Annotated in this window: 53 protein-coding genes (1 of these 53 running past the window's edge); 28 read left to right on the top strand and 25 right to left on the bottom strand. The window is 62.8% G+C overall.

Features of this window, described 5'->3' with window-relative positions; translation table 11 throughout:
• Window positions 1–111: 111 nt before the first annotated feature.
• Window positions 112–1215, bottom strand: coding sequence for a DNA polymerase III subunit beta (gene dnaN / locus WN982_RS20850; protein WP_341313779.1), 1104 nt, complete (start codon window positions 1213–1215; stop codon window positions 112–114).
• A gap of 219 nt (window positions 1216–1434) precedes the next feature.
• Window positions 1435–3006 (bottom strand): chromosomal replication initiator protein DnaA, encoded by a 1572-nt coding sequence (gene dnaA, locus WN982_RS20855; RefSeq protein WP_341313780.1) that lies wholly within the window; start codon window positions 3004–3006, stop codon window positions 1435–1437.
• A 384-nt stretch (window positions 3007–3390) separates the two neighbouring features.
• On the opposite strand from dnaA, the gene rpmH reads away from it, so the two are divergent.
• From rpmH to yidC, 4 genes are all read left to right on the top strand, one after another.
• The gene (rpmH, locus tag WN982_RS20860; protein ID WP_004198824.1) at window positions 3391–3525 is read left to right on the top strand and encodes a 50S ribosomal protein L34; all 135 of its coding nucleotides are present in this window, start codon (window positions 3391–3393) and stop codon (window positions 3523–3525) included.
• 14 nt (window positions 3526–3539) lie between these two features.
• Complete coding sequence (locus tag WN982_RS20865; RefSeq protein ID WP_341313781.1) at window positions 3540–4037, top strand: ribonuclease P protein component; 498 nt, start codon at window positions 3540–3542, stop codon at window positions 4035–4037.
• Between the two features lie 88 nt (window positions 4038–4125).
• Window positions 4126–4356: a membrane protein insertion efficiency factor YidD gene (yidD, locus tag WN982_RS20870; protein ID WP_341313782.1), complete on the top strand. Its 231-nt coding sequence runs from the start codon at window positions 4126–4128 to the stop codon at window positions 4354–4356.
• 30 nt (window positions 4357–4386) lie between these two features.
• A complete protein-coding gene (gene yidC / locus WN982_RS20875) occupies window positions 4387–6060 on the top strand; it encodes a membrane protein insertase YidC (RefSeq protein ID WP_341313783.1) in 1674 nt (557 codons plus the stop codon).
• A 115-nt stretch (window positions 6061–6175) separates the two neighbouring features.
• Here yidC and WN982_RS20880 read toward each other — a convergent pair whose 3' ends face one another.
• Entirely contained in the window at window positions 6176–6601 is a 426-nt protein-coding gene (locus WN982_RS20880) for an XRE family transcriptional regulator (protein WP_341313784.1), read from the bottom strand.
• A 347-nt stretch (window positions 6602–6948) separates the two neighbouring features.
• Between WN982_RS20880 and mnmE the strand changes: the two genes are divergently transcribed.
• The 3 genes from mnmE to WN982_RS20895 all read left to right on the top strand — a co-directional run bounded on the left by mnmE (window position 6949) and on the right by WN982_RS20895 (window position 10148).
• A complete protein-coding gene (gene mnmE / locus WN982_RS20885) occupies window positions 6949–8349 on the top strand; it encodes a tRNA uridine-5-carboxymethylaminomethyl(34) synthesis GTPase MnmE (RefSeq protein ID WP_341313785.1) in 1401 nt (466 codons plus the stop codon).
• Window positions 8350–8523: 174 nt separating this feature from the next.
• On the top strand, window positions 8524–9738 hold the full coding sequence (locus tag WN982_RS20890; RefSeq protein ID WP_341313786.1) for an integrase arm-type DNA-binding domain-containing protein: 1215 nt from the start codon (window positions 8524–8526) through the stop codon (window positions 9736–9738).
• A 248-nt stretch (window positions 9739–9986) separates the two neighbouring features.
• The gene (locus WN982_RS20895; RefSeq protein WP_341313787.1) at window positions 9987–10148 is read left to right on the top strand and encodes a hypothetical protein; all 162 of its coding nucleotides are present in this window, start codon (window positions 9987–9989) and stop codon (window positions 10146–10148) included.
• 94 nt (window positions 10149–10242) lie between these two features.
• On the opposite strand, the gene WN982_RS20900 is transcribed toward WN982_RS20895, so the two are convergent.
• A complete protein-coding gene (locus WN982_RS20900) occupies window positions 10243–10569 on the bottom strand; it encodes an ecotin precursor (RefSeq protein ID WP_341313788.1) in 327 nt (108 codons plus the stop codon).
• A 359-nt stretch (window positions 10570–10928) separates the two neighbouring features.
• Between WN982_RS20900 and WN982_RS20905 the strand changes: the two genes are divergently transcribed.
• The 7 genes from WN982_RS20905 to WN982_RS20935 all read left to right on the top strand — a co-directional run bounded on the left by WN982_RS20905 (window position 10929) and on the right by WN982_RS20935 (window position 19594).
• Window positions 10929–12494 carry a methyl-accepting chemotaxis protein gene (locus tag WN982_RS20905; protein ID WP_341315856.1) on the top strand — a complete coding sequence of 522 codons (1566 nt, stop codon included), beginning with the start codon at window positions 10929–10931 and terminating at the stop codon, window positions 12492–12494.
• Between the two features lie 47 nt (window positions 12495–12541).
• Window positions 12542–13003 (top strand): chemotaxis protein CheW, encoded by a 462-nt coding sequence (locus WN982_RS20910; protein ID WP_341313789.1) that lies wholly within the window; start codon window positions 12542–12544, stop codon window positions 13001–13003.
• Entirely contained in the window at window positions 13000–14376 is a 1377-nt protein-coding gene (locus WN982_RS20915) for a CheR family methyltransferase (RefSeq protein ID WP_341313790.1), read from the top strand. Before WN982_RS20910 ends, WN982_RS20915 begins: the two co-directional genes overlap by 4 nt.
• Entirely contained in the window at window positions 14369–15043 is a 675-nt protein-coding gene (locus WN982_RS20920; RefSeq protein ID WP_341313791.1) for a chemotaxis protein CheW, read from the top strand. The genes WN982_RS20915 and WN982_RS20920 overlap by 8 nt, the downstream gene beginning before the upstream one ends.
• Window positions 15040–17403: a hybrid sensor histidine kinase/response regulator gene (locus tag WN982_RS20925; RefSeq protein ID WP_341313792.1), complete on the top strand. Its 2364-nt coding sequence runs from the start codon at window positions 15040–15042 to the stop codon at window positions 17401–17403. The genes WN982_RS20920 and WN982_RS20925 overlap by 4 nt, the downstream gene beginning before the upstream one ends.
• A gap of 5 nt (window positions 17404–17408) precedes the next feature.
• Window positions 17409–18425 (top strand): chemotaxis response regulator protein-glutamate methylesterase, encoded by a 1017-nt coding sequence (locus WN982_RS20930; protein ID WP_341313793.1) that lies wholly within the window; start codon window positions 17409–17411, stop codon window positions 18423–18425.
• 62 nt (window positions 18426–18487) lie between these two features.
• On the top strand, window positions 18488–19594 hold the full coding sequence (locus WN982_RS20935) for a diguanylate cyclase (protein WP_341313794.1): 1107 nt from the start codon (window positions 18488–18490) through the stop codon (window positions 19592–19594).
• An 87-nt stretch (window positions 19595–19681) separates the two neighbouring features.
• Here WN982_RS20935 and mdeB read toward each other — a convergent pair whose 3' ends face one another.
• A complete protein-coding gene (mdeB, locus tag WN982_RS20940) occupies window positions 19682–22414 on the bottom strand; it encodes an alpha-ketoglutarate dehydrogenase (protein WP_341313795.1) in 2733 nt (910 codons plus the stop codon).
• Window positions 22415–22566: 152 nt separating this feature from the next.
• Between mdeB and WN982_RS20945 the strand changes: the two genes are divergently transcribed.
• Complete coding sequence (locus WN982_RS20945) at window positions 22567–23094, top strand: Lrp/AsnC family transcriptional regulator (RefSeq protein ID WP_341313796.1); 528 nt, start codon at window positions 22567–22569, stop codon at window positions 23092–23094.
• Here the strand turns inward: WN982_RS20945 and WN982_RS20950 are convergent.
• Window positions 23091–23903: an SDR family oxidoreductase gene (locus WN982_RS20950; RefSeq protein WP_341313797.1), complete on the bottom strand. Its 813-nt coding sequence runs from the start codon at window positions 23901–23903 to the stop codon at window positions 23091–23093. The genes WN982_RS20945 and WN982_RS20950 overlap by 4 nt on opposite strands.
• A 181-nt stretch (window positions 23904–24084) precedes the next feature.
• On the opposite strand from WN982_RS20950, the gene WN982_RS20955 reads away from it, so the two are divergent.
• Both WN982_RS20955 and WN982_RS20960 read left to right on the top strand, forming a co-directional pair.
• On the top strand, window positions 24085–25020 hold the full coding sequence (locus WN982_RS20955) for a GlxA family transcriptional regulator (RefSeq protein ID WP_341313798.1): 936 nt from the start codon (window positions 24085–24087) through the stop codon (window positions 25018–25020).
• An 80-nt stretch (window positions 25021–25100) separates the two neighbouring features.
• Window positions 25101–25526 (top strand): HIT family protein, encoded by a 426-nt coding sequence (locus tag WN982_RS20960; RefSeq protein ID WP_341313799.1) that lies wholly within the window; start codon window positions 25101–25103, stop codon window positions 25524–25526.
• Between the two features lie 170 nt (window positions 25527–25696).
• Here WN982_RS20960 and WN982_RS20965 read toward each other — a convergent pair whose 3' ends face one another.
• A complete protein-coding gene (locus WN982_RS20965; protein ID WP_341313800.1) occupies window positions 25697–25876 on the bottom strand; it encodes a hypothetical protein in 180 nt (59 codons plus the stop codon).
• A 264-nt stretch (window positions 25877–26140) separates the two neighbouring features.
• Between WN982_RS20965 and speG the strand changes: the two genes are divergently transcribed.
• Window positions 26141–26683 carry a spermidine N1-acetyltransferase gene (gene speG, locus WN982_RS20970; protein ID WP_341313801.1) on the top strand — a complete coding sequence of 181 codons (543 nt, stop codon included), beginning with the start codon at window positions 26141–26143 and terminating at the stop codon, window positions 26681–26683.
• 455 nt (window positions 26684–27138) lie between these two features.
• Window positions 27139–27477: a hypothetical protein gene (locus tag WN982_RS20975; protein ID WP_341313802.1), complete on the top strand. Its 339-nt coding sequence runs from the start codon at window positions 27139–27141 to the stop codon at window positions 27475–27477.
• Window positions 27478–27718: 241 nt separating this feature from the next.
• On the opposite strand, the gene WN982_RS20980 is transcribed toward WN982_RS20975, so the two are convergent.
• The 5 genes from WN982_RS20980 to WN982_RS21000 all read right to left on the bottom strand — a co-directional run bounded on the left by WN982_RS20980 (window position 27719) and on the right by WN982_RS21000 (window position 34812).
• The gene (locus WN982_RS20980; RefSeq protein WP_341313803.1) at window positions 27719–29452 is read right to left on the bottom strand and encodes an IlvD/Edd family dehydratase; all 1734 of its coding nucleotides are present in this window, start codon (window positions 29450–29452) and stop codon (window positions 27719–27721) included.
• Window positions 29453–29505: 53 nt separating this feature from the next.
• Window positions 29506–30510 (bottom strand): L-arabinose ABC transporter permease AraH, encoded by a 1005-nt coding sequence (araH, locus tag WN982_RS20985; RefSeq protein WP_341313804.1) that lies wholly within the window; start codon window positions 30508–30510, stop codon window positions 29506–29508.
• Window positions 30511–30551: 41 nt separating this feature from the next.
• A complete protein-coding gene (gene araG / locus WN982_RS20990; protein WP_341313805.1) occupies window positions 30552–32102 on the bottom strand; it encodes an L-arabinose ABC transporter ATP-binding protein AraG in 1551 nt (516 codons plus the stop codon).
• An 86-nt stretch (window positions 32103–32188) separates the two neighbouring features.
• Entirely contained in the window at window positions 32189–33193 is a 1005-nt protein-coding gene (locus WN982_RS20995) for an arabinose ABC transporter substrate-binding protein (protein WP_341313806.1), read from the bottom strand.
• Between the two features lie 170 nt (window positions 33194–33363).
• On the bottom strand, window positions 33364–34812 hold the full coding sequence (locus WN982_RS21000; RefSeq protein ID WP_341313807.1) for an aldehyde dehydrogenase family protein: 1449 nt from the start codon (window positions 34810–34812) through the stop codon (window positions 33364–33366).
• A gap of 166 nt (window positions 34813–34978) precedes the next feature.
• Between WN982_RS21000 and WN982_RS21005 the strand changes: the two genes are divergently transcribed.
• Together WN982_RS21005 and WN982_RS21010 are read left to right on the top strand one after the other, a co-directional pair.
• Window positions 34979–35956 carry a LysR family transcriptional regulator gene (locus WN982_RS21005; protein ID WP_341313808.1) on the top strand — a complete coding sequence of 326 codons (978 nt, stop codon included), beginning with the start codon at window positions 34979–34981 and terminating at the stop codon, window positions 35954–35956.
• A 232-nt stretch (window positions 35957–36188) separates the two neighbouring features.
• Window positions 36189–36743 carry a YaeQ family protein gene (locus WN982_RS21010; RefSeq protein ID WP_341315857.1) on the top strand — a complete coding sequence of 185 codons (555 nt, stop codon included), beginning with the start codon at window positions 36189–36191 and terminating at the stop codon, window positions 36741–36743.
• Window positions 36744–36831: 88 nt separating this feature from the next.
• On the opposite strand, the gene WN982_RS21015 is transcribed toward WN982_RS21010, so the two are convergent.
• Window positions 36832–37257, bottom strand: a complete 426-nt coding sequence (locus WN982_RS21015; RefSeq protein WP_341313809.1) for a VOC family protein — start codon at window positions 37255–37257, stop codon at window positions 36832–36834.
• A 435-nt stretch (window positions 37258–37692) separates the two neighbouring features.
• Here WN982_RS21015 and ada point away from each other — a divergent pair, with 435 nt between their 5' ends.
• From ada to WN982_RS21035, 4 genes are all read left to right on the top strand, one after another.
• Complete coding sequence (gene ada / locus WN982_RS21020) at window positions 37693–38859, top strand: bifunctional DNA-binding transcriptional regulator/O6-methylguanine-DNA methyltransferase Ada (protein WP_341313810.1); 1167 nt, start codon at window positions 37693–37695, stop codon at window positions 38857–38859.
• Window positions 38856–39773 carry an AlkA N-terminal domain-containing protein gene (locus WN982_RS21025; protein WP_341313811.1) on the top strand — a complete coding sequence of 306 codons (918 nt, stop codon included), beginning with the start codon at window positions 38856–38858 and terminating at the stop codon, window positions 39771–39773. The genes ada and WN982_RS21025 overlap by 4 nt, the downstream gene beginning before the upstream one ends.
• A gap of 274 nt (window positions 39774–40047) precedes the next feature.
• Window positions 40048–41664, top strand: coding sequence for a glutamate--cysteine ligase (gshA, locus tag WN982_RS21030; protein WP_341315858.1), 1617 nt, complete (start codon window positions 40048–40050; stop codon window positions 41662–41664).
• Window positions 41665–41873: 209 nt separating this feature from the next.
• Window positions 41874–42377, top strand: coding sequence for a hypothetical protein (locus WN982_RS21035; RefSeq protein ID WP_341313812.1), 504 nt, complete (start codon window positions 41874–41876; stop codon window positions 42375–42377).
• A gap of 331 nt (window positions 42378–42708) precedes the next feature.
• Here WN982_RS21035 and WN982_RS21040 read toward each other — a convergent pair whose 3' ends face one another.
• Together WN982_RS21040 and WN982_RS21045 are read right to left on the bottom strand one after the other, a co-directional pair.
• On the bottom strand, window positions 42709–44271 hold the full coding sequence (locus WN982_RS21040; protein WP_341313813.1) for a DHA2 family efflux MFS transporter permease subunit: 1563 nt from the start codon (window positions 44269–44271) through the stop codon (window positions 42709–42711).
• A gap of 135 nt (window positions 44272–44406) precedes the next feature.
• Window positions 44407–44949, bottom strand: coding sequence for a MarR family transcriptional regulator (locus WN982_RS21045; RefSeq protein WP_341313814.1), 543 nt, complete (start codon window positions 44947–44949; stop codon window positions 44407–44409).
• Window positions 44950–45200: 251 nt separating this feature from the next.
• Here WN982_RS21045 and WN982_RS21050 point away from each other — a divergent pair, with 251 nt between their 5' ends.
• Window positions 45201–45554 carry a hypothetical protein gene (locus WN982_RS21050; RefSeq protein ID WP_341315859.1) on the top strand — a complete coding sequence of 118 codons (354 nt, stop codon included), beginning with the start codon at window positions 45201–45203 and terminating at the stop codon, window positions 45552–45554.
• An 800-nt stretch (window positions 45555–46354) separates the two neighbouring features.
• Here WN982_RS21050 and WN982_RS21055 read toward each other — a convergent pair.
• Window positions 46355–47490, bottom strand: a protein-coding gene (locus WN982_RS21055; RefSeq protein WP_341313815.1) for an IS3 family transposase whose coding sequence is annotated in 2 segments (ribosomal slippage) — window positions 46355–47232 and window positions 47232–47490 — 1137 coding nt in all. Because the reading frame shifts where the segments join, the coding sequence is not laid out codon by codon here.
• A gap of 347 nt (window positions 47491–47837) precedes the next feature.
• Between WN982_RS21055 and WN982_RS21060 the strand changes: the two genes are divergently transcribed.
• The gene (locus tag WN982_RS21060) at window positions 47838–49391 is read left to right on the top strand and encodes an efflux transporter outer membrane subunit (RefSeq protein ID WP_341313816.1); all 1554 of its coding nucleotides are present in this window, start codon (window positions 47838–47840) and stop codon (window positions 49389–49391) included.
• 227 nt (window positions 49392–49618) lie between these two features.
• Here the strand turns inward: WN982_RS21060 and WN982_RS21065 are convergent, their stop codons facing one another.
• The 8 genes from WN982_RS21065 to gspG all read right to left on the bottom strand — a co-directional run bounded on the left by WN982_RS21065 (window position 49619) and on the right by gspG (window position 56319).
• A complete protein-coding gene (locus WN982_RS21065; protein ID WP_341313817.1) occupies window positions 49619–50398 on the bottom strand; it encodes a type II secretion system protein N in 780 nt (259 codons plus the stop codon).
• 22 nt (window positions 50399–50420) lie between these two features.
• Complete coding sequence (locus WN982_RS21070) at window positions 50421–50924, bottom strand: type II secretion system protein M (RefSeq protein WP_341313818.1); 504 nt, start codon at window positions 50922–50924, stop codon at window positions 50421–50423.
• Window positions 50921–52306, bottom strand: coding sequence for a type II secretion system protein GspL (gene gspL / locus WN982_RS21075; protein ID WP_341313819.1), 1386 nt, complete (start codon window positions 52304–52306; stop codon window positions 50921–50923). The genes WN982_RS21070 and gspL overlap by 4 nt, the downstream gene beginning before the upstream one ends.
• 28 nt (window positions 52307–52334) lie before the next feature.
• Window positions 52335–53618, bottom strand: a complete 1284-nt coding sequence (gene gspK, locus WN982_RS21080; RefSeq protein ID WP_341315860.1) for a type II secretion system minor pseudopilin GspK — start codon at window positions 53616–53618, stop codon at window positions 52335–52337.
• Between the two features lie 517 nt (window positions 53619–54135).
• Entirely contained in the window at window positions 54136–54813 is a 678-nt protein-coding gene (locus WN982_RS21085; RefSeq protein ID WP_341313820.1) for a prepilin-type N-terminal cleavage/methylation domain-containing protein, read from the bottom strand.
• On the bottom strand, window positions 54791–55210 hold the full coding sequence (gene gspI / locus WN982_RS21090) for a type II secretion system minor pseudopilin GspI (RefSeq protein WP_341313821.1): 420 nt from the start codon (window positions 55208–55210) through the stop codon (window positions 54791–54793). Before gspI ends, WN982_RS21085 begins: the two co-directional genes overlap by 23 nt.
• Entirely contained in the window at window positions 55197–55706 is a 510-nt protein-coding gene (locus WN982_RS21095; protein ID WP_341315861.1) for a GspH/FimT family pseudopilin, read from the bottom strand. The genes gspI and WN982_RS21095 overlap by 14 nt, the downstream gene beginning before the upstream one ends.
• 148 nt (window positions 55707–55854) lie before the next feature.
• Window positions 55855–56319, bottom strand: coding sequence for a type II secretion system major pseudopilin GspG (gene gspG, locus WN982_RS21100; protein WP_341313822.1), 465 nt, complete (start codon window positions 56317–56319; stop codon window positions 55855–55857).
• 251 nt (window positions 56320–56570) lie between these two features.
• On the opposite strand from gspG, the gene WN982_RS21105 reads away from it, so the two are divergent.
• Window positions 56571–56984, top strand: coding sequence for a hypothetical protein (locus tag WN982_RS21105; protein ID WP_341313823.1), 414 nt, complete (start codon window positions 56571–56573; stop codon window positions 56982–56984).
• Between the two features lie 88 nt (window positions 56985–57072).
• Here the strand turns inward: WN982_RS21105 and gspF are convergent, their stop codons facing one another.
• Window positions 57073–57245, bottom strand: partial view of a type II secretion system inner membrane protein GspF gene (gspF, locus tag WN982_RS21110; RefSeq protein WP_341313824.1) — the end only. 1045 nt of this gene lie beyond the right edge of the window; 173 of the gene's 1218 nt are visible here — the last part of the coding sequence; its start codon lies beyond the right edge, outside the window — the gene reads right to left on this strand; it ends in the stop codon at window positions 57073–57075.

The following is a 57245-nucleotide window of genomic DNA, read 5'->3' on the forward strand; positions in this document are numbered from 1 at the left end:
TTTTTTCCGGTTCTGCGTTACTGCAAGGTTGCTGCTCGGGACTTTTCAAAACACCATAAAAACGCCAAAGGGGCGCTGCGCCCCTTGGTGTGTTCTTGGTTTTTGGACGCGTTAGATGCGCATCGGCATCACGACGTATTTGAATTCGTCGTTCTCGGGAATCGTGATCAACGCGCTGGAGCTGGCGTCGCCAAGGCTCACTTGCAACATGTCGACCTTCAGGTTCGCGAGCACGTCGAGCAGATACGTGACGTTGAACCCGATATCGACGCTGTCGCCGTCGTACGCGATTTCCAGTTCTTCCTGCGCCTCTTCCTGATCGGCGTTGGTCGACATGATCTTCAACTGGCCCGGCTCGATGATGCAGCGCACGCCCTTGAATTTGTCCGAGGTCAGAATCGCGGCGCGTTGCAGCGAACGCTGCAGTTCTTCACGGCCGATCACGAACTGATTCTTGTGCGACTTCGGAATCACGCGCTGGAAGTCGGGGAATTTGCCTTCCACCAGCTTCGACACCAGTTCGACCTGGCCGAACGTGAACTTCACCTGGGTCGGCGCGATATCGATCTTCAGCGTGTCGTCGATGTCTTCCAGCAGACGCTGCAGTTCCAGAATCGTCTTGCGCGGAATGATCACTTCCTGGCGCGCGAACGAGCCTTCGATCTTCATCGACGAGAACGCCAGACGGTGACCGTCCGTGGCGACCGCCATCAGCTGGTCGCCGTCCACCACCAGCAACATGCCGTTCAGGTAGTAGCGGATGTCCTGCTGGGCCATCGAGAAATGGACCATGCCGAGCAACTGGCGGAACGTCTTCTGGGGAACCACCAGGTTCGCGCCATAGTCTTTAGCCTGAGCGACGGTCGGGAACTCGTCGGCCGCCAGGGTTTGCAGCGCAAAGCGGCTCTTGCCGGATTGCACGGTCAAACGCTTATCGTTCAGGGTCAGCGTAACTTGCCCGTCGGGCATCGCGCGCAGAATGTCGAGGAGCTTTCTTGCTGCCACCGTGGTCGCGACCGAATCGCCGCCCACGCCGAAATCGGCACGCGTGGTGATCTGCAACTCGAGGTCGGTCGACAGGAACGACACGTCCGGGCCGCTCTTGGTAATCAGCAAATTGGCGAGGATCGGCAACGTATGGCGGCGTTCGACGATGCCGCTCACGGTTTGCAGCGGCCTGAGGAGGTTATCGCGTTCGGTCTTGACCAGTTGCATAGGGTTCCTTCGTTGATATGACGGCCTGCGCGCCTTGCCAGGCAGCTTTCCAGCACGCAGCCGTGGCCCCCCGCCGGCGCCACGCAGCGCCTGTCACGGCGTGAAATCCGCCCGCGGCCGCCGGGCGGTTAAACCTGTATTGTGCCTGAAAACGGAACCGCCCTACTAAAATGGGGGCGAGTTTAGAAATAAACAGGTCGATTTTTCGGTCCTGCCTGCTTAACCCTTCAGCGTTTGCTCCAGCACGTGCAGTTCGTGGTTCAGCTGGGCATCCGTGCCGCGCTCGGCGGCGATCTTGCGCACCGCGTGCAGCACGGTGGTGTGGTCGCGCCCACCGAACAGCTCGCCGATTTCCGGCAAACTTTTCTGCGTCAGTTCCTTCGCCAGATACATCGCGATCTGCCGCGGCCGCGCGATATTCGCCGGACGCTTCTTCGAATACATGTCCGCGACCTTGATGCTGTAGAAGTCGGCGACGGTCTTCTGGATGTTTTCTACCGAAATTTGCCGGTTCTGCACCGTCAGCAGGTCTTTCAGCGCTTCTTTCGTCAGTTCAATCGAGATTTCGCGGCCATGGAACTTTGAGTACGCGAGGATCTTGCGCAGCGCGCCTTCCAGTTCACGCACGTTCGAGCGCAGATGCTTGGCGACGAAGAACGCGACGTCCTCGTTCAGGCTCACGAACTCCGATTGCGCCTTGCGCATCAGAATCGCGACGCGCATTTCCAGCTCAGGCGGCTCGATCGCCACGGTGAGGCCGGAGTCGAAGCGCGAGATCAGGCGGTCGTCGATGCCGGAGATTTCTTTCGGATACGTGTCGCTGGTGATGATCACCTGCGCCTTGTTCGCGACCAGTGCCTCGAACGCGTAGAAAAATTCTTCCTGCGTGCGGGACTTGCCTGAGAAAAATTGAATATCGTCGATCAGCAGCAGGTCGAGCGAGTGGTAATAGCGCTTGAAGTCGTCGAACGCCTTGCGCTGGTAAGCCTTCACCACGTCGGACACATACTGTTCCGCATGGATGTAGCGAATCCGCGCGCCGGCCTTGTCCATCAGAAGCTGGTTGCCGATCGCGTGGATCAGGTGGGTCTTGCCCAGACCCACGCCGCCGTACAGAAACAGCGGGTTGTACGAGATGCCCGGGTTGTCCGCGACCTGAATCGCCGCGGCGCGTGCCAACTGATTGGCCTTACCGGTCACGAAGTTGTCGAAGGTCAGCACGGGGTTCAGCTTCGAACGCTCGTACATCGAGTCGTTCTCGCCGTTGCTGTTCGAGCCGGCGCTTTGGCCTGGACGCCACGTGCGGCGTGCGGCGGCTGTTTCGTTTGCGTCGAGGCTGGGGAGATCGAGGTCGGCGGCTTCTTCAGCCGCCGCGCGTGCGTTCGCGTGATGCGTAGCGACCGCGCCATTGGCGCGCGCAGCCTGCGCCGCTTGCACGGCGCCAACGGCTGCATCCACTGCAGCACCACCGCCGGAATGGTCGCCGCCCATCGGCGCGGAAGACGGACGCGACTGAGCCGGCGCCGCAGGGGCGCGCATGCCAGCTTTCGGGTCCAACACAAATTGCACGTCGACCGGTGCGTGCCAGAAATCGCGGGCCATATCCGCGATGCGGCCGGAGAACTGGCTCTTGACCCAGTCGAGCTTGAAGCGGTTCGGCGCAGCGATGCTAAGCGTGTTCGCAGCGGCGTCGAAGGCGACCGGGGCCAACGGTTTGATCCACGTCACGTACTGCTGGGGCGTAAGCTCACGCTCCAACAATGCGGAACAGTGTTGCCAGAAATCGTTCATCGAGTTGCTGTCGTTATGGTGTGCACGGCGGTTCGCCGCTGCCTCTGTCGCGCGCACGCAACATGGCCCTGAGCAGCCAGGCGTAACGGCTCCAGGCGCTTGTGCCACAAGGGTTTGCGGGGCAAGCGAGCCGGAGCGGCGTGCAGGATTCTTGGGAAGTAAGGCGAGATTCTAACGCCAAATCGGACCCGAAAGGGAGTTATCCACAGGGACGGATCATCGGGCGAAGCATCGCCGGGCCGCCGCCGAACCAGGCTAAACTATTGACGCCCAACAGAAAACGGGTTTAAATAGCGGGTTCCGCGAAAACCAATTCAGTAAACCTCCGGCCATTGCGCTTTCAGCGATGATCGCGCGGTTATTTTTCGATCAAGTGAGAGCAACATGAAACGTACTTATCAACCTTCCGTTACCCGTCGCAAGCGCACCCACGGCTTCCGCGTTCGCATGAAGACCGCTGGTGGCCGCAAGGTCATCAACGCACGTCGCGCGAAGGGCCGCAAGCGCCTCGCCATCTAAGGCTGGCGAACGGATTGCGCGCTCCGTCTGTGATAAGCGAAGCCCGCGGTGAAGCGGGAGCGGCAGGGGCGCCGCAACAGGGCTCGGTTCCGTTGCGAGCGCAAGCCGCCTTCCCCAAAGCCGCAAGGCTGCTGAAAACGGATGAATTTTCATCCGTTTTTCGTTTGCGCCCGTGGCGTCGCACCGCGCACTTCGTGGTGTACGGCCGGCCCACCGGCAATGACGCTCGCTTAGGCCTCGTGATCGGCAAGAAGTATGCGCCGCGCGCGGCCACGCGTAATCTGGTACGTCGAATCGCGCGTGAAGCGTTCCGGCTTCGTCGCGCGGAATTCGGCGGTTGGGATGTGCTGCTGCGTTTGCACACGCGCTTCGACAAGAAGGCTTTGCCGAGCGCCTCGTCGCCGCCGTTGAGGGCGCTGTGCCGCAGCGAGATTGCGGCGCTGCTCGACAAGGCAGCGCGTGAAATTGTCCGTCGCGAGGCGCCGCCCGCGGAAGCGCCCAAGACGGAATGACGCTCAAGTGACCGCTCGCCTTGCAGCCCTGCTGCGCGGGCGTCGCCCGGTACTCCACGTTGCGCGGCGCCGTTAGGCCGCACCAGCCATGCAAACGGTACTCATCGCTTTACTGCGTTTCTACAAGGTTGCCGTGAGCCCTATGCTCGGCAACCGGTGCCGTTTTTACCCTTCCTGCTCTGATTACGCGCGCGAAGCAATCCAGTATCATGGCGCCGCGCGCGGGACTTATCTCGCCGCCAGGCGTATTTGCCGCTGCCACCCGTTTTCCGCGGGCGGCGTCGATCTCGTCCCGCCTCCCACTTCTGAAAAGCGCTGACGCGCCGTTCCATCGACACTGAGACAACGCATGGATATCAAACGCACCGTCCTATGGGTCATCTTTTTCATGTCAGCGGTCATGCTGTTCGACAACTGGCAACGCGACCATGGACGCCCGTCGATGTTCTTCCCGAGCGCCAACCCGACCAAGACCGTCGGTAGCGCCGCACCGGGAACCACGACGCCGGGAACCCAGTCCGCCGATCTGCCGGCTACCAACGCAGCAGCAGCGCCGGGCAACGCGCCTGGCAATGCGCCGGCGGCGACGCAATCGCAGCTGATCAAGTTCAGTACCGACGTCTATAACGGCGAGATCGACACCCGCGGCGGCACGCTGTCGAAGCTGTCGCTCCTCAAGCAAGGCGACGGCAAGCAGCCGGATCTCGTCATCACGCTGTTCGACCGCACCGCCAATCACACGTATCTGGCGCGTACCGGCCTGCTCGGCGGCGATTTCCCGAACCATAACGACATCTACACGCCGGTGCCGAACCAGCCGCACGATCTGACGGGCGACGCCAAGTCGCTCCAGCTCAGCTTCGAGTCGCCGGTCAAGGGTGGCGTGAAGGTCGTGAAGACCTACACGTTCACGCGCGGCAGCTATGTGATCGGCGTCGACACGAAGATCGAGAACGTCGGCACCGCGCCGGTGAGCCCGTCGGTCTATATGGAACTGGTGCGCGACGACACGCCGGTGGAAACGCCGCGCTTCTCGCACACGTTCATCGGACCGGCTGTCTACACCGACCAGCACCACTTCCAGAAGATGACGTTCAGCGACATCGACAAGAACAAGGAAGACTTCGTCAATTCGGCCGACAACGGCTGGATCGCGATGGTGCAGCACTACTTCGCGTCGGCGTGGATTCCGCAGCAGGGCGCGAAGCGCGACATCTACGTCGAGAAGATCGATCCGGCGCTGTATCGCGTCGGTGTGAAGCAACCGGTGCCGGCCATCGCTCCCGGTCAATCGGCTAATGTTTCCGCGCGTCTCTTCGCCGGTCCGGAAGAAGAGCGCATGCTCGAAGGCGTCGCCCCGGGTCTGGAACTGGTGAAGGACTACGGCTATGTGACGATCATCGCGAAGCCGCTGTTCTGGCTGCTCGAGAAGATCCACAGCTATGTCGGCAACTGGGGCTGGGCGATCGTGCTGCTCACGGTGCTGATCAAGGCGGTGTTCTTCCCGCTGTCGGCCGCGAGCTACAAGTCGATGGCGCGCATGAAGGCGATCACGCCGCGTATGCAAGCCTTGCGCGAACGCTTCAAGGGCGATCCGCAGAAGATGAACGCCGCGCTGATGGAGTTGTACAAGACCGAGAAGGTCAATCCGTTCGGCGGCTGTCTGCCGGTCGTGATTCAGATTCCGGTGTTCATCTCGTTGTACTGGGTGCTGCTGTCGTCGGTTGAAATGCGCGGCGCGCCGTGGATTCTGTGGATTCACGATCTGTCGCAACAGGATCCGTTCTTCATCCTGCCGGTGCTGATGGCCGTCTCGATGTTCCTGCAGACCAAGCTGAACCCGACGCCGCCGGACCCGGTTCAAGCCAAGATGATGATGTTCATGCCGATCGCGTTCTCGGTCATGTTCTTCTTCTTCCCGGCGGGTCTGGTGCTGTACTACGTCGTGAACAACGTGTTGTCGATCGCCCAGCAGTACTACATCACGCGGATGATGGGCCAGTCGAAGACGAAACCGGCCTGATTGATGTTGGCCGCTGGCGGCGGCAGCGAGCGTGACTGACGCAAGCCGAAGCCAACTGAAGCCAGCAGAAAAACCAGCAGTAAAAAAGCCGCCCGGTTTGCGCCGGGCGGCTTTTTTATTGGGCGTCAGGTTCGCCGTCTATCGGCTGGTCAGTGCCGCCATATAATTCGGTGATCATTTCTTCGACCAGGTTTCGCTGACGCGGCGACAAGCCCTCAAGCCTCGAAGCGAGTTCAATCGTTTCAGGCGACGGCGGATATTTCTCGCCGCGCGCAAGCGGTTTGATCTTGCCGGCGGGAGGTGGCCCGTAATGCAGCCAATGAACGTCCTTTTGCAGCCAGGTGGCCAAAACCTGCAGCTTGTCGGGCATCGGAATCGTCGTACCTGCAAGCCATTTGTGGGCGGTTTGCGGAGAGACGGCGGGACCCTTGCTATAGAGCAGATTGAATTTTTTGGCTAAATCGGTCCCCCCCTTAATATCCTTGGGGAGTGAGTCTTTGAGCCGTTTAGCGAAAGCGGCTTTTTCTTTGGAGGTCGGCATGGCCCGATTGTGCAATTCAGCGCATAATCAGTGGACAACCATTCACGCTATGTTTTAACGTAAATAAGCTATTTTTAGCCTGAAATAGCCATCGAATAACGCGTTTCGCGATTTCGTCGAATATCGCTTTTTCCTTCTGCGGCTTGGGCTTCAGCGGCTCATCGGCGTCGATGCGTCGTAAGCGTGTCTTAACTCATCTTAGCCTGTTCGAGATAAATCCTTATTTGTCTGATGAGCGACGCGGAGCTTTAAGAATCCTTGCCGTCGAAGGGACGAGTGAGTGCCCGCGTTACAATGCCCAGCGCCCGCAGGTGGGCGCTTCAATCTCCTCTGACAGCCTCCTTCCCATGCTCACCACCGATTCCGATCCGATCGTCGCCATTGCTACCGCGCCTGGCCGAGGCGGTATCGGGGTCGTGCGGATTTCGTTTGGCCGCGTGGGCGAAACAGCGGCCCAGCCGCTCATGCAAGCGCTCACCGGGCAGGCGCTCGCACCGCGCCACGCCAGCTACGTGCCGTTCCTCGACGACAGCGGCAACGCCCTCGACCGTGGGATCGCGCTGTACTTTCCCGCGCCGCATTCATATACCGGCGAGCACGTGCTCGAATTGCAAGGCCACGGCGGTCCGGTGGTGCTGCAACTGGTCTTGCAGCGCTGCATCGACGCCGGCCAGGCGTTCGGTCTGCGTTTGGCCGAGCCGGGCGAGTTCACGCGTCGCGCGTTTCTTAACGACAAGCTGGATCTGGCGCAGGCCGAAGCCGTTGCCGATCTGATCGAAGCCAGCACCGAGGCCGCCGCGCGCTCGGCGGGACGCTCGCTCGACGGCGCGTTTTCGCGCGACATTCACGCACTCGTCGAAGAGGTGATCACGCTGCGGATGCTGGTCGAAGCGACGCTCGACTTCCCGGAAGAAGAAATCGATTTCCTCGAAGCCGCCGACGCCCGCGGCAAGCTCACGCGAATTCGCGAACGGCTCGCGCACGTGCTGAGCGAAGCGCGGCAAGGCGCGTTGCTGCGAGAGGGTTTGTCGGTGGTGCTCGCGGGGCAGCCGAACGTCGGTAAGTCGTCGCTGCTGAACGCACTGGCTGGCGCGGAACTGGCCATCGTCACGCCGATCGCCGGCACGACGCGCGACAAGGTTGCGCAGACCATCCAGATCGAAGGCATTCCGCTGCATGTGATCGACACCGCCGGCCTGCGCGATACCGAGGACGAAGTCGAGAAAATCGGCATTGCACGCACATGGAATGAGATCGAACGTGCGGACGTGGTGTTGCATCTGCTCGATGCAAGAACCGGCATGACCGCCGAAGACGGGACGATCGCAGGCCGCTTTCCGAGCGGTGTGCCGGTGGTGCGGGTGCTGAACAAAACCGATCTGACCGGCCTCGCGCCAGAAGTGAAATCGCTCGCCGCGGCCACGGACATCGATCTGAGCGAGGTACGCCTGTCAGCGAAACAAGGCGACGGCGTCGCGCTGCTGCGCGGAGAATTACTGCGGATCGCCGGCTGGCAAGCCGGCGCGGAGAGCGTCTATCTCGCGCGCGAACGGCATCTGATTGCGCTGCGCGCGGCACAGGAGCATCTGGCGACGGCGGCCGCGCACGCCGATCAGAACTCGCAGGCGCTGGATCTGTTCGCCGAAGAACTGCGTCTCGCACAAGACCAGTTGAACTCGATCACCGGCGAATTCAGTTCGGATGACCTGCTCGGAGTGATTTTTAGCAGGTTCTGTATCGGCAAGTAAACGGTTTCCGGAATTTTCATGAAAAGCCTTGGCAGTACTGCAATACAAACCTCATTTCGCACCCCGTCTGAAAACGTATTGGCCATCTCCGTTGACCCAAAACTGCGCAAATCTTTGGTACACAGAGGGTACGCGGTTTAAAATCGCCACTGTCCGTGGATCAACGATTCGAAAATGCCAAGACTAGCCGCTCCCCTAACCGAAGCCCAGATACGTGCACTAGAACCGCGCGAGACCCGATACTCCGTGGCAGACGGCAACGGCCTCGTGATCGAAGTCATGACGACCGGAACAAAGGTCTGGCGCTTCCGCTATTCGCTGAACGGCAAGCGGCAGCCTCTCGCTACGATCGGCGACTACAGAATGATCTCGCTGCGGGTCGCGCGCGCGAAGGCGCAGAAGTATGCCGAGATGGTCGCAAGCGGTATCTCACCCGTTGCCACGGCACGCAGGGACCGCGGTGCGGAAGGAAAGGCAGATGTTCTGCGGGAGGGGGCAGAGCTTTATCTCGCGACGGAGATGGCCGGCAAGTCGAAAGAATATCGGCGTACAACGCGGCGAGCGCTGGAAAAGGACGTCTTGCCGACCATCGGCACCAAGCCGATAAAAGCCGTGACTGCCGACGACATCCTCGCGATATGCGACAGGATCAAAGGCCGTGGCTCGCCCAAAATGGCGCTGCACACGCGCAACGTGGTGAAGCGGCTCTATGAGTATCTGATCGCTCGACAACTCGCGACGACAAACCCGGCGCAGATCATTCCGGCTCGCTCGATAGCAACATCGGACAGTCGCACTCGCGTTCTCTCCCCAGACGAAATCGGCTCGATGCTCCGATCGATTTACGCATCGAGTATCCGACGACCGTTGAAGTTAGCGCTACACCTGCTGGTGCTGACGATGGTTCGGAAATCCGAACTCGTCGAGTCGACATGGTCCGAATTCGACCTGGACGCCGCGCTATGGAAGATTCCGGCCGCACGAATGAGGCAAGACCGGGATCATGACGTGTATCTCCCGCACCAGGCGGTTGCGATGCTTCGAGAGCTGCGCGGCAGCATGACGAGTCGGAATTTCGTATTCCCGACCGTGAGGGGCAACGACCGTCCCATCGCGAAGAGCACCCTTAATCAAGCCGTCAAGGCACTCGGGCTCGACGTGGAACATTTCGTCTTGCATGACTTTCGGCGCACCGCATCGACGCACTTGCGCGAGATGGGGCAGCCTTCAGACGCGATCGAAAAGACTTTGGCGCGTGCGATCAAGGACACTGAGCGTGTCAACGGTGAGGAGGATGCCGCCGAACGGCGCCGGACCTTGCAGCTTTGGGCAGACTTCGTCGATACCCAGATCCAGGACGGCCGAAAAGTAGGAATCGACCCGTTCTGAGGGCCTCGTGCCGGCTTGGCATTGCCCGCCTTACAGAAGGTAGTTCTCGTGCGGTTGTTTGGTACACAACGCTAGACAATACATACACAAACTACTGTATATAAATGAAAAATTGATTTTTCACCAGGTTCTGCATCTCAGGACAACAGTCACGTTTGACTTTCTCCGCCGCCATCTCACAACGCCCTTTTCTCCCGCCGCCCATCGCCTACACTGAAGCATTGGCGCAACCCGATACGGAGGCTCCCATGTCTGAATCGTTGATGGCTTATTTGCTGGGACCCCTGGTGATGCTGGTGGTCGGCGTTGCGATCTGGGCTGCGTCGCACTATAGCCACAAGACAAAGCCGGAGCGCCTCGAGCGCTGGCTCGATACGCACTACGCGGAATGGTTGCATCACAAACACTGAGCGACGCGGGAAATGAAAAGGCCGTCGCGCGCTGCGACGGCCTTTCTGTGTAGCGCGCAAGCATCAGCGGCGCGCGCCAACTCGCACCACCTGCTTACCACCCCGGCTGAGGCTGCTGCGGATAGCCGTAATACCGTCCGGGTGGCGGCGCATCGCACGCGACGTACGCGCGCTGGTACTGGTCATAGCAGTATCCCGGCGGCGGACCCGCGTAGACCGGAGCCGGCTGATACACCGGTTGTGCGTACACAGGCTGGTAAGCAACCACAGGCGCCGGATTCAGAGCGGACGTCACCACCGCGCCGAGCAGCGCACCGCCGATCAGCGCGCCGACCACATCGCCGCCATTGCCATGAGCCGACGCTTGCCCCGCCACGCTCAGACTTCCGACCATCAACAACGCCACTGCAATCTTTTTCATGTCTGACTCCCGCCGTTTAGGCATGGAACAGATTGTGTATGGCGTGCGTGGAAATAGATGCTGCAAGTGGTAACGGGGGATTACCGGTGTAATGTCGGAGCCCGCCCCTCAAAGCCTTGCTGCTGCAGCGGCAAGCCCCACCCAAAACCACCTCCACTCCTCCGATCATTGTAGAATTCGCCGCATAACCCGTCAGAAAAATCTGACGAATGCAAAGCTTTCCGACCCTACGATTCCGCTGACAAATCAGCGCCGACAAGCGGGCGTCGAGATGAAGCCAAAACGTAAGGGGCGTGCGCGTGAAACAATGGACCATCCGGCAACGGATTCTGTGCAGCTTCGGCATCGTGTTGATCGTGATGCTGGCGATGGCAATCGTCACCTTCGAACAACTCGGCGGCATCGACCGCGACGCGAAGAGTCAGCAGCTGGACTCCATGCCCGGCCTCTACATCTCGACCGCGATGCGCTCCGCGTGGCTGGAGAACTACACCGTCACGCAGCGCCTCCTCTATGTGGATGAGGATCCGGACTCGGTCAAACGCGACACCACGCGCCTGACCGAAACCCAGCAGACGCTTCAGAAGCTCCTCAACGACTACAGCGCCACCATCTTCCGCCAGAACGACCGCGATCTTTTCAACGATTTCCGGCAGCAGCAGACGCAGTACCTGTCCATCGAGACATCGCTGACGAACACGCTGCCGGGTTCGAAAGAGAACGCCGCGCACATCTTCACCACGCAACTCACGCCGGTTTGGGAAAACGGCCGGGTGGCAGTAAGCAAGATCGTTGACGACAACAAGAGCGCCGCCGACGAATCCTCCGAGAGCATCCGCAAGTCGGTCGAAACCACCCGCATCGTGCTGCTCGTCATGCTGCTGATCGCCGCGGTCGCCGCCGTGCTGGCCGGTTACTGGCTGCTGCGCGCGGTCACCACGCCGATGGCCAAGGTGCTGCAAGTCGTCGACATCATGCGCACCGGCGATCTCACGCAACGTCTGCAACTGAACCGCGCTGATGAAATCGGCGCGCTCGAAGCCGGCTTCAACCGGATGACCGACGAGCTGACCGCGCTGGTCGGCCAGGCGCAGAAGTCGGCGGTGCAGGTCACCACCTCGGTCACGGAAATCGCCGCGACATCGCGCGAGCAGCAAGCCACGGCGAACGAAACCGCCGCGACCACGACCGAGATCGGCGCGACCTCGCGCGAAATCTTCGCGACCTCACGTGATCTGCTGCGCACGATGAACGAAGTCTCCGAAGTCGCCGGCCAATCGGCGGCGCTCGCGGGCACCGGCCACGCCGGCCTGACGCGCATGGAAGAAACCATGCGCCTCGTGATGGAAGCGGCCGGCTCGGTCAACGCGAAGCTCGCGATCCTCAACGAGAAGGCCAGCAACATCAACCAGGTCGTCGCCACCATCACCAAGGTCGCGGACCAGACCAACCTGCTCTCGCTGAACGCGGCGATCGAAGCGGAAAAAGCCGGCGAATATGGCCGCGGCTTCGCGGTCGTGGCGACGGAAATTCGCCGCCTCGCCGATCAGACGGCGGTGGCGACCTACGACATCGAACAGATGGTCAAGGAGATCCAGTCAGCGGTGGCCGCGGGCGTGATGGGCATGGACAAGTTCTCCGAAGAAGTGCGGCGCGGCATGCTCGACGTGCAGAACGTCGGCGGCCATCTTACGCAGATCATCCAGCAGGTGCAGGCGCTCGCGCCGCGCTTCTCGATGGTCAACGAAGGCATGCAGACGCAAGCCACCGGCGCCGAGCAGATCACCCAGGCGCTGACGCAGCTGTCGGAGGCCGCGCAGCAAACGGCCGAATCGTTGCGCCAGTCGACCCAGGCCATCGACGATCTGACGCACGTCGCCAATAGTCTGCGCACCGGCGTATCGCGCTTCAAGGTGACGGCCTGACGCGCCGCGGCGGGCTCACTGAAACACATACCCGCGCCCACACGCCGATGCTCTTCATCCTCTTCACGCTCGATAGCGAACGCTATGTGATCGACGCGACGCAGGTGGAGCGTCTGATGCCACTCGCCCCCCAACCGCCGAAGACGATTCCCGGCGCGCCGCCGTGGGTCGCGGGCGTGCTCGATCACGAAGGCGCGCCGCTGCCGGTGATCGACTTGCCGGCGCTCGCGCTCGGCCGCCCCGCCGCCCAGTTGATGTCGACCCGCGTCGTGCTGGTGCGCTATCCGCACGCGGGCACGGTGCGCCTGCTCGCGCTGCTGCTCGAAGGCGCGACGCGCACGATCCGGCTCGAAGCCGATGCGTTCCAGGACACCGGCATCGACACGCCGCACGCGCGCTATCTCGGCCCCGTCGCGCGCGAAGCGGGCGGTCTGGTGCAGTGGATTCGCGTCGAGCATCTGCTGCCCGACGATGTAAAAGCGCTGCTGTTTCCCGAGGCGCACGCATGAACGCGCATCATCAGAACGCGCCGCTCTATCGGCGCTTCGCGGATCTGCTGCATCGAACCATCGGGCTCGACGCGGCGTCGGTCGGTCATAGCGCGATCGAGCGCGCGGTCGATCTGCACGCCGCCGCCTGGTGCGCGGACGGTCACGCCGACGCCACGCTCGACGACTACTGGGACGCGGCGCAGGCGTCGCCCGCGATGGTGCAGGCGCTGGTCGAAACGGTCGTCGTGCCGGAGACCTGGTTCTATCGCGACGCCGACGCGTTCAAGGCGCTCGCGCGGCTCGCGCATGAACGCCTGTATCAGCGCGGCACGGCGATGCCGCTGCGCATCCTGAGCCTGCCGTGCTCGACCGGAGAAGAGCCTTACACGATCGCGATGACGCTGCTCGACGCGGGCATCGACGCCGCGCACATGCGCATCGACGCGATGGATATCAGCGAACGTTCGCTCGCCCTCGCGCAGCATGCCGTGTACGGCCGCAATTCGTTTCGCGGCAACGCATTCCCGTTTCGCGACGCCCATTTCACGCGCACCGAGGACGGCTGGCGTCTCGCACCGCGCATCGTCGAAGCCGTGCGGTTTTCGCGCGCGAATCTGATGCAACTCGATGCATCGGCGCTCGGCGTCTACGATTTCGTGTTCTGCCGCAACGTGCTGATTTACTTCGATCGCGAAGCACAGCAAACGGCGTTGCAAGCGCTCGACAGCGTGCTCGCCGAAAACGGCACGCTGTTCGTCGGGCCGTCCGAAACCGGGCTGTTGATGCGCTACGGCATGCAGTCCGCGAAGATTCCGTTGGCGTTTGCATTCCATCGCGCCGCGGCCGCTGAAGCGCAGCGCGACGCGCGACACACCGCGCCGCTCGCCACCGCCGCGGCTCTTGCCATGACGCATTCGTTCGTACCCGCGCTTGCGCCGGTGCAAGTGTTCTCCGCACAGCCTTTCGCGTGGCCCGATCCGGTTGCACGCACGCCGTTCAATGGCGTTGCGCTGCAAACGCCGAAGCCGTCAAAAACCGTCCCACCGCCACCCGATCACGCACCGCCCACCACCACCGCACACGACACGTTGCAAGCCGCGCGCGCGTTGGCGGATGCCGGCCGCCTCACCGAAGCCGCCCATGCGATCACCGCGTATCTCGAACACCATGCACCACACGCCGACGCGTTCTATCTGCTCGGCGTCCTCGCCGACGCCGGCGGCGACATGAACCAGGCGCGCGGCCACTATCGCAAGGCGCTGTACCTCGATCCGCAGCACGCGGAAGCATTGGCGCATCTGGCGACGCTGCTCGAACTCGAAGGCGACCGCGCCGGCGCGCGTCTGCTGATGCAACGCGCGTCGCGCGCCCAAGGAGCGCAACGTGGCTGACGATCGCACGGTGGCGTTCGACGATTGCTGGAATCGAATTGGCGTGCGCGGCGATTCGTCGTGCGAGCGTCTTGTCGAATATGTACGTTGCCTGAACTGCCCAGTGTTCGAAACCGCGGCGGCGAGGTTGCTGGAGCGCCCGATTCCGCTCGTGGATCTCGCGCAGCATGACGTCAGCGCGCCCACCCAGCACACAAGCCAAGGCGCGTCCGAATCGTTCCTCATCTTCCGCATCGGCGACGAATGGCTCGCGCAGCCCACGCCGATCTTCAAACGTATCGTGCAGACGCGGCCGATTCATACGTTGCCGCATCGGCAACATCGCGCGGTGCTGGGCGTCGTCAATGTGCAGGGTGAGTTGCTGGTGTGCCTGTCGCTCGCGCATCTGCTCGGTTTCGAGCCGGACATCGCGGCGTGCGACGACAAAGCACCTCACGATCTGCCGCGCCTGCTGGTGGTCTCGCGCGCCGAAGAGCACGCGGTGTTTCCTGTCGACCAGGTCGACGGCGTGCATCGGATCGCGCTGTCCACTTTCTGCCCGCCGCCCGCAACGCTCTCGCACGCCGCCGCGTCGCATACGCACGCGGTCGCGCCGTGGCGCGGCATGACGGTCGGCCTGCTCGACGCCGACGCGCTGTTCGACACCTTGAACCGGAGTCTCGGATGACGGACCCACATCGGCCGTCGCTGATCGATCTGTTCCGCGAAGAAGCGCGGACCCAGGCGCGCGTGCTCAACGACGGCCTGCTCGCACTCGACCGCGCGCCGCGCGATGCCGCCGCGCTGGAGGCCTGCATGCGCGCCGCCCATTCGCTGAAAGGCGCGGCGCGCATCGTCGGCGTGCAGGTCGGCGTCGATCTCGCGCACGCGATGGAGGATTGCTTCGTCGCCGCGCAGGAAGGGCGCGCCTTACTCGACACCGCGTGGATCGATGAACTGCTGCGTGGCGTCGATCTAGTCGCGCGGATCGGTAACGATGAAGACGAGTCGGCGCGTGACGGTGTCAGCGCGTGCGTGGCGTCGTTGCAGGCGCGGATGGCGGGTGTCGTGCCGCATGGCGCGGCGACGCGGCGCGACGTGTCGCCGGCGGCCGTCTTACTGCCGCTTGAAGCGCCCGAACCGCAAAGCGCATCCACCCACGATGACGCCGCGTTCAACCTGCTAGCCGACGCCCTGCGCGCGGAAGCGCCGCCTGCGGAAGCCGCGCAGGTAACCACGCTGGCAACCACGCCGGCAACCGGCCTGGCCACAGGCGACATCGCCAGCCCGGTGAACGAATCCGGCCGCATGCTGCGCGTGCGCGCCGACAACCTCGACCGTCTGCTGTCCTTGTCCGGCGAATCGCTGGTCGAATCGCGCTGGCTCAAACCGTTCGCGCAATCGATGCTGCGCGTCAAGCGCGTCCAACGCGACAGCAACCGCGCTTTGGATCAGTTGCACGAAACGCTCGCCGACCTGCAACTCGATCCGCGCGCGCACGCCGCGCTCGAAGCGCTACGTCGTCTGACTGCGGAATCGCAGCATCTGCTCGCCGAGCGTCTCGCCGATCTGGAGAGCTTCGACCGCCGCTCGACGCATCTGTCGCAACAGCTTTACGACGCCGCCTTGCAATGCCGGATGCGCCCATTCGGCGACGGCACCAGCGGTCTCGCGCGCATGGTGCGCGACGTCGCGCGCTCGCTCGGCAAGAAGGTGCGCTGGCAACTGGTCGGTGAATCGACCCAGGTGGACCGCGACATCCTCGATCTGCTCGAAGCGCCGCTCGGCCACATGCTGCGTAACGCGATCGACCACGGCATAGAAGCGCCTGCCGTGCGCATCGCGCGCGGCAAGCCGGAGGAAGGCACGCTCACGCTCGACGCGCGCCACACCGCCGGCGCGCTGCTCATCACCGTATCCGACGACGGCGCGGGCATCGATCTCGATGCATTGCGCGCGTCGATCGTCCGCAAGAAACTGGCGAGCGCGGAAACCGCCGCGCGTCTGTCGGACGCCGAGTTGCTCAACTTTCTCTTGCTACCGGGTTTCTCGTTGCGCGACCAGGTCACCGATGTGTCGGGCCGCGGCGTCGGTCTCGATGCGGTGCACGACGTCGTCAAGCGCGTGCGCGGCGCGGTGCGCATCACGCACGAACCCGGCCTGGGCACGCGCGTGCAGTTGCAGTTGCCGCTCACGCTCTCGGTGATTCGCAGCCTGCTGGTCGAAGTCGCGGGCGAGCCGTACGCGGTACCGCTCGCGCACGTGAACCGCACGCTGCACGTGGACCGCGCGGATATCGAATTGCTCGAAGGGCATCAGCACATCGCCTTCGACGGCCGCCGCATCGGCGTCGTCACCGCGCATCAGATTCTCGACACCGCGCCGCTCGCCAACGAAGCCGAGACTGTCAGCGTGATTGTGTTAGGTGACGGCGCGCAAACCTACGGCGTGGCGGTCGACCGGTTTCTCGGCGAGCGGATGCTGGTCGTGCAACCGCTCGACGCGCGCCTCGGCAAGATCAGGAACATCACCGCCGGCGCGCTGATGGAAAACGGCGATCCGGTGCTGATCGCCGATGTCGACGACTGGCTGCGCTCGGTCGAAAGGCTCGTCGCCGGCGGCGATCTGCGACACGCGCAGCACGGTGCGGCGCACACGGCGCAGCGCGTCACGCGGCGCGTGCTGGTGGTCGACGATTCGCTCACCGTGCGCGAGCTCGAGCGCAAGCTGCTGGCCACACGCGGCTACGACGTGACGATCGCCGTCGACGGCATGGACGGCTGGAACGCGGTGCGCAGCGAGCGCTTCGACCTCGTCATCACCGACATCGACATGCCGCGGATGGACGGCATCGAACTCGTCACGCTCATCAAGCGCGATCCGCAGCTGCAAGCGCTGCCGGTGATGATCGTCTCGTACAAGGATCGCGAAGAAGACCGCCGCGCCGGTCTGAACGCAGGCGCGGATTACTATCTGGCAAAAGGCAGTTTCCATGACGAAGCCCTGCTCGACGCAGTGCGTGATTTGATCGGCGAGGCCTACGGGTAAAACGGATGAAGATCGGAATCGTCAATGACTTGCCGCTCGCCGTCGAGGCGCTGCGCCGCGCGCTCGCGGCGCGCCACGACTACGAAGTGCTGTGGGTCGCGCAGGACGGCCAGCAAGCGGTCGATTTCTGCACCGCGCAGCGGCCCGACATCGTGCTGATGGACCTTGTGATGCCGAACGTGGACGGCGTCGAAGCCACCCGCCGCATCATGGCGCGCGCGCCGTGCGCAATCCTGATCGTGACCGTCGACGTGGGTGCGAACGCGTGGCGCGTCTACGAAGCGATGGGCGCGGGCGCGCTCGATGCGGTCGATACGCCGTCGCTGAGCGGCCCGGACGCGCACAAGAGCATCGCCACGCTGATCGCCAAGATCGACTGCATCGAGGCGTTGGTAGAGGAGCGCAATGCGCCTGGCGCGGCCACTGCGTCGAGGGTTAAGAACGGGACGAATCGCGACACGCCGCTGGTCGCAATCGGCGCGTCGGCGGGCGGGCCGTCTGCACTGGCCACGTTGCTCGCCGGTTTGCCGAAGGATTTCGCGGCCGCCATCGTGATCGTGCAACACGTCGACGCGGCGTTTGCCGCCGGCATGGCCGACTGGCTGAATCAGCAGTCGGCATTGCCGGTGCGGATCGCGCGCGAAGGCGACCGGCCGCAAGCGGGCGTCGTGCTGCTCGCCGCCACCGACGATCACCTTCACCTGAAGCTGCCCAACGTGCTCGGCTATACCCGCGTGCCGGAAGAGACGCCTTACCGGCCTTCCGTCGACGTGTTTTTTCATAGCGTGGTCGCACGCTGGCCGGCGCGGGCGATCGGCGTGCTGCTGACCGGCATGGGCCGCGACGGCGCGATCGGACTCAAGGCGATGCGTACCAAGGGCTATCACACGATCGCCCAGGACGAGGCGACCTGCGCCGTCTACGGTATGCCGAAGGCGGCTGCGGCGCTCGACGCGGCCGCCGCGATCCTGCCGTTGCCGCGTATTGCCGCGGCGCTGGTAACGGCGGTCGCCGCGCAATAGCCGCGTTCACGCCTACATTGAGCGCCGCTTCGATTCACTGACATTCATTCTGGCTGATCATCATGGACACTCGCAAACCGCACCAGGACGCCAACGCGCCAGACCTCGCAGAAGACGCCGCGACCGCGCCGGCGCACGCGGTGGACGCGCCGAATCACGCAGTCGACGCGTTGGCCCGCATCCTCGCCAATCCGCCCGCGGCCGAGTGCCCGATCATGGTGTTGCTGGTCGACGATCAGGCGATCATCGCCGAGGCGATCCGTCAGGCGCTGGCCGGCGAACCGAACGTCGATTTCCACTACTGCGCGTCGCCCGAAGAGGCAGTGCACTGTGCCGAGGAAACCCGCGCGACGGTGATCCTGCAAGATCTCGTCATGCCCGGCACCGACGGCCTCACGCTCGTGCGGCAATACCGGCAGAATCCGACGACGCGCGATATTCCGATCATCGTGTTGTCGACCAAGGAACAGCCGCTCGTGAAAAGCGCGGCGTTCGCCGCCGGTGCAAACGACTATCTCGTGAAGCTGCCGGATCGCATCGAGTTGATCGCGCGGATTCGCTATCACTCGCGCTCGTACCTGAACCTCCTGCAACGCGACGAGGCGTATAAGGCGCTGCGCCAGTCGCAACAGCAGTTGCTCGCGACCAATCTGGAATTGCAGCGGCTCACGCATTCGGACGGCTTGACGGGCTTGTCGAATCGACGTTACCTCGATCAGTATCTGGCCGCCGAGTGGCGTCGTAGCACGCGCGATCAGGCCGGCCTCGGCTTTCTGATGATCGATGTGGATAACTTCAAGGCGTACAACGACACCTACGGACACGTGGCCGGCGACGAAGTCCTCAAAGATATCGCGCACACTGTCGAGTCCTGCGTCGGACGCTCGTCGGATCTCGCGGCGCGATTTGGCGGGGAAGAGTTTGCGGTCGTGGTGCCGGGCACGTCGTCGGGCGGATTGCGTTTGCTGGCCGAAAAGATCCGCCTCGCGATCGAAGCGCTGCAGATTCCGCATGCGGGATCGGCGAGCGGCGTCGTGACGATCAGCATAGGCGCGGCGATAATCGTGCCGTCCGCGTCCGACCCCGTAACGACGCTTATCGAAGCCGCCGACGTCGGGCTGTATCGTGCGAAGCGGGACGGCAAGAATCAGGTGGCGGTGAGCGATTGACCCGGTGAACGCGCAGTTGCAGCGCCACTGGATAGCAACGCGCCCGGGCATATCGCCGGGCGCGTTTTCATTTGAAGCGGCGTTGCTTCAGCATTGCCATGAAGCGGCGCCCGCGGGCATCTCGCCGCGATATTTTTTGCGCGCTTCGGCAAGCACGTTGGCCTCGAGTGCGCCCTCGTCCACGAGCGCCTTTAACGCTGCGATCACGATCGCCGCGCGGTCCACTTCGAAGAACGCGCGCAACGCCTGACGCGTGTCGCTGCGGCCGAAGCCATCGGTGCCGAGCGTCACGTAGCGGCGCGGCACATAGGCGCGAATCAGTTCGGGCACCGCGCGGACATAGTCGGTTGCGGCGATCACCGGGCCTTTGGATGCGGCGAGCGCTTTCGTCACATACGGCGCTTCCGTCGTCTCACCGTGACGCGCGAGGCGTTCCGACGCCATACCGTCGCGCTGCAACTCGGTAAAGCTGGTCACGCTCCACACGGCGGCTTCGATCTGCCAGTCGTCCTTCAGCATCTGCCGCGCAGCGATGATTTCGCCGAGAATCGCGCCAGCACCGAGCAGTTGCACTTGCGAAGACGTCGCCTGATTAGCTAGCGGATAGATGCCCTTCAGGATGCCTTCGCGCGTCGCATCCAGATCGCCGCCGGGCACCGAAGGCTGCGCGTAGTTTTCATTCATCACCGTCACGTAATAGAACACGTCACGCTGTTCTTCGACCATCTCGCGCATGCCCGCGTCGACGATCGCCGCGACTTCGTACGCGAACGCCGGATCGTACGCACGGCAGTTCGGAATCGTCGATGCCGCCAGATGGCTCGTGCCGTCCTGATGCTGCAGGCCTTCTCCGCCGAGCGTCGTCTTGCCCGAGGTCGCGCCGATCAGGAAACCTCTCGCGCGCTGATCCGCAGCGGCCCAGATCAGGTCGCCGATGCGCTGAAAGCCGAACATCGAGTAGTAGATGTAGAACGGCAACATCGGCAGGTTGTGCACGCTGTACGAGGTCGCCGCCGCAATCCACGACGACACCGCGCCCGCTTCCGAAATCCCTTCCTCGAGAATCTGCCCGTTGGTGTCCTCGCGGTAGTACAGCATCGAGCCGAGGTCCTCCGGCTCGTACAACTGCCCGAGCGGCGAATAAATACCGACCTGACGGAACATATTCGCCATGCCGAAGGTGCGTGCCTCATCGGCGACGATCGGCACCACGCGCGGACCCACTTCGTTGTCCTTGAGCAGCGCGGTCAGCATCCGGACCAGCGCCATGGTCGTGGACATTTCGCGGCCGTTCGAATCCAGCGCGAATTGCCCCCAGGAGGACATCGGCGGGACGATCAGCCCCTTCGATGCAACTCTCCGCCTTCTGGGCAGATAGCCTCCCAGGGCAGCCCGGCGAGCATGCAGGTATTGCATCTCCGGGCTGTCGTCCGCTGGCTTGTAAAACTTCACCTGTCCGACGTCCTCATCCGTGAGCGGCAGGCGGAAGCGGTCGCGAAACGCCTTGAGGTCGTCGAAGCCGAGTTTCTTTTGCTGATGCGTGGTCATCCGGCCTTGGCCCGAGGCGCCCATGCCGAAGCCCTTCATCGTCTTCGCGAGGATCACCGTCGGTTGGCCGCGATGCGCGAGCGCCTTCGCATACGCCGCGTGCAGCTTGCGCACGTCGTGGCCGCCGCGGCGCAAGCGGTCGACGTCGTCGTCGGAAAGCTGCGCGGCGAGCGCCGCCAGCTCCGGGTTCTGGCCGAAGAAGCGTTCGCGGTTATACGCGCCGTCGTTCGCCGAGAAAGTCTGGAATTGCCCGTCGACGGTGTGCGCGAACGCGCGCAGCAACGCGCCGGTGCGGTCGCGCGAAAACAGCGCGTCCCAGTCCGAACCCCAGATCACCTTGATCACGTTCCAGCCGGCGCCGATGAAATGCGCCTCGAGTTCGTCGATGATGCGGCCGTTGCTGCGCACCGGACCATCCAGCCGTTGCAGGTTGCAGTTGATCACGAACACGAGATTATCGAGCCCCTCGCGGGCGGCCAGCGACAACGCGCCGGTCGATTCCGGCTCGTCCATCTCGCCGTCGCCAAAGAATCCCCACACCTTGCGCCCGCCGGTCTCTGCGAGGCCACGGTTGGCGAGGTAGCGCATGAAGCGCGCCTGGTAAATCGCGTTGATCGGGCCGATGCCCATCGAGCCTGTAGGGAACTGCCAGAAGTCCGGCATGAGCCACGGATGCGGATACGAGCACAGCCCCGGCCCGGCAATCTCGCGGCGGTAGTGTTGCAGGTGCTGCTCGCCCAAAAATCCTTCGAGGTAGGCCCGTGCATAGACGCCCGGCGACGAATGCGGCTGGAAGTAGACGAGGTCGCCCGTGCCCTCCTCGCCGTTTGATGCCGCGGCCCGGAAGAAATGGTTGAAGCCGACCTCGAACAGATCCGCCGCTGACGCATAGCTCGCGATATGGCCACCGAGTTCGCCGTATGCCTGGTTCGCGCGCACCACCATCGCCAGCGCATTCCAGCGCAGCGCGGCAGCGAGGCGCTCTTCGAGTTCGAGATTGCCCGGATAACGCGGCTGCTGCTCGAGCGGGATCGTGTTCTGGTACGGTGTGACGGTGGTCCGCGCCGATTCCACGCCGAGCGACAGCGCATGCCCTGCAAGCTTGTCGAACAGGAACTGCGCGCGATCGCGGCCGACGTGCGCGACCACTGCATCGAGCGCCTCCAGCCATTCGGCGGTTTCCTGCGGGTCGGTGTCTTCACGTTCCGCGCGTTCCACGCCTTGAACATTCAAGGACCGCACCTGCTCGCTACCGCTGGACAAATCCGTCATGGCACCACTCCCGCAAGGAGGCGTTCAACTCGAAATCGAGTGAATTAATGGTACCCATCCATCCGCAAAATGAGCCTCTCATTTGCTTGTGATCTCGCTCTGGGATAGGCTATTTATTCCGAATTTCGCGCCCATCACGGAATATTTCATCTATGACCATGCCACCCAGACGGCTCGATCGCATCGACATCGGCATCCTGAGCCAGTTGCAGCAGAACGCGCGCATTACCAACGCGGATCTGGCCCGCTCGGTGAATCTGTCGCCGACGCCCTGCTTCAATCGCGTGCGCGCGCTCGAAAAACTCGGCCTGTTCAAGCAGCAGGTCACGTTGCTGAACCCGGAGCCGCTCGGGCTGCGCATCAACGTGTTCATTCAGGTGAGTCTGGAGAAGCAGGTGGAAGACGCGCTGCAGCGTTTCGAGCAGGCGATTTCGGAGCGCCCCGAGGTGATGGAGTGCTATCTGATGACGGGCGACGCCGACTATCTCTTGCGCGTCGTGATGCCGGACATGCAGACGCTGGAGCGCTTCATCGTCGATCATCTGACGAAGATTCCGGGCATTTCGAACATCCGCTCCAGCTTTGCTTTGAAACAGGTGCGCTATAAAACGGCGCTGCCGCTGCCGTCGTCAGGACTGACGCTGGTCGATCCTGACGACGTCGCGACCGACTGGCGTTAAACCGCCGCTGAGGTGCGCGTATAGCGTTGCGCCGGAACCTTGTGCGAGAGGTTCGGTTGCAGTTGCAGGCGGGCGCTGTTGAAGCGCTCCCAATCGGCCGCGTCCGGTAGCGACGGGATCGTCACCAGTTCACCTTGATCGAGGGCCACGAGCGCGGCGTCCACCATATCCTCGGCGGTCATCACGATCTGCGCGGGCAGATGCTCGACCGCGAGGCCGGCACGGTCCCAGAACGCGGTGCTGGTGGCGCCGGGCAGCACGGCTTGCAACTGCACGCCCTTGCCGCCGACTTCATGATGCAGCGACTGCGTCAGATTCAACACATAGGCTTTGGTGCCGCTATAGGTGCCGTTCAGCGTCTCCGGCGACAGCGCGACGATCGACGAGATATTGATCACGATACCGTTCGCCCGCTCGACGAAACCCGGCACCGCCGCCGCGGTGAGACGCGTAAGGGCCGTCACGTTCAACTCGATCATCTTGTCGAGTTCGTCGACGTCCGAGTCGATCAGCGACGCCGTCGCGCCCACGCCCGCGTTGTTGACCAGCATCGTGATACTGCTATCCGTGCGCAGGCGCTCTTCGATGCGACGCGTGTCGGCCTTGACGGTCAGATCGGCGGCGACGATTTCAACGTGGCGGCCGGTCTCACGGGTGAGGCGCTCGGCCACATCGGTCAGGCCCTTCACGTTGCGCGCCACCAGAATCAGGTCGTAGCCGCGCCGCGCGAGGCGGTCCGCGTAAACGGCGCCGATGCCCGACGATGCGCCCGTGATCAATGCCTTGCCTTTGTTTGCTTGCGTTGCCATGGAAACTCTCCTTACGGGCGGCAGGCGTCGACGCTTGCGCCCTGATCGTTGAATGGGAAAACCGATGACTTCCCCGCAGTCGCCGCTTTGCTTGAGGCGGTCTTGCGGTGTTGACGAACGAAGTCTAGGCGCGTAGCCTGCTGTCTCAAATGTCGTATTTACCTCGTTTTAGGACATCGCGATGAAACGTATTGGCGTGGTGGTTTTCCCCGGCTTCCAGATCCTCGATATGGTCGCGATCTCCGTCTTCGAGCTGGCGAACATGGAAGCTCCGCAGCCGGAGTACGAGGTGGAAGTCATCTCCGAGCACGGCGGGCTGGTGCGCAGTTCGTCCGGCGTGCAGATCGCGACGCAGCCGTTCGGCGATCCGTCGTACGACACGGTGGTCGTCACGGGTGCGCTGTCGATCGAACCGTCTTCGCCGGGGTTGCTGGCCTTTCTAGGCGAGGCGCTGGCCGCGTCCCGCCGCACCACCAGCATCTGCACCGGCGCCTTCGTGCTGGCCGAAGCGGGCATTCTCGACGGCCGGCACGCCACGACCCACTGGCGCTTCGCCCGCGAATTGCAGCAGCGCTATCCCGAGGTTCGTATGGATGAAGACCGCATCTTTATCGTCGACGGATCGGTGTGGACGTCGGCCGGCATGACCGCGTGCATCGATCTGTGTCTGGCGCTCGTCGAAAACGATCTTGGCATCGACGTCTCGCGCGCGGTCGCCAAGAAGATGGTGGTCTATCACCGGCGCACCGGCGGGCAATCGCAGTTCTCGGCCATGCTCGATCTGGAGCCCAAATCCGATCGGATTCAGGACGCGCTGTCGTACGCGAAGAATCATCTGCGCGAGCCGCTGACGGTCGAACAGCTCGCCGACGTCGCGCACCTGAGCCCGCGCCAGTTCAGCCGTGCCTTCCGCGACGAGACGCGGCAGTCGCCGGCAAAGGCCATCGAGGCGCTGCGCGTGGAAGCCGCGCGCTCGATGCTCGAAGCCGGCCGTCATTCGATGGAAGCGGTCGCCGCCGAAACCGGTTTTATCGATACCGAACGGATGCGGCGCGCCTTTCTGCGGGCGTTCGGCCAGCCGCCGCAAGCGATCAAACGGGCGGCGCGCGCGTTGTAACAGATGTGGTGGACAATACCGGCGAGAGCGGTGAGAGCAGCAAAACCCTGATTCGTACCGGCAACCAGAGAGGACGCGCAATGAACTACGACGACAGCAATCCCTTCGCAAGGATTCTGCGTGGCGAACTACCCTGCATCAAAGTCGCGGAAACCGACGCGGCGCTCGCCTTCATGGACTTGATGCCGCAAGCCGACGGTCACGTGCTGGTCGTGCCGAAGGAAGCGGCAGTGGAGATTTTCGAGCTGTCGGATGCGTCGGTAGTCGCTTGCATGCGGATGACGCAGAAGCTGGCCATCGCCCTGCGCGCGGCCTTGCGCCCGGACGGCATGTTCATCGGACAGTTCAACGGCAGCGCGGCGGGACAAACCGTGCCGCACGTGCATTTTCACGTGATTCCGCGCTGGGAGGGGGAGCCGTTGCGCATGCACGCCCGCGACGTCGCCGATGCCGCCACGCTCGAAGCGCTCGCCAAACGCATCCGCGAGCATTGGCGCGTAGATTGAGCGGGGCTCGGGCGGTTAAGCGCGCAAAAAAACCCGCGTACAGCGGGTCGGGTCCAGGCTAATACAGGGAAAGGTCGAGTCGGCAAATGTCATGCTGAAGGCATAACGTAGCGAACCGCGCCGCGACGCGGCGTCACGGTTCGCGCAGCACCAGCACACCCCGCGACGACTCAAGGACGATTCCGCATGCGACGCAACGGATGCCGCCAGTCAATACGGTGAGGCGGTACATCCATGTGTCGCAACTCCTGCTGATGCCTATGCTCTTGCCACAATTCGTCGGAGAAAAGCAACGCGACAATCACGAGTGGCACGACCAGAAACGCGCCCAGTATCAGTTGCTCGATCATGGTAGCCTCCGATCGCTAGTGCATGATTTCATTGTAGAGCAGCACGCGTACCCACACGGTGTCACACCACTCATAATTTTGCGATAACCCGTCTGCGACAATGCGACGCCCTGCCCTCGCCGAATCTGCGCGCCGTCTCGCTCTTTGCAAAATCGCGCTGCTGCGGCTGCATGCGTTGCAAGAACTCCCTGCGCTGCGGCCGGACTAACAGAAACGCGCGCCTCGGCTCGCCTATTCAAACGAATAAGTCTCAAGGGGAATCCAATGACTACCGAACGCAGCAACGAACTCACGTTGCGCCCACTCGAGCGAACCGATCTGCGGTTCGTCCACGAAGTGAACAACAACGCGAAAATCATGCGTTACTGGTTCGAAGAGCCATACGAAACGTTTTCCGAGCTGACCCAACTGTACGACCAGCACGTGCACGATCTGCGCGAGCGGCGCTTCGTCGCGATCGATAACGCGGGCGAAACCGTTGGCGTCGTGGAGTTGATCGAACTGGACTATATCCACCGGCGCGGTGAGTTCCAGATCATCATCGCGCCGCATGCACAGGACCGCGGCTACGCCACCCTCGCCACGCAGCTCGCGATCGACTATGCGTTTTCAGTGCTGAATCTGCGCAAGATCTATCTGATTGTCGATACGTCGAACACGGCCGCCATCCATGTCTATGAGAAGTGCGGTTTCAAGCATGAGGCCGAGCTGATCGAAGAGTTTTTTGGCAATGGCCAGTATCACAACGCCTTGCGCATGTGCATGTTTCAGTCCGAGTTCTTTGCGACCCATCAGCGCGGCGATTGAGCCGCTGTCTCGCACGGCGCGCGCTGGCGCGTCGCCCTGTGCGCGCCCGGTTGTCAGACCTGGCACCTTTTCTCTTCTGCACATACACCGTTATTTCGCGATTTTTCTTTAGTCGGTTGAATGACTTTGTGTGCAATGCACCAAGTCCAGGCGTTAATTGTATTAAATCGCTTAATTGGCGCTGCGCGTTTACGCGAATACGAACCGCAAAGCTTTACTGGTTAAAGCGGTGCGCCCTGCCCGTCTTTTAGTTATCCGTTTCAATCCTGCGTCTTGAAGACTTTGCTTGCCGGTTAACGAGGTGCGGCAGCAGGTGCGACAATTCGCCGCTGTTGCGACCGCACACAAGATGTGCTTGTCGTTCGCTCGCGTTCTCCTAAAGTGCGAGTTGCGGGTTCGACGTTGAAGTTAAATACATAGCTAACCTGAGTAATAAACCCGCACCGGAGGAACATATGAAATCGCGAATCGCCCTTCTTTTCGCCATTGCGGGTTTGGCTGCCGCTTCTGTTCAAGCGCAAGACGTTGTCGTCAAGCCGCAGCAAACCATCCAGTTCAAGGCGAATGCGTATGGCTGCCTGTCGAAGGATAAACTCGACGCCGCCGATCAGCATGCGCAAGCCGGTGAACAGCAAAAGATGCAGGAATTCTTCTCCGGATACCAGTGCATTTCAACGCCTGAAAATTCGAGTTTCCGGGTGGTCCGCGTGGTTGGGCATGACGTCGAATTCGTGAATTCCGCTAATAGCGATACGCAAGGCCTCTGGGCTAACGATCGATTCATCAAGCAATAAGCGCCCGCGCTCCGGCGAAACGCCGGACGCGGTTCGTGTTGTCAATCCTCTGACTTCAAAAGCCGGAGGCGGTGAACCTGTGAGTTATAAATCGGCTGGGCGAATTGCCCGGCCGTTTTTATTGGTGGCTCCAGCCTGATTGCTGAAGCGAATAAAAAAAACCGATGCGGATTGTCGGTCCGCATCGGCAGCACGCCTTCTCGCAAAGCGCAGGAACAACCGTCAAACGGTCAAACGTCGATCAATGCGAATCGCGCGGCACTGGCGCGCCGCTCGATCCCACCAGGAAGTCTAGATCCGCGCCCTGATCTGCTTGCAGCACATGTTCGACGTAAAGCTTGTAGTAGCCGCGCCTGGGCGGTTCCGGTGGCTGCCATGCGGCGCGGCGGCGCGCCAGTTCGGCGTCGGAGACATCCAGATGCAGGCGCCGTGCTTCGACGTCGAGTTCGATCATGTCGCCGGTCTGCACGAACGCGAGCGGCCCGCCTGCCGCCGCTTCCGGCGACACGTGCAACACCACCGCGCCGTATGCCGTGCCGCTCATGCGTCCGTCGGAAATGCGCACCATGTCCGTAATGCCCTTTTGCAGCACCTTCTTCGGCAGCGGCATGTTGCCGACTTCGGCAAAGCCCGGATAGCCCTTCGGCCCCGCGCCCTTGAGCACCATGATGCAGTGCTCGTCGATCTCGAGCGACTCGTCGTCGATCTTCGCGTGCAATTCCTCGATGTTCTCGAACACCACCGCGCGTCCGCGATGCTTCAGCAAATGCGCTGTGGCCGCCGACGGCTTGATCACCGCGCCGTTCGGCGCCAGGTTGCCCTTCAGCACCGCAATGCCCGCCTTCGGCTTGAATGGCTCCGCGAAAGTCGTGATGACTTTCTCGTCATGGTTCGGCGCGTTGCGCACGTTGTCCCAGATCGTCTTGCCGTTGACGGTCAGCGCATCGCGATGCAGCAGCCCTTGCTCGCCGAGTTGCTTGAGCACGGCCGGCAGACCACCCGCGTAGTAAAAGTCCTCCATCAAATATTCGCCTGACGGCTGCAGATTCACCAGACACGGCACGTTCGATCCCAACTCCCAATCTTCCAGCGAAAGTTCGACGCCGATCCGCTTAGCCAGCGCGATCAGATGGACGACCGCGTTGGTCGAGCCGCCGATCGCCGCATTCGTGCGGATCGCGTTTTCGAACGCCTGGCGCGTGAGGATCTTGTCCATCGTCAGGTCCTCGCGAACCATCTCGACGATGCGCCGCCCAGCGAGATGCGCGAGCACTTGCCGGCGTGCATCGACAGCGGGGATCGCCGCGTTGTGCGGCAAGCCCATGCCGAGCGATTCGACCATCGAGGCCATCGTCGATGCCGTACCCATGGTCATGCAATGGCCGCGCGAGCGGTTCATGCACGATTCGGCTTCGGTGAATTCCTCCTGCGTCATCGAGCCGGCGCGCACTTCCTCCGACATTTGCCAGACGCCCGTGCCAGAGCCGATATGTTTGCCGCGAAAACGACCGTTCAGCATCGGCCCGCCCGACACCGCGAGCGACGGCAGATTGCACGAGGCCGCGCCCATCAGCAGCGCCGGCGTGGTCTTGTCGCAGCCGACCAGCAGAATCACCCCATCCATCGGATTGCCGCGAATCGACTCCTCGACATCCATCGACGCGAGGTTGCGAAACAGCATTGCGGTAGGCCGCAGATTGGTCTCGCCGAGCGACATCACCGGAAACTCCAACGGCAAACCGCCCGCTTCGTGCACGCCTTTTTTCACGTACTCGGCAAGCTCGCGAAAATGCGCGTTGCACGGCGTCAGCTCGGACCACGTATTGCAGATGCCGATCACCGGACGCCCGTCGAATTCGTCATGCGGAATGCCCTGGTTTTTCATCCACGAGCGATGCAGAAAGCCGTCGCGGTCCTTGAGGCCGAACCACGCCTGGCTGCGCAGCGGCTTTTTAGTCTGGTTCGAATCAGCCATGAAATCTCCTGTTGGCAAACATGTAGCGGGGGGCGCCTAGCCCGGGGCGCGCATCAGTGCACGCGCTTGCTGCGGCGGTACTGATCGAACAGCACCGCGAGCAGCAGAATCCCGCCGCGAATCAGGTATTGATAGAAGGTCGGCACGTTCATCAGGCTCATTGCGTCCTGCACGGAGCCCATGATCAGCACGCCGACCAGCACACCGGAAATCGTCGCGACGCCGCCCGTCAGCGATACGCCACCGAGCACGCACGCGGAAATCACGCCGAGTTCGAGCCCGACCGACGTTTTCGGGTCGCCCAGACTCATCCGCGAGGCAAGCATCACGCCGGCAAAGCCGGTGACGAGCCCTTGCAATACGAACACTGTGATCTTGATCCGCGTAACCGGCAAGCCCGCGAGCAATGCCGCCTCGCTATTGCCGCCCACAGCGAGCACGTTCTTGCCGAACACCGTTTTCTTCAGCAGAAAGCCGAACAGCACGAAGCCCACGATGTTGCTCCAGATCGGATACGAAATGCCGAGGAACGCGCCGCCGCCGAGGTCGAAGAAACGCTCTTCGGAGATCATTACCGCGTCGCCGTTCGACGTGATGAACGCGAGGCCGCGCACGACCTCCATCATCGCGAGCGTGACGATCAGCGAGTTGATCTTGTAGCGCGCGACCAGTACGCCGTTCACGAGCCCGACCGCGCCGCCCGCGAGCACACCGGCTGCCACGCCGAGCAACACGCTATGCGTCGCGGTGATCAAGGTGGAAGCGACCACACCCGCGAACGCAACAATCGACGCGACCGACAAATCCACTTCGCCCAGCGCGAGCACGAACATCATCGTCACGGAGATCGAGCCGATTAGCGTGACGGACAGCAGCAAGCCCTGGATATTGCGCGAGCTCAGGAAATCGGGCACGGTGAACGATAAAGCCGCGAACAGGATGATGAACACCATCACGATGCCGGACTTGTTGATCAGATCCCACGTGCGCGCGGCGCGTGCGCCTAGACCCGCGGAGGCGACGGCTGGAGTAGAGGAGTCGGTGGAAGGTGTGTGCATGATGTCTATTCCGTTTTCAATGGCGCGATTCAGTTGGCGCCTTAGCGAGGCAATGCGAGCTTGATCAATGCGTCGGGCGTGGCCTGCGCCTTCGGCAGATCGCCGACAATGCGGCCTTCCTTCATCACGATCACGCGATCCGCTACGCCGATCACTTCAGCCAGATCGCTCGACACGACGATCACGGTGCGGCCCGCTTCGGCAAGCCCATATAGCAGGCCGTAAATCTCGCTGCGCGCGCCGACGTCGATACCGCGTGTGGGCTCGTCCATCAGGAACACGTCGATGTCTTCAGCAAGCCAGCGCGACAGGATCACCTTCTGCTGATTGCCGCCGGAGAGGGTGCCGATCGGCGTCTCGCCGTTGCGCGTCTTGATCGCGAGCTTGCCGATGAACTCTTTGGCGCTCTGCGCTTCCTTGCGGCCGTTGAGCACGTTGAAGCGGCTGAAGTGGCGGCGGCAACTGATGTTGAGGTTGTCCGAAACGGAGGCGATCGACACGATGCCTTCCTGCTTGCGGTCTTCGGGGCACAACGCGACGCCCGCGCGGACCGCATCGCGCGGCGTGGTGAAACGCACGCGCTTGCCTTTGAGCGTGATCTCGCCTGCGGTCGGTTTCTCGGCGCCGTAGATCAGCTTCATCAACTCGGAACGGCCGGCGCCGACCAGTCCAAAGAAGCCGAGAATTTCACCTTTACGTGCCGCAAAAGTAGCCGGTTCGCGCAGGCCGCGTCCCATCAAACCTTTGACGTCGAGTTGCACGTCGCCGATATCGCGCGAGCGGTAGCCGTACACGTCGGCGATCGAACGGCCCACCATGCAGCTGATCAATCGATCGCGATCGAGTCCGGTCCCCGCCTCGAACGTATCGATGCGGCGGCCGTCGCGAAACACCGTCACGCGATCGCACAGTTCATAGACCTCATCCATCCGATGCGTGACGTAGATGATCGCGCGGCCCTCGGCCTTCAGCGCGCGAATGATCCGGAACAACTGAGCGGTTTCACGCGACGACAAGGAACTGGTCGGCTCATCGAACGCAATCACGCGTGCATCGCGCATCAGCGCCTTGCCGATTTCGATCATTTGCCGCTGCCCGATCGACAGATTCTTGACCTGCTGCGCCGGATCGATCTTTTCACCTAGCCGTTCGAGTTCGCGAACAGCGCGTGCAACCAGTGCTTTTTCGTCCAGCACACCGAAACGATTGGGCAGGGCGCCGAGCATCAGGTTTTCCGCAACCGTCAGCTCCGGCACCAGATGCAGTTCCTGATAGATGATCGCGACGCCCGCCGCGATGGCCGCCTTGGTGGTGATGAACTGCTGCTCGACGCCGTCGAGCGACAAGGTGCCTGCGGCCGGCTGATTCACACCGGACAGCACCTTGAGCAGCGTCGATTTGCCGGCGCCGTTTTCGCCCATCAAGCCGTGCACTTCACCGCGGCGCACGTCGAGCGACACCTGATCGAGCGCGAGTACGCCTGGAAAGCGCACGGTGATGCCGTCGAGTTGCAGATATGGCTCGGCGGACGCGAGGGCGGGCGAGGGCGCTTGCGCGGAAAGCGCCGCTTCGTCAGTGTGGGAAACCGTCATCGAAAGCCTCTAACTGGGGGACAACCCGTGCGGGCCGATTTCGCGTAAGCGCAATTCGGCCCGCAACGTGCAGACTCGAATCCTGCTTAAATTCCGAGCTCTTTACGCACGTCCTGCCAGTTGCCGCGCACCATCAGCTTGCCGGTGGTCTGCGTATCGGCGGGCGGCTGCTTGCCGTCCTTGATCCACCCGACGAGGTTCTCCGTGCTCTCCTTGCCGTGCATCGTCGAACTCACCGCGATCGTGCCGTAGAAGCCCGTCGGTTCCTTCTTCTGGAATTCGGCGAACGCCTCGCCCGCACCGTTGATGCCGACCCCGATCACATCCGCTGCCGGAATGTGCAGTTGTTCGGTGGCACGTACGCCGCCCAGCACGCTCTCCTCGTTGAGCGCGAAGATCACCCATTTCTTAATGTTCGGATGCTGCGCGAGCACCGGCGACGACGCGTTGAAACCGCCTTCGTCGTCGGTGGTCTTTTGCGGCGCGTCGAAGATGTTTTCCTTCTTGAAGCCGCCGGCGAGCAGCGATTGCGTGGCGCCGTCAGTGCGCAGTTTCGCGGTCGGCAATTCGTAGTTCGTGATGCGCAGCGCGCCGACTTCTTCGGGCTTCCAGCCACGGCGCTTCATTTCTTCGGCGATCGCCGTGCCGACCTGATTGCCGATCTTGAACGCGGACATGCCAAGGTGCGGGACGTTCGGCAGCGGCTTGCCGGCCGAGTCGACCAGTTGATCGTCGACGGTGACGAACTTCATGTTGTAGCGCTTCGCGCGCGCCTGAATTGCCGGTCCGAGGCGCACGTCGGGCGCGCAGATCACGAAGCCTTTGGCGCCTTGTGCGCCGAGGTTGTCGATCGCGGCCAGCACTTTTTCGCCGTCAGGCGTGCCGATGTTGACCACCGAGAAGCCGTCCTTCTGGCCCAGTGCGGTGGCCGCTTTCTGTTCGTTGATGAACCAGGCCTGCTCCGGCATCTTCACGAGGAAGCCGACTTTGAGCGGCTGATCGGCACGCGCGGAAAGTTGCGCGGCAAAGGGCGCGGCGAGGGCGGCGGCGGCCATCGCGGATAGGGTCAAACGGCGAAGCTTGCTGGTCATCTCTGTCTCCTGTCGATCGGAGTTGGCGCTTTAGCGCTTACTCCGGTCCCATGCAACGTAGTTGCTGAGGTTGAAAAGCTGCATTGATTTCGTTTAGTAGCAGCGGGGTCATGCACACCGGCGTCAGCCGGATGGTGGATAGGCAGTCGGATGCGCGAATGTCATATCGATCAGCCTGCGACGTAGGCCGTTTTCACGGCCGTCCAGAACGCTGTGTCGGCTGCGCCGTAGGCCGACGCTTTGCGGCCGCCGGCGGGCGCGTGATGCTCGACGGCGGTGGTCGGCAGGTTGATCGTCACAAGGCCGCTATGCACGTGGCGCCGGAAATGCCGCGCGCGGGCGAGCGAGCGTGTGGAGATGCCGGCGCATAGACCGTAGGCGGTGTCGTTGGCGAGATGCAGCGCGTGATCGTAGTCGTCGGCGCTCAGCACGACGGCAAGCGGCCCGAAAATCTCTTCGCGCGCGATGCGGTGGTCGGGTTCGCCGATGAACAACGCAGGTTCGAAAAAGTAGCCGCGCGTCGCGCGTTCCAACTGCCGGCCGCCGCGCAGCAATTGCGCGCCTTCCTGTTGACCGATGCGCACATAGTCGAGATTGCGCTCCAACTGCGCGGCGTTCGCGACCGGGCCGATATCGGTGCCGTGCTTCAACGCGTGATCGACGGTTAATCTGGCAAGCTTCGCCTGCAACGCATCCACAAACGGCTCGAACACCGCGCGTTCGACAATCAAGCGCGACGCTGCGGTGCTGCGTTGGCCAGTCGAGCCATATGCACCGCTCAAGGCGACCTCGACGGCGCCGTCGAGGTCGGCATCGGCGAGCACCACAAACGGATTCTTGCCGCCCATTTCCAGCTGCACGCGCGCCTGCCGGGCGGCGGCGGCTTGCAGAACCCGCGTGCCGGTTTCCGCCGAGCCGGTGAAGCTGATCGCGGCCACCAGCGGATGCGCCGCGATCCGCGCGCCGACCTGCCGGCCGCTGCCCATCACGAGATTGAACACGCCCGCGGGCATTCCGGCGCGGCTGATGACCGTCGCCAGCGCCGCCGCGCACCCAGGCGCCGATTCGGCCGGCTTGAAGACGACGCAATTGCCGTGGGCGAGGGCGGCGCCGATCTTCGCCGCGGGGATCGCCAGCGGCGCGCTCCACGGCGCGATGATGCCGACCACGCCGAGCGGCTCGCGCGTCACGTCGATTTCGATGCCGGCGCGCGCCGAGGCCATCGGCTCGGCGAACGCACGCCATGCCTCGGCGGCGAAAAACTTGAAGATCTGGCCGGCACGCGTCGCTTCGGCCAAGGCTTCCGGCAAGGTCTTGCCGACTTCACGCGCGAGCAACCGACCTAGCTCATCGCGGCGCGCCAGCATCTCGCTGCCGATCGCATCGAGCGCATCCGCGCGGCGCTGCACCGAACCCAGCGACCATTCGCGGAACGCGGAGCTCGCGGCTTCGATTGCGGTATCGGTCTGCCGCGCATCGGCGCGCACATAGTCGCCGACCGGTTCGTCGAGGTCCGATGGATTGAGCGACACGCCGGTGGTCGCACCCGTCTCCCAGCCGCCGTTAATGTAGTGACGGAACGGACTTGCAACGAGAGGGACAAGCGGATCGCGATTCATCGAAAGCAGGAGGCCACATGAGGAAGCTCGGAAAGTCCACGAATGGTATGAGCGGCCCCAATAACTTTCCAATCCCTTTTTGGGCCATCGCGATATCAATTCCGGTATGGCATGATGAAGCCTTCGCCCCAACAGACGGCTTTGAGCCGCTTTATGGAGACTGGCCATGACCCGCAGCTACTCGAACTGGTTCGTGCGCGCACGGCTGAAGACGCGGCAGTTGCTGTTGCTCGCGGCGATGGAAGAGGAGGGCAACGTCCGGCGCGCGGCCGACGTGCTCGGCATGACGCAGCCCGCCGCCTCACGCCTTCTGAAAGAGCTGGAAGACATGCTGGAGGTGAGCCTGTTCGACCGCACGCCGCACGGCATGCACGCCACGCTGTACGGCGAAGTGATGATCCGCCACGCGCGCATGGTGCTGTCGAACCTGAGCCACGCGCACGATGAAATTTCGGCCTTGCGCGCTGGTCTGGCGGGCCAGGTGCGCATCGGCGTGATTGCCGCCGCCGCCGCGACGATGGTGCCGCGCGCGATCGCCAGCGTGAAAGAGCGCTATCCGCAGCTGCAAATCTGGGCGGAAGTGGAAACCTCCGACGTGATGCTGCCCCGGATCGCCGAGGGCGAACTGGACATCATGGTCGGCCGCGTGTTGGAGCGGCAAAATCAGTTCAAAACCGAGGTTCGCTATGAACCGCTCGCCGACGAACCGCTGTGCGTGGTCGCGCGTCCCGGCCATCCTCTCGAAAATGAGACAGATTTGACACTGCGGGCAATCGTCAACGCGAGCTGGGTTTTGCATCCGCCGGGCAGTGTTTTGCGCCATCGCTTCGATCTGATGTTTTCGCAAATCGGGCTGAATCCGCCGCAAAACGTGGTCAATACCAACAATTTTCTGGCGATTTCGAGCTTGCTGCTACAAAGCGACATGCTGGCGGTTTTGCCCGACGAAGTGGCGCGTCAATACCAACAGTACGGTGTTCTGAAGCGGATGCCGATCGATTTACCGTGCAGGATGGATACATTCGGTATCATCACGCGCCAGTCCCACCTGCTTTCGCCGGCGGCCTCCGTGGTGCTCGAAGCCTTGCGGGAAGCCGCTGCAGCGGTGTACGGCACCCCCTTCGAGCCGGCAGTGGCGCGGTAAATGCTTCTCCCGTTGCAGAAAGCAGCCGGTAGCGCCGTCTAAATGCGAAATCCAGACGGCGCGCCGCGGGCCGTGGGCCGCATTCTCCGCTGCGATCCACACCACAGCGGGACGCCGGCCTTCGGCGCGGGAGGGGCAAGCGATGTACAAACAACACGGTAAGCGGCAACGAGCCGTCGACGATTCTTTTTCTGTTCGCTCCGGTGGAGCGAGCACCTGGTATAGCAACGGCATGGCTCTCAAATCGACGATTTACAAGACGGAACTCCAGATCGCCAACATGGACCGGCACTACTACGCCGACCATTCGCTGACGATCGCCCGCCATCCCTCCGAAACGGACGAGCGCATGATGGTGCGCGTCGCCGCGTTCGCGCTGTTCGCGCAGGAACGCCTCGAATTCTGCAAAGGTTTGTCGGATATCGACGAACCGGACCTGTGGCAGAAGGATCTGACCGGCGCGATCGAAACGTGGATCGAAGTCGGCCAGCCCGACGAACGGCGCATCGCCAAGGCGAGCGGCCGCGCGAACGAAGTGATCGTGATCGCCTACGGCGGCCGCGCTTCGGACATCTGGTGGCAAGGCGTGAAGAACAAGGTCGAACGCATGCGCAATGTGACGGTGTGGACGCTCGGTGAAGACGTCGCCGCCGCGCTCGGCTCGCTCGCCGAACGGACCATGCGCCTGCAATGCACCGTGCAGGACGGCGAAGCATGGCTCGGCAGCGCCGAGGCGGACGCGGTGCAGATCAAATGGACGGTGTTGAAGGCGCCGGCCAACGCTTGATAACGCCAGGTGCGTTCGCTGGTTGCGCCTGCCCCTTGCCTTTGCCCCCTGCGTTCGAGCGTCGTCCGCAACGGCCGCGGTTCATTCGTTAGAGCGAAGTCACACGCGCCGCTTCCGGCGGCCCTTTCAGCTCGACCATATTGCCCTCCGGATCGAACAGATACAGCGACGGCCCAAAGCCGTCCGCGCCATAGCGCAGCGCCGTTTCGCCAAGCCGCGCGCCGTGTTCGGTCAGATGCGCCTTGAGCGCGTCGACGTCGAACGGTTCGATCCGCAAACACACGTGATCCATGTTGCGTCCCGCGCCGGGCGTGCCGTTTTCGGCATGATCGAGTTTTGCGCCGACCTGCAACAGATCGATCAACGAGCGCCCGGCGCGCAACTGCGTCAAGCCCAGATCGCGCTGCTCCTTCTCGACACTGCAACCGAGCACGTCGCAATAGAAGCGCGACATCCGCGCGACGTCCGCAGCCCGAATGACGATGTGGTCGATCTCACGAATGTGGATTTTCATCTCGAACGCCCCCTGGATGGTTCGCTGAACGGGTGAATAGCCAGTGTAGGAGGAAAGGGAGGGCGCCGCCGTGACAGCAGCGTGTGATCGGCCGTGAATCACCCGCAAAGGGGCGGATCAGGAGGGTACAGACGAAAAATGCGGACGAAAAACTCGGACGAAAAAAAGCCCGCTCTATGTGGAGCGGGCTGAATCCATATCAGGAGGAGACATGGAGGAGACAGGTACTAATATACACATCAGGTTGGTGCGACGCAATAACTTTTTAAGGGAAAACCCGATATCGTGCCAAATTGTCGCACTTTGCAGCGAAACGAGCGCCTGGTGGCGCTTCCAGCCTACGAGGAAGCGCAATGACAGAGCAAGAACCGGAGCGTAGTGTGTCGGCATGCGGCCTACATTGGTGAGCATCGACACTGTCTTTCCGGGACGATCATGAACCGCACCGACCACACCGCCACCACCAGTTGGACCAGCGACGCCGACCGCTGGGACGCCGTCACCCACCGCGACCCGCAGGCCGACGGCGCGTTCTTCTACGGCGTCAAAACCACCGGCGTGTTCTGCCGCCCGTCGTGCGCGTCGCGCCAGCCGCGTCGTGAAAACGTCGATTTCTTCGTCGACGCAGACGCTGCGCGCGCCGCGGGTTACCGCGATTGCAAGCGCTGCCAGCCCGGCGGCCTGCCGCGCGAACTCGAGATCGTGAATCGCGCGTGCGCCGCGCTGGACGCCGATCCGCAACAACGCCTCACGCTCGCGCAGCTGAGCGACGCCGTGCATGTCAGCCCATTTCACTTGCAGCGCCTGTTCAAACGCGTGGTAGGCGTATCGCCGCGTCAGTATCAGGCCGCGCAGCGGGGCGCCGCGTTGCGCGATGCGCTCCAGCGCGGCTCGGACGTCACGCGCGCCACGCTCGACGCCGGATTCGGCTCACCGTCGCGGATGTACGACAGCGCGTCGGCCGAATTGGGCATGGCGCCGTCCGCGTTTCGCCGCAAGGGCGCTGGATTGACCGTGCGCTACGCCAGCGCGCCGACCTCGCTCGGCTTCGTGCTGATTGCCGCCACCGACAAAGGCATCTGCAAGATCGGCTTCGGCGATGATGCCGCGGCGCTCGCCGACGACCTGCACAGCGAGTTTGCCAATGCCGAACTGGTCGACGATCCGGCGCGGCTTGCACCGTTCATCGCCCAAGTGGACGCCTATTTGCGCGGCACGCGCCAGCGCTTCGATCTGCCGCTCGATATCGCCGCAACCGCGTTCCGGCAGCGCGTGTGGGACGCGCTGCGGCGCATTCCGTACGGCGAGACGCGCAGCTATTCGGACATCGCCGAAGCCGTCGGTTCACCCCGCGCCGTGCGCGCGGTGGCAAGCGCGTGCGCAACGAATCCGGTCGCGCTGGCGATCCCTTGTCACCGCGTGGTGCAGAAGAGCGGGGCGCTGGCGGGCTATCGTTGGGGACTGCCGCGCAAGGCTGCGTTGCTCGACAACGAAGCGCGGCACGCGCACGACGATCACGACGCGGCCGACCACGAGCGCGAACGCGACCACGAGATCGCCAACATTGCCGTCACCACCTCCAACCTGGACCACGCCGCGTGAGCACGCTTGACGACGTCGCAACACTCGAACTGCCGTTCAAACCACCCTTCGACTGGCCCCGGCTGCTGCGCTTTTTCGGTGGACGCGCGACGCCAGGCGTCGAAGCCGTCGAAGACGGCGCCTACCGCCGCGCGATCGATTGGGCCGGCGACAGCGGCACGCTGACGGTGCGCCTGCATCCTCGCAAACGCTGCATCGTCGCGAGTATCGAGGGGCCTGCGAGCCGTCACGCCGACGCGCTCGCCGTGCCGATCGCGAAGATGTTCGACCTGCACGCCGAGCCGAAAAAAATCGGTACGGAACTCGCCGCCGACCCGTGGCTCGCGCCATTGATCGAAGCCGTGCCGGGTCTACGCGTGCCGGGTGCGTGGTCGGGCTTCGAACTGGTGGTACGCGCGATCGTCGGCCAGCAGGTCAGCGTGAAGGCCGCGACCACCATCATCGGACGGCTGGTGCAGCGCGCCGGCGAACGCATCGAAGGTCATCCGCACGAGAACACCGCGTGGCGCTTCCCGACGCCCGCCGCACTGGCGGCCGTGGATCTGGAGAAGATCGGCATGCCGGGTAAACGCGTAGCCGCGTTGCAAGGCTTCGCGCACGCGGTGGCTTCAGGCGATGTGCCGCTTGACAGCAGCGTGGCCGACGCCACCAGCCTGCGCGCCGCGTTGCTCGCACTGCCTGGCATCGGCCCATGGACGGTCGAGTACGTCGCGATGCGTGCGTGGCGCGACGCCGACGCGTGGCCCGCATGGGACCTCGTGCTGATGCAGGCGATCTGCGCGCGCGACCCGTCGCTCGTGCGGCCGACCCAGCAGCGCACCCGCACCGATGCTTGGCGGCCGTGGCGCGCGTATGCGGCGATGCATCTGTGGAACGAAGTGGCGGACCGGGCGGGAGCCGCGCGCGGCGGGTAGAGCCCTGCCAGCCTTGCAAGTCGGGGAGGAACGCGAGATCGCGCGACGGGTGCGCGACAGGTAGAGTGACGAGGCAGCCGGCAGGCCGATTCATCGTGAAAACAGGCTGCCTGGCGTGCCGCGAGGCAGCCTCGAAGCGGCCTCAAGCAGCCGCCGTGGCGAGATGTTAAAGTGCCCGCTACCTGAAAATTCCGCCGAACGTTGTCAACCGCGCAGTGCTGCATCGAATGCAGAGAAGCGGCACATGGCGGCCGACAACGCCCGACTCGCATCGATGCCAAACAACACACCTTCCCGCACGACCGACGCGTTCTCGCACCGCTTGTCCGTGCTGACCTCCGGCCCGCAGCGCGACGCGCTGATTCGCGGCCTGCGCGGCATCGAAAGGGAGAGCCTGCGCGTGACGCACGACGGCCAGCTCGCGCTGACCCCGCATTCACGCGCGCTCGGCTCGGCGCTTACGCATCCATCGCTCACCACCGACTACTCCGAAGCACTGCTCGAACTGATCACGCCGGCGGAGCACGATGCCGCGATCACGCTCGAGAAACTCGATACGCTGCATCGTTTCGTCTACGCGGAGCTCGGCGACGAAATTCTGTGGAACAACTCGATGCCGGGCCTGTTGCCTGAGCAGGACGAGGGCATTCCGATTGCGCGGTACGGCACCTCGAATATCGGCAAACTGAAGTACGTGTACCGCGTCGGCCTGGCGCTCCGTTACGGCCGCACGATGCAGTGCATTGCGGGTATTCACTACAACTATTCGCTGAATGAAGAAGTGTGGCGGCTGTTGCATGCCGACCAGCAATCCACGGCGAGCGCTGTCGATTTCCAGTCCGAACGTTATCTCGCGCTGATCCGCAATTTCCGCCGCACCAACTGGTTGCTGATGTATCTGTTCGGCGCGTCGCCGGCGCTGGACCGCCGGTTCCTGCGCGATCGAAAACACACGCTCGAGACGTTCGACGCCGACACGCTGTACCGCCCGTACGCGACCAGCCTGCGCATGAGCGATCTCGGTTATTCGAATACCACGGCGCAAGCCGCGCTGCATGCCGACTACGACACGCTGCCGGGCTACCTCGACGCGCTCGCGAAAGCCGTGAGCCAGCCTTATCCCGCGTACGAGGCGATCGGCACGCAGCGCAATGGCGAGTGGGTGCAGATCAACACGAATGTGCTGCAGATCGAAAACGAGTTCTACTCGACGATCCGGCCCAAGCGCGTCACGTATCCCGGCGAGCGGCCGCTGCATGCGCTGGCCGCGCGTGGCGTGCAATACGTCGAAGTGCGCTGCATGGATATCGATCCGTTCGAGCCGACCGGCATCTCGCTGGAAACCGCGCGTTTTCTCGATGCATACCTGCTGGTCTGCGCTCTGGAAGACAGCGCGCTGCTGCCGCCTGACGCCTACGCCGAAGCCAATCAGAACTTCGGCCGCGTGACGATGGAAGGGCGCAAACCGGGGCTCGAACTGACGCGCGACGGCCAAACGGTTGCGATGACAGATTGGGCGAACGAACTGCTCGCCAGGATCGACGCAGCTGCTGCTACGCTCGACGCCTTGCAGGGCGGCGATGCGCACGCTCGCGCCGTGGCGGTTCAGAGGGCGAAACTGGCGGATCCCTCGCTGACGCCGTCGGCGCGCATGCTGCAAGGCATGCACGAGAAGCAGCAGAGCTTCCTTGCATTTGGCCTTGAGCAAAGCGAAGCGCACGCCGCGTATTTTCGCGCGCGTCCGCTGGATGCTGCGCAAATGCAGGAATTCGCCGAACTCGCCGCACGGTCGCTTGCAGAGCAGGCCAAGCTCGAACAGGAAGAAGTGGGTTCGTTCGACGCATTCGTCGCGGCTTACCGGGCGTATACGTTAAACCGCTTCAGCGTCTGAACGGCGAGTATCCGGGATGTGGAGAAGGCGGCCTTCGAGGCCGCCTTTTTATTGTTCGCAGGTAACGTCTACGCGAGCGGCCTGGGGCTTTACCGGTGCAAATCGGCAATATTTCCGCATGCGCTGACGATTCGCTTGCGAGCATGAAACACGGTGCTGCCGCTGCGGTCCAACCTACGTGACACACTCCAGAGAGAGGAGGAATCAACGTGACGAAAAAAGGTCTGTTGGCCGTGCTGTGCGTTGCGGCGGCGGGGTGCTCGACGCAAGGGCAGGTCGATCCGGACGTCATGCAGATTGCGACGACGCCGTTGACGTGTTCGAGCAAAGCCGAGTGCGACGCATGGTGGCAACGTGCGCAGACGTGGGTGACGGCTCATTCGAAATACAAGGTCGAATTCACCACAGACACGCTGATCCAGACCGCGGGTCCAGACGGCGGCAAGCGAGCGTTGGCGTACCAGATTACACGTGCTCCGAACCCTGACGGCACATCGACGATTGGCTTTGCGGCGCATTGCGACGGCTCGCTCGGCTGCAAACCAAACCCATGGGCGGCGGGCGCCGACTTCAAGCAGTATGTGCGCGGCACCGCAACCGACGCGCCGCAAGGCGGAGCAAAACCATCACAACCCACACCATCGGCGATGCATCCGGATGCATCACAGGGACAATCGATCCCGGGAACGAATGGCGAGTCGATAACGCAGTAAAAGGCGGGGGAAAAAGCGCGCGTCGCACAAAAAGTACCACGGGGAAAAGTACCGCTCGGCGCGCGCAGCGCCGCCGGAAGAATGACTGCCTTGTCACTCACGCGGAGTGCGCGAGAGCACGGATTCCAGATGCTCCACTACCGTGACTGCGCGGGGGACCCGCTTAGCATTAGCGGTTCGAGCCGCTTTCTTTTGCCTACTTTTCTTTGCGGCGGCAAAGAAAAGTAGGTGCCGCCCCGCACAGGGGCAACGCTAATAGACCAATAAGAAAACAAGGAAAGGCAACGCCGTAGGCACACAGAAATAAAGCGCCGCCGTAGGCAAAAAAACCTCAATGCCCCATAGAAGGTCCAGCCCCCTTCCGCGGTTTGGTAACCCAAACAAGCATCGCCAACACAACAAACGCCGCACAAGAGATCCGAAAAAAATCATTAGTGGCCATCATATAGGCCTGAGCCGTGACGACCTGATTCAACTGCGCGGTGACGCCATCCCCGGAGAGTCCAATCCCGGCCAACGCATTCGTGTAAGAACTGGTATTAGCCGTATAAACATTCACCGAATCAGTCAACATCGCATGATGATAAATCGTATCGTTCTCCCAATACGTAGTACTGATAGCCGTCCCAATCGCCCCCGATAAAGTCCGAAAGAAATTAGACAAACCCGAAGCACTAGCGAGCCGCTCATCCGACACGCTGGACAGCGTAATAGTGGTCATCGGCACGAAGAAACAGGCAACCCCAATGCCTTGCACCAACCGAGGCCAGATCACGTGATTAAACGGCACATCGAGCGTAAAAGTCGAATTCCAGAACGACACACAAGCAAACACGATGAACGCAAAACTCGCCACCACCCGCAGGTTGAGCCGATGCATATTCCTCCCGATCAAGGGCGACAAGAACAGCGCGAGCAAGCCAACCGGAGCTGTCGCGAGGCCAGCAAGCCCAGCGGTATAGCCCATCACCGTCTGCAGCCAGAGCGGGAAAATCACCACTGACCCGAAGAACGCCATAAAGCCGAACGAGATAATCAACACGCCGAGCGCGAAGTTGCGGTCCTTGAACAACGAGAGATCGACAACAGGTTCTTTCTCGGTCATCTCCCACACCAGCATGAACGCGATCGACACCACCGCGATAATCCCCAGCGCGACGATAAACGTCGAGTTGAACCAGTCGCGATCCTTACCCAGGTCGAGCATCATCTGCAGGCATGACACGCCGATCACGAGCAAAGCGAGGCCCACCGCATCGATGCGCTGTTTGGTGACTTTCGTCTCACGGCCGCGCAGCAGCAGGAACGCGCACACCGCCGAGAAAATCCCGATCGGCACGTTGATGTAGAAGATCCACGGCCACGTGTAGTTGTCGGTGATATAGCCGCCCATCACGGGGCCGAAAATCGGCGCGCAAATCACCGTCATCGCCCAGAGACCCAACGCGAGCCCGCGCTTTTCCGGCGGATAGGAGCGCATCAGGATTGTCTGCGAAAGCGGGACCATCGGCCCGGAAACGAGTCCCTGCAAGAGCCGGAACGCGATCAGCGACTCGAAGTTATGCGCGAAGCCACACAGCGCCGACGCGATCGTGAAGAGCAGCACCGACAGGGTAAAGAGCCGCACTTCGCCGACGCGCCGTGCGAGCCAGCCGGTCAGCGGCACCGCGATCGCCGAGGCCACCGAATAGGATGAAATGACCCAGGTGCCCTGGCTGGTCGCCACGCCGAGGCTACCGGAAATGGTCGGCACGGCGACGTTCGCAATCGATGTGTCGAGCACTTCCATGAACGTGCCGAGCGCAAGACCGACAGTGAGCAAGGCCAGCGCGCCGCCTTTGAGCGGAGCGGGTTCGGCGGCGGGTAAGGCAGCGGCGGGAGCCGTGGCAGCCATGTGTGTTTCTCCTCAGCCGGGAAAGCTTGTCGCGGCATCTTTATCGCGCACGCCGAACGGCGCACTTACATGCCGGATCACCCTCTGCCCAGACAGATATTTGCAAATGACGACGCCTTCAAAAGCGCCGCCTGGTTACTGCTCGCCGTGTTTCGGCGGCGTCGCTTCAGGTGATTCTTCCGACGATTCCTGCGATGGCCCCAGCCCGCACGCAGCGCTCGTCCCTCCGCTGATGCCGTTGGCGATAAAACGGCCTAGCAGGTCGAGCAGGGTGGCGTGGTCTGCCGCCGAAAATCCGCGCAATTGCTCGTTCAGCACGGCGGCGCCCAGACCGGGCAATTGCCGCGCGGCCTCGTGGCCTTGCGGCGTCAGTTCCAGCTTGACCATCCGGCGATCGGCGTCGCTGCGCGTGCGGACGATAAAGCCTTTCTTTTCAAGGCGGTCCAGCAGACGGGTCATCGATCCGCTGTCGTACGACATGACCCGCGACAACTCGAGCGGCGTGCTCGCGCGCTGCGCCGACAGCAGCAGGATCACGCCGATCTGCTGGGCGGTAAGCCCCAACGGTTTGACCGCGCAATCCATCCGCTCGACGAGCACATTTCGCGCTTTCGTCAGGTAATAGCCGAGACTCGATTCGAGGTGAATCTCATCCGCGTTGTAGGGACCATCGGTCATCGTGTACCCGGGGACATCGCCAAGCAGATCGAATTTTAGCTGCCTAAGCAGACAAGTCAAATTTGATTTTGCCTGGATCGGAAGGCGGAAAAACAACACCGCTGACGAGCGCGAGGCAAAGTATCTTGAAATTTAATTGCATAGTCAATATTATTTTAGGCAACGAGTTACGCGCGACCCGCGCCACCCGAGACCATGTTCTGACCGATTGCCTGCGTGCCGCGTGTGCGGTGTGCAAAAAGGATTCCCCGATGCTGTACCTGAAAAACACCCTTGGCGGCTTGAGCCGCTCCCTGACCGATTCCGCGCTGAGTAGCTTTCAAGGGCCGCATCGCTGGTGGAAACTGGCGTTGTTTGCCGTACTGGTTGTGCTTCCCGGCGGGTCGGTGGGGGTGGCGGTGTTGGCCTGGTTTGAGCACCGGCGAGGGCAAAAGGGTGTTTCTTCTATGGCTGCGCCAGTGATGGGTCCGGCCGTCGCGGCGGGGAATATCGCTGCAGCGGTGACTGCCAGCCCGACCGGCGCCTGCCCGGCCCGAGGCGATGTGCCGTGTCGGGCGGCTGCCGGTAAGGTGGCTCGGCAAGCGAGCATCGATTTGCGCAGTTGATGTTGGTTTCTGGCGGAGCCCAGTGATTATTAGGGTTTTGTGCCTTTGGCGGCGGCATTTGTCTGTTTTCTTATGGCGTTGGCCTTTTTTTGCTTTTCTTTGCCTTCGCGGTGCTTCTTTATCTCTGTGTGCCTGCGGCGTTGCCTTTCCTTGTTTTCTTAGTGGTCTATTAGCTTCGCCCCTGTGCGGGGCGGGCACTTACTTTCTTTGCCGCCGCAAAGAAAGTAAGCAAAGAAAGCGGCTCGAACCGCCAATTCTTAAGCGGGTCCCCTGGCTTGGAGGAGGCAGTGGAGCATCTGGAATCGGTGCCCTCGCGCACTCCGCCCTGGTGACAAAGCAGTCATGCTTCCCGCCTCGCACTGCGTGCTCGCCGGAATGGTCTGCAAGGGAAACCAGTGGCTTCGTTTGTAGGCGGTGGGGGCCATCGGCTACGCCTCGGCGAGGCGCAGCTTTGTGCAAGCGCGAACTTATCACCCAGAGCGAAATGTCGGCACCACGTTGGGCGTTGGCAATGCATCGGCAGGCCAACGCCGGTCAAAAGGCGAGCGCCAAAAGCAGGAGGTGGTTTGATGAGGTACCGCTACGGCGCGCGCAGCGCCGCCGGAAGTATGACTGCCTTGTCACCGGCGCGGAATGCGCGATGATACAGATTCCAGATGTTCCACTGCCTCCTCCAAGCCAGGGGACCCGCTTAAGAATTGGCGGTGTGAAGCCGCTTTCTTTGCTTACTTTCTTTGCGGCGGCAAAGAAAGTAAGTGTGTAGTGGTCAAGTAAACTTGGACACCCGGAAAGGGGAATATTTAAAAAAGTGAAGCTTCGAATCGTGCCGGCGGCTGACCGCCTGCTGCCGAATGGATGCGACGGTAGTTATAAAAGTCGTCGATGTAGGCCCCGATGTCACGTTCGGCGTGCGCGTGATCGGGGTACCCTTTATCGTCGATCCATTCGCTTTTCAGGCTTCTAAAGAAACGCTCCACTGGCGCGTTATCCCAGCAATTCCCCTTCCTGCTCATGCTCTGAACGATGCCGTTTGCCTTCAGTTCGTTCATGAAGTGCGCGCTGGTGTACTGGCATCCCTGATCCGAGTGGAACATCAGCTCCGGCGGCGGACGTCGCTGGTCGCGCGCCTGCTGCAAAGCCCTGATGACCAGTGCTGTATCAGGCAGTAACGCAAACGCCCAGCCGACGATACGGCGCGAATACAGGTCCATCACGATGGCCAGATACGACCAGCCCTGAACCGTTCTCACATAAGTAATATCTCCTGCCCACACCTGGTTGATGGCCGGCGGCTCGAAGTTACGCGCCAGCAGATTCGGCACCACCAGCGCCTCGCCATTGCTCTTCTGATAGCGGTGCGTGCGCTTTCTGGTAACCACCAGCTGCGCGCGCTGCATCAGCGTGCGGGCACGATAACGCCCCACCTTGTGACCCCGCCTTTGAAGCTCGTCCGACATCCTTCGGCTGCCATAACTGCAGCGGGTTTCGCGATGAATTTCACGTGCAGCGGCCATCTGCGGGCAAGCCGTAGGGCTAGCCGACGGGCGCCCCGCGAACGCGTAATAGCTGCTGCGCGCCACGTTCATCACTTCACACATCACACTCACAGGCCAGGCCTTCTTCAGTGACTGGATCACTTCGAGAAGCGATCCATTTCCTTGACGAAGAAGGCCGTAGACTTTTTTAGAATGTCCCGTTCCCTCTCGAGATCAGCGACCTTCGCCTCGAGCTCGCGAATGCGACGCGCGTCGGTCTCGATCTCTATCGCTGTGCGCGGCGGTTTGGCCTGCTCCTCGCGCCACCGCGCGACCCAGCGACGCAACGCCGTGTCGCCAACGCCCAGCGCTTCGCAGGCCTGCGAGTACGAATAGCCCTTGCTGACCACCAGCTGGACTGCTTCTGCCTTGAATTCTTCAGGAATGTTCCGTCTGCTCATTTCTCACCTCAGTTGGAGAATTATCCCCTTTAGAGGTGTCCAGGTTCATTGAACCACTACAGTGCCCGCCCCGCACAGGGGCGAAGCTAATAGACCACTAAGAAAACAAGGAAAGGCCAACGCCGTACGCACACAGCTAAAAAGCGCCGCGCAGGCAAAAAAACCGTAATAGCACGTAACCATCCCGCAACCCTAAGTAACACACCACAAAGCCTCCGCGCATTACCCTTTCAGTTTCCCGCGCCCACCCGCGGGCCCATACGCTAACATTCCGGCTGAGCCATGATCTCTCCCGGCCGGCAGCGCCGCCATCGTCCGCACCGCGGCGCCCAGAAGGAATCCATTGCATGCAGTTTGACCGAATCACGCGCGCGCGAACCATTACCCCTCGCGCCCTGACCCTCGCGGCGGCGGCGGCGCTCGCCACCGTTCTGGCCGGCTGCGCGGTCGGCCCTGACTACAAGCGGCCGGCGGCGCAGATTCCCGCCTCGTACAAGGAAGCCGCGCCCGGCTGGAAAGTCGCTCAACCGGCCGATCAGCAAGACCGCGGCAACTGGTGGACCATCTACGAAGACCCTCAACTCAACACGCTCGAAGACAAGCTGAACGCATCGAACCAGACCGTCGCCCAGTTCGCCGCCGCCTACCGGCAGGCGCGCGCGCTGGTCGGCGAGGCACGGGCGGCATATTTCCCGACCGTTGGCGCATCGGCAGGCGCGACACGCTCAGGTAACGGTTCGTCGTCCACGAGCTCGAGCAGCTCCCGGGTCAGCAACAGCTTCAACGCGCAACTCGTCGCCAGCTGGGAGCCGGATCTGTGGGGTTCGGTGAGCCGCTCGGTCAACGCCCAGAAAGCCGGTCAACAGGGCGCCGCCGCCGATCTGGCGAACGCCCGGCTGTCCGCTCAGGCCACGCTCGCACAAACCTATTTCTCGCTGCGCACGCTCGATTCCACCCAAAAACTCCTCGACGAAACCGTCGCGGCCTATCAGCTCTCACTGCAACTCACGCAGAACAAGTACGCGGCAGGCGTCGCCGCGCGCTCCGACGTGATTCAGGCGCAAACGCAGCTGCAATCGGCGCAAGCCGCCGCGATCGACAATGGCGTGCAGCGCGCCCAGGACGAACACGCGATCGCCGTGCTGGTCGGCGAACCGGCCTCGACCTTCTCGATTCCGCCGACGCCGCTCACCGCCACGCCGCCCGTCGTTCCCGCGCAAATGCCGTCGGCACTGCTGGAGCGGCGCCCGGATATCGCGTCGGCGGAACGCAAGGCCGCGGCCGCCAATGAGCAGATCGGCGTCGCGATTGCGGCGTTCTTCCCAACGCTGACGCTGTCGGCCACCGGCGGCTTCCAAAGCTCGGTGTTCTCGCAATTGCTCACCGTACCGTCGCGCTTCTGGACGCTCGGCCCGCAACTGGCCGCAACGATCTTCGACGCCGGCTTGCGCCAGGCAAAAACCGAAGCCGCTCGCGCTACCTACGACCAGGATGTCGCGGCCTATCGTCAAACGGTGCTGGCCGCATTCCAGGATGTCGAGGACAACCTCGCGTCCCAACGCATCCTCGCACAGGAAATCGTCGTGCAGCAGCAAGCGGTGGAGTCGGCCCGCCAGGCGGTGGCCATCGTCACGAACGAGTACAAGGCGGGCACAGTCGGCTACGTCAACGTGCTGACGGCGCAGACCACCGCCTTCACAGCCGAGCAAAAGCTGGAAAACATCGCCGGGCAGCGGATGGTGTCGTCGGTGGGTCTGGTGAAGGCGCTGGGCGGCGGCTGGGATGTCTCGCAAATGAATCGTGAAACCGGCGACGTAGCGGCACCTGCGCCGTTACCTGCGTCATCGGCGACGCCCGTCGCGCAAAGTGAGACCTCGTCGCAACAGGCGCCGAGCAACTAAGCCCGCTCCTCGCGAAGACAAAAAAAGGCATAGCCGCGTTGCGCGGCGATGCCTCTTTTTTAATCGCACCGAATCCGAATCGCACTTGCTCGCACGGCGGCTACGCGAGGCGTCCCCGAGCCAGGGCGGCAAACGTGTTTCGAAACTTCGCACTGCCCGAACCGTGAGCGCGGCGACGGTAAACGCCTCCCGACACTTCACCCCCAACCCCGGACCAACCGCGCGCCTCAGTGCACGAACGTCAACGCGACCGTATCGGGCCCGCTCGGCCGCCCCAGCACATTCAGCAGTCCCGCGAGGTTATCGCGTGCTTCCGGCGCGGCGCTGGCGGTCCCGCGGAACGATGTCGAGACCGCCGACACGGTGCCGTTGCCGGTCAGCATCAGCGGGCCCTTGAACGTCGTCAGATCGAGCGTGGACGACGCGCCTTGTGCCTGGACTAGCAGCCGATACGACCCGAGCGGCTTGACCAGCGATACGCGCGAGCTGACGTCGTTCAGTGTCACCGTCAGTTGGCCGAACGCTTCCTTGTTGAAGCTGCGCCAGTCCGACCACGACAGTCGCACATCCCCTTGCAGATCGAGCGTATTGAACGGCGCGCCCAGGCCAGTCAGCAGCGAAGCCGGCACACCGATCGCGCCTTGCGTGACGGTCGCGCCACGCGGCGTCGCGTCGACGGTGATCGGATCGGGCATCGCTTCGCTTTGTCGCATCGTCATTCGCACCCGGCCGGTGAAGAGCGGCCAGAACGACGTGTGCCATTCGATTCGTCCAGGCAGCAGCGTCGCCGCGCTCAGGTCGGAGCCGGCAGCGAGCATCAGTGTCGCCGAGCCGTGCCACAGCGAGCCGGCCGGATCGACAAGATTGACGTGGCCGCGGGTCTGTTTGGCGAACAGCGGGGTGATCCAGGCGGCCGGCAGTAACGCGAGCATGACGGCGGCACTCGACAGCACGGCGACCACCAACCAAGGCAGCGCGACGCGCAGGCGTCGCATCCAGAAAGTCATGCGAAATCCTGTAACTGCGCGGTCATTTGACGGTCGACGGCTGCAACGACGCCGTCAGATCCACCTGACCGTCTTCCTTGAGCGCGGTCACATGCGCCTCGGCGACCTGCACCTTGAACTGCTTTCGCGCGTCGTCGACCCAGCTCGTCCACGCCGGAAACGACGCGTTTTTCATCTGGATCTGCACCGCATTGCCGATCATCTGCACCTGGGTCGCGGCGAGGCCGTGATCGCTGAGCGACGCGGTCAGCGCGTCCTTTAGCGCACCGCCGGTCGGCGCGACGCCTTGAGCCGCCGCCGACAGTTGCCGCGCTTCGTTCGCCTGCGCCGTCATCTGCGCCAAATGACGCTGCAGCGTCGGCAGTGATTGGCGCAGATGCGCGCGGCCGTCCTGCGCTGGCGCCCACAGCACCGACCACGCGATCACCACAGCCAACGCCCCGCTGCCCCACGTCAGCAGCATTTTTTCGCGCTCGGTGCGCTGGTCCCAGAATCCGGCCCACGATTGGGCGAGTTCAGCTTTCATTGTCCGTTCCTGATGGTCCACTTGCCGGTGTTGCTGTCGATCGCGCCGTTCAGGCCGTTGCGCGCGAGGCGCTTCGCGAGATCGGGATCGACCTTGATCTCAGGCTTGAAGGTCACGTCGAGCCGGCGGTCGTGATAGTCGAGCGCAGCAATGCCGTTGACCGGCACCGGCGACAGCGAACGCGCGAGACCGTCTGCCAGCGACAGGAAATCGTCCGGCGACAGTTCGCCCGCCGCCACCCGCAGCTGCTGCAACTGGCGCGACATCTGGTCAGGTGCATCGAGCACAACTGTCGTTTTCGGGAAGGTGTTGAGCAGCAACTCCGTCATCTGCGTGTTGATCGCGTCGCGCTGACGCGCGAGCATCAGCCACTGCACGTTCGCCCCGGCAATCGCGATCACGAGCGCACCGGCCGCCAGCAGCACCGGCAGACGCAGGCGCCGCAGCGTCGCGCGATCGAGTCGCCACGGCTGGAAAGCGAACTCGAACTGGCAGAGATCGAAGCGGCAATCCAGCGCGCGCCGCGCGAGTTGCTCGAACGGCAACGGACTGGCCCCATGCACGTGCGCTGCGAGAGCGGCGGGGCCGGTCGCACCGAGACGCGGCTCGTTGCCAGGCACTTCGGTCAGCATGTACAGCGTGACAGGGGCCGCGCCCGCCAGCGCGGCGAGGGTCGCGTTCACGGCGGTGGCCGGCACCGCCAGCCCTTCGCCTTGCACGCCGCGCGCGATTGCCAGTTCGACGCGCGGCGCACCCGTTTCGATCGCGCCTTCAAGCAGCAGCGCCGGCGCGGTCTGGACCACGGCGCCGAGCACGGCGGCCACCATCGGCACCACCGGCGCGGCGCCTGGCAACGCTGTCGCCGCGCTAGCCGAGCCGGCCAATACCGGTTCGCCAGCGTTGACCGTTTCGGCAACTTCGGCGGGCGTATCGAGCGCCGCCGCTTGCGGCAGACAGCGCGTGACCGGCACGGCGCGCAAGCTGCGGTGTCCGGCAGCGGTGAAGCCTTCGCAGATGAAGCGGAACCAGCCGCGATCGACGATCGCGAGCAACTGCCGGCCGCCCGCGACCGGTTGCGGATCGACGGCGATGTGACAGGTCTGCGGGTCCTGGATCAGTTGATCCTCGACGACGTTCGGCAGTGCCTGACGCAGCCGCGGGCCGCGCAGCGGCGGCAACGTGGCGGGCATCATCAGCAGGTCGCGCGCGGCGACCATCAGCACCGTCGACGAGGCGCGCGGCAGCAGCGCGAGCGCCGAACGGCCTGCGCGTTGGGTGCGGCCCGACTTGTCGAGCAGCAGGAACGGCAGCTCCGGGAGTTGCCATTCCTGCGATGGCACCGCCGGGTCACGCGGCGGCAGTAGGACGATCAGCGTGCTCAAAGGCCACTCTCTCCGGGAAAAGCGTTATTCATAGTTGGTCCTGTACCCGCACGATACGCGTAGTGTGAGTCAATGCGTCGCGATAGACGAGGGTCGTGCGGTCCACTTCCGCGCGTTCGTGCTGCACGCGGCCGTGGATCAGAAAATAGCTTGTGTTGACGTCGAGTTCACTTGTATCGACCGACGACTGCACGCCGGCGCCGCGCAAAGCGAGCTGCACGTCGCCGGCGTTGTGGAAAAACACCGTCTGCCGCCGCGCGACGAAGGCCTGCGCGCTCGACAGACTCATACCGGGCACGACTGCCGCGATGACTTCGGCGGAGGCCGTATTCATGTTGACCGCCGACGCTGTCGGCAGCACGGTAACGAACGGACGCAAGCGCGCAACCATCTCCGGCGTATAGCCGGGGATGTCGAGCAGCGAATCGACGCTGGTCATTTGCAGCGGCGCGAGCGCTGCGTTGTCGTTGCTGTCTTCGAGGCCGGGGTTGTCGGTGAAATTGCCACCACCGGTTGGGCCGCCCTGGATGGCCGGGGCGGCTGTTGCACCGGTGATGGACGTGACGGTTTGAAAACGTGTCGCCGATTGAGCAAGGCTCGCGCGCACCTGGACTGCTGTGTTTTTTGCCAACTGGCTGCTGATACCCAGCGAAACGAGCAGGCGCTGGTAGGCGCCGATCTGCTCCATGTTCAGTTGCAATACGCCTGGCGCAGGGCTCGATACCAGGTTACGCAAGTTGAATTTTGCCTGGGCGTCTTCGATTGAACCTGACAGGTAGGTTTCCGCGCCTTGCTCGGCTCTGACTTCGCCGATTCGGCCCAGGAAATCCGATAGGCGTGTTTTGGCGATGGGGACGCCCCATAGGCCACCTAAGTACGTGATTCCTGCTGAGGTGTCGCCTTCTGAGCGGAGGATCAGGCGTGTCCAGTCCAATGCGCCTCGCGCTACCCATTGGGCTTGCGATAGCAGGCGCTGGTTTTCTATCCTTCGGATTTGGACTTGCTGGCGCCAGAGCATGCCGGAGACCAATATCGCTGATAGCGCTACCACTAGCAGCGCGCTGATGATTGCTGCGCCGGTTTGGTTTTTTTGTCTGCCTACGGCGTTGGCCTTTCCTTGTTTTCTTATTGGTTTATTAGCGTTCCCCCTGTGCGGGGGGGCACCTACTTTTCTTTGCCTGCCGCAAAGAAAAGTAGGCAAAAGAAAGCGGCTCAAACCGCTAATGCTAAGCGGGTCCCCCGCGCAGTCCCGGTAGTGGAGCATCTGGAATCCGTGCCCTCGCACATTCAGCCTTGGTGACAAGGCAGTCATACTTCCCGCCTCGCGCTGCGCGCTCGCCGGAACGGTCCGCAAGGGAAACCAGTGGCTTCGCTTTGGCTCGGTGGGAGCCATCGGCTTCGCCTCGGCGGGGTGCCCGGCTTCTCGGTGGCACGTCACACTACTGTGTGCAACTGCAAGCTGCGGTACTTGCGTGGAATCATGTGCCGGCTCCGCCTGACGGTTTTCTGAAGTACCGCTCGGCGCGCGCAGCGCCGCCGGAACGGATGACTGCCTTGTCACTGACGTGGAGTGTGCGAGAACACAGATTCCAGATGCTCCACTGCCTCCTCCAAGCCGGGGGACCCGCTTAAGAGTTAGCGGTTTGAGCCGCTTTCTTTTGCCTACTTTTCTTTGCGGCGGCAAAGAAAAGTAGGTGCCCCCCCGCACAGGGGGAACGCTAATAAACCAATAAGAAAACAAGGAAAGGCACCACTGCAGGCGCACAGACACAAACCGCCGAGCAGGCAAAGAAGAAGAGCGTCGCGGAGACAACAGAGAGAACTTCATTTCATTCTCCGACGAGAAAAACCCGCGTAACAGGCCGCGCCAACGACTTGGCCCCGATACTAACTTCAAGCCCAGTCACAGACCGCGGCAGCGGCGCATTCCCCAACTGGGGCACCTTAAGATTATTATCGTTCTCCGTAATAGCACCCTGCACATCCTTCATCTGCGCGGTCCAGCCGACCTTCGGCACATAAACGCGAGCAGAAATAGACCCCACTCCGCCCATCAAGGGCACCCCAGTCCATCCATCATCCTCGCCACCGCGTAAAGCCCGCCGCAGGTCGCCAACATTCCCCAACGGCGGCGACGCATACCGAATCACGCGTCCATCGGAAACCCGATACCGCACCACCTGCAAACGCGGCGCGCTCCCCGGCAAAACCATCTGCCGCACAATCTGCAGCACGCTGCCGCTAATCGAAACGGCCGCCTGCCCAGACTCGTCATCCGACGCGGCCTGCCGCGCATCGATCCGCATCTGGTCGAACAGCTGCGCAAAGACGCGCTCATCTTCCATCGCGCTCGTAATGGTCTGCCGCCCGCGGATGATCTGGTCAAGCCCGCGCCATGACAACACGGCGATCACCGCCATGATCGCAATTGCGACCAGCAGCTCGATCAGCGTAAAACCACGCGCGCCCGATCGGCTGCGGCGCTCAGAGCGAACGGTTGTTTTCATTCGCGACCACCGTGACCATCTGAGCAAGATTGCCGGAACGCCCAGGCGTCGTCACCATCACTTCCACTCGACGAAACACCGGATTCGGCGTCGCCGTCACATGCTCGGTACAGATCAATTCCAGATTGCCCTGCGAACAGTCAAAGCTGGTCTCGCCGACGTTCGGCCAGCCATGCGTGAGATGCAATTGCGCAAGCGTATTGTCCGCGCTCCAACCGGCCAGCAAGCGCCGGTGCAAATCGGCTTCACCGCTCGCCAGACTGCCGACCGCGCGCAGCGATGCCGCCAACGCCACCGCGATGATCGTCAGCGCCACCAGCACTTCGATCATCGTAAAACCGCGCTGTCGTGCGCGACGGCCCAAACCCCTGCAACGACGCATCTCAGTGCACCTCATAGCGACCATTGCCGGTGCCGACGATCGTCGCGCGCCCCGCCGCCGAAAACAGCGTGATCTGCACCGGCACGTCGATCGCCTCGGTGCCGAACACGACGCGGCTCGGCTGTGCGTCCGAGCCGGGATAGTTGATCGTCACGCCGGTCACGCCACCTTCCCATTGGCGCGGCCCGAGCAGATCGTCATGCAGCGGACGCCAGCCGTCTTCGGTACGCAGGTCGAAGCGAAAACCGCCGTCGAGCGGCTGCCAGGCGATCGGCCGCGCGCGCACCTGGGCTTCGTCGCCGGCCGATTCGAACAGCAGCGCCAAACGCTGCGCTTCTTCGTTCAAATCGGTGCGCGGATTGCGCGTCATCGTCAACGCCGTCAACGACACCAGCAAGCCTGCAATCACCAGCACCACCAGCATTTCCAGCAAGGTGAAACCGGCCGCCCGCCTCGGTCCGCATCCACGCAGGCCAGGCACGCGCGCGCAGGCACACGCCGCGCGCGGCATCGGCGCCGTAAACGGAGTGTCCACACGGGACTTGCAAGCGGACATACGCATAGTGCCGGCCACGAACGATCAAAAACCGATGAGTCGATAAAACGCGCGGCGGATCGCTGAAGGGAAGGGCAATCCGGCGCGCCTGAAAATCAGTGCATTACTGCCACGAGCCTATATCGGCGTCATTGCCTTCGCCGCCCGCTTTGCCATCCGCGCCGTAACTGAACACGTCGATTTCGCCGTGGACGCCCGGATTCAGATACTGATAGCTATTGCCCCACGGATCGTTCGGCAGACGCTCGAGATAACCGCCGTCCTTCCAGTTGTTCGGTACCGGGTCCGTGCCCGGTTTTTCGATCAGCGCACGCAGGCCCTGCTCCTGGGTCGGATAACGGCCGTTGTCGAGACGGTAGAGTTTCAGCGCCTGCATCATCGTGCCGATGTCCTGTTTGGCGGCGACGCGCCGCGCTTCGTCCGGACGGCTCATGATCTTCGGTACGATCAACGCGGCCAGAATGCCCAGAATCGCGATCACGACCATGATTTCAATCAGCGTGAAACCGCGTTGACGGCGGCTGCGCGAACCCGCGATTTCAATACGGCGAGTGGTCGACAGTTGCATAACTTGCTACCTCTTTTCAGATGAAATTTTCGATCGGGCGGGATTCGCGCATTAGCAGGCGCACTCGCAATCAGGGTGCCATTGAACACGCCCGGCCGGTCATTTTAATGTCATGGTGTTGAAGGGTCGTGAGAAAACGCCGGGCCGCCCCAAGTTTGCTCACGCCCCTCGGGGGGCCTGGCGCGAAGCGCCAGGTTAGGGGGCGCTTTCAACCCAACGCAATTTTCACAATAGTCCGTACAATGATGCGCATGAACGCTATCCAAATCCGCCTTCTGTCGCTCGCGCTGTTCGCCGTGTTCTGCGCGACGCTCACCTACTGGGTCATCACACTGTCCACGATGTCGGGCGCGCCGTTGCCCGCTGCCGCCGCGCATTCGCCGGTCTCGACCGAACAGGCGGCGACGTTGTTCGGCGGTCAGCTCACGCGCAGCGTCAACCAGGACGTGCATCTGTTCGGCATCCTCGCTTTGCCGGAAGGCGCCGCGGCGATCGTCAGCGTCGGCGGCGAACCGCCGCATGCGGTGTCGCTCGGCAGCGCGCTGATGCAAGGCGCCAAACTCTCCGAAGTCCGCGCCCGCTCGATCGTCATCGATCGCAATGGCGCGCATTCCGAAGTGTTCCTGCCGGCTAACGCGGCAGGTCCTACCATCTACGTGCGCTAAACCGGCCTGTTCCGGTTCAGCAGATTGCGCGGCTGGCAATAACCCGCCATCACCCGCGGCAGCCGCGCAATCAGAAAACTTCTCCGCTTTACTGCACCAGGTTGTTCAACTCGATGATCGGCAGCATCACCGCCAGCACGATCACCAGCACCACGCCCCCCATCGCCAGAATCAGCAGCGGCTCGAGCAGGCTCGTCAGGAACATCGTGCGGCGCTCCAGTTCGCGTGCTTCGCCGTCGGCTGCGCGGTCGAGCATCGTCG

It is taken from the genome of Paraburkholderia sp. IMGN_8 (assembly GCF_038050405.1).
In the GTDB taxonomy this organism is placed as follows: Bacteria; Pseudomonadota; Gammaproteobacteria; order Burkholderiales; family Burkholderiaceae; genus Paraburkholderia.

Bases quoted from the DNA above. Each gene is read 5' to 3' on its own strand.
- araG (WP_341313805.1), bottom strand. From the start codon at position 32,102: ATGACGGTTTCCCACACTGACGAAGCGGCGCTTTCCGCGCAAGCGCCC.
- WN982_RS21085 (WP_341313820.1), bottom strand. From the start codon at position 54,813: ATGAAAACAACCGTTCGCTCTGAGCGCCGCAGCCGATCGGGCGCGCGT.
- mdeB (WP_341313795.1), bottom strand. From the start codon at position 22,414: ATGACGGATTTGTCCAGCGGTAGCGAGCAGGTGCGGTCCTTGAATGTT.
- WN982_RS20995 (WP_341313806.1), bottom strand. From the start codon at position 33,193: ATGACCAGCAAGCTTCGCCGTTTGACCCTATCCGCGATGGCCGCCGCC.
- speG (WP_341313801.1), top strand. From the start codon at position 26,141: ATGACTACCGAACGCAGCAACGAACTCACGTTGCGCCCACTCGAGCGA.
- gspI (WP_341313821.1), bottom strand. From the start codon at position 55,210: ATGAGGTGCACTGAGATGCGTCGTTGCAGGGGTTTGGGCCGTCGCGCA.
- dnaA (WP_341313780.1), bottom strand. From the start codon at position 3,006: ATGAACGATTTCTGGCAACACTGTTCCGCATTGTTGGAGCGTGAGCTT.
- WN982_RS20880 (WP_341313784.1), bottom strand. From the start codon at position 6,601: ATGCCGACCTCCAAAGAAAAAGCCGCTTTCGCTAAACGGCTCAAAGAC.
- WN982_RS20900 (WP_341313788.1), bottom strand. From the start codon at position 10,569: ATGAAAAAGATTGCAGTGGCGTTGTTGATGGTCGGAAGTCTGAGCGTG.
- WN982_RS20905 (WP_341315856.1), top strand. From the start codon at position 10,929: ATGCTGGCGATGGCAATCGTCACCTTCGAACAACTCGGCGGCATCGAC.
- WN982_RS20910 (WP_341313789.1), top strand. From the start codon at position 12,542: ATGCTCTTCATCCTCTTCACGCTCGATAGCGAACGCTATGTGATCGAC.
- WN982_RS20945 (WP_341313796.1), top strand. From the start codon at position 22,567: ATGACCATGCCACCCAGACGGCTCGATCGCATCGACATCGGCATCCTG.
- gshA (WP_341315858.1), top strand. From the start codon at position 40,048: ATGCCAAACAACACACCTTCCCGCACGACCGACGCGTTCTCGCACCGC.
- WN982_RS21045 (WP_341313814.1), bottom strand. From the start codon at position 44,949: ATGACCGATGGTCCCTACAACGCGGATGAGATTCACCTCGAATCGAGT.
- WN982_RS21050 (WP_341315859.1), top strand. From the start codon at position 45,201: ATGCTGTACCTGAAAAACACCCTTGGCGGCTTGAGCCGCTCCCTGACC.
- WN982_RS21005 (WP_341313808.1), top strand. From the start codon at position 34,979: ATGACCCGCAGCTACTCGAACTGGTTCGTGCGCGCACGGCTGAAGACG.
- WN982_RS21070 (WP_341313818.1), bottom strand. From the start codon at position 50,924: ATGAAAGCTGAACTCGCCCAATCGTGGGCCGGATTCTGGGACCAGCGC.
- WN982_RS20950 (WP_341313797.1), bottom strand. From the start codon at position 23,903: ATGGCAACGCAAGCAAACAAAGGCAAGGCATTGATCACGGGCGCATCG.
- WN982_RS20975 (WP_341313802.1), top strand. From the start codon at position 27,139: ATGAAATCGCGAATCGCCCTTCTTTTCGCCATTGCGGGTTTGGCTGCC.
- WN982_RS21065 (WP_341313817.1), bottom strand. From the start codon at position 50,398: ATGACTTTCTGGATGCGACGCCTGCGCGTCGCGCTGCCTTGGTTGGTG.
- WN982_RS20895 (WP_341313787.1), top strand. From the start codon at position 9,987: ATGTCTGAATCGTTGATGGCTTATTTGCTGGGACCCCTGGTGATGCTG.
- WN982_RS21105 (WP_341313823.1), top strand. From the start codon at position 56,571: ATGAACGCTATCCAAATCCGCCTTCTGTCGCTCGCGCTGTTCGCCGTG.
- WN982_RS20890 (WP_341313786.1), top strand. From the start codon at position 8,524: ATGCCAAGACTAGCCGCTCCCCTAACCGAAGCCCAGATACGTGCACTA.
- WN982_RS20915 (WP_341313790.1), top strand. From the start codon at position 13,000: ATGAACGCGCATCATCAGAACGCGCCGCTCTATCGGCGCTTCGCGGAT.
- WN982_RS20965 (WP_341313800.1), bottom strand. From the start codon at position 25,876: ATGATCGAGCAACTGATACTGGGCGCGTTTCTGGTCGTGCCACTCGTG.
- gspK (WP_341315860.1), bottom strand. From the start codon at position 53,618: ATGACTGCCTTGTCACCAAGGCTGAATGTGCGAGGGCACGGATTCCAG.
- araH (WP_341313804.1), bottom strand. From the start codon at position 30,510: ATGCACACACCTTCCACCGACTCCTCTACTCCAGCCGTCGCCTCCGCG.
- WN982_RS20960 (WP_341313799.1), top strand. From the start codon at position 25,101: ATGAACTACGACGACAGCAATCCCTTCGCAAGGATTCTGCGTGGCGAA.
- WN982_RS20925 (WP_341313792.1), top strand. From the start codon at position 15,040: ATGACGGACCCACATCGGCCGTCGCTGATCGATCTGTTCCGCGAAGAA.
- WN982_RS20930 (WP_341313793.1), top strand. From the start codon at position 17,409: ATGAAGATCGGAATCGTCAATGACTTGCCGCTCGCCGTCGAGGCGCTG.
- rpmH (WP_004198824.1), top strand. From the start codon at position 3,391: ATGAAACGTACTTATCAACCTTCCGTTACCCGTCGCAAGCGCACCCAC.
- ada (WP_341313810.1), top strand. From the start codon at position 37,693: ATGAACCGCACCGACCACACCGCCACCACCAGTTGGACCAGCGACGCC.
- dnaN (WP_341313779.1), bottom strand. From the start codon at position 1,215: ATGCAACTGGTCAAGACCGAACGCGATAACCTCCTCAGGCCGCTGCAA.
- WN982_RS21015 (WP_341313809.1), bottom strand. From the start codon at position 37,257: ATGAAAATCCACATTCGTGAGATCGACCACATCGTCATTCGGGCTGCG.
- WN982_RS20935 (WP_341313794.1), top strand. From the start codon at position 18,488: ATGGACACTCGCAAACCGCACCAGGACGCCAACGCGCCAGACCTCGCA.
- yidC (WP_341313783.1), top strand. From the start codon at position 4,387: ATGGATATCAAACGCACCGTCCTATGGGTCATCTTTTTCATGTCAGCG.
- WN982_RS21010 (WP_341315857.1), top strand. From the start codon at position 36,189: ATGGCTCTCAAATCGACGATTTACAAGACGGAACTCCAGATCGCCAAC.
- WN982_RS20955 (WP_341313798.1), top strand. From the start codon at position 24,085: ATGAAACGTATTGGCGTGGTGGTTTTCCCCGGCTTCCAGATCCTCGAT.
- WN982_RS21000 (WP_341313807.1), bottom strand. From the start codon at position 34,812: ATGAATCGCGATCCGCTTGTCCCTCTCGTTGCAAGTCCGTTCCGTCAC.
- WN982_RS20980 (WP_341313803.1), bottom strand. From the start codon at position 29,452: ATGGCTGATTCGAACCAGACTAAAAAGCCGCTGCGCAGCCAGGCGTGG.
- WN982_RS21040 (WP_341313813.1), bottom strand. From the start codon at position 44,271: ATGGCTGCCACGGCTCCCGCCGCTGCCTTACCCGCCGCCGAACCCGCT.
- gspG (WP_341313822.1), bottom strand. From the start codon at position 56,319: ATGCAACTGTCGACCACTCGCCGTATTGAAATCGCGGGTTCGCGCAGC.
- WN982_RS21095 (WP_341315861.1), bottom strand. From the start codon at position 55,706: ATGCCGCGCGCGGCGTGTGCCTGCGCGCGCGTGCCTGGCCTGCGTGGA.
- mnmE (WP_341313785.1), top strand. From the start codon at position 6,949: ATGCTCACCACCGATTCCGATCCGATCGTCGCCATTGCTACCGCGCCT.
- WN982_RS21060 (WP_341313816.1), top strand. From the start codon at position 47,838: ATGCAGTTTGACCGAATCACGCGCGCGCGAACCATTACCCCTCGCGCC.
- yidD (WP_341313782.1), top strand. From the start codon at position 4,126: ATGCAAACGGTACTCATCGCTTTACTGCGTTTCTACAAGGTTGCCGTG.